General features: G+C 68.5%; 43 protein-coding genes (1 of these 43 running past the window's edge). 29 read left to right on the forward strand and 14 right to left on the reverse strand.

Annotated elements, in window-relative coordinates:
* The 9 genes from AX676_RS16540 to AX676_RS16580 form a co-directional block, all read left to right on the forward strand.
* Positions 1–130 carry the 3' end of an electron transfer flavoprotein-ubiquinone oxidoreductase gene (locus AX676_RS16540; protein WP_066479325.1) on the forward strand. It extends 1,526 nt beyond the left edge of the window, so the window shows 130 of its 1,656 coding nt (coding positions 1,527–1,656); the start codon falls outside the window, past its left edge; the stop codon is at positions 128–130.
* Between the two features lie 85 nt (positions 131–215).
* Complete coding sequence (locus AX676_RS16545; RefSeq protein WP_066479328.1) at positions 216–1,745, forward strand: tetratricopeptide repeat protein; 1,530 nt, start codon at positions 216–218, stop codon at positions 1,743–1,745.
* Between the two features lie 4 nt (positions 1,746–1,749).
* Positions 1,750–2,589 (forward strand): 4-(cytidine 5'-diphospho)-2-C-methyl-D-erythritol kinase, encoded by an 840-nt coding sequence (locus AX676_RS16550; RefSeq protein ID WP_082731200.1) that lies wholly within the window; start codon positions 1,750–1,752, stop codon positions 2,587–2,589.
* A 127-nt stretch (positions 2,590–2,716) separates the two neighbouring features.
* Positions 2,717–3,496, forward strand: a complete 780-nt coding sequence (locus AX676_RS16555; RefSeq protein ID WP_082731201.1) for an enoyl-CoA hydratase/isomerase family protein — start codon at positions 2,717–2,719, stop codon at positions 3,494–3,496.
* Positions 3,493–4,221 carry an N-formylglutamate amidohydrolase gene (locus tag AX676_RS16560; RefSeq protein ID WP_066479330.1) on the forward strand — a complete coding sequence of 243 codons (729 nt, stop codon included), beginning with the start codon at positions 3,493–3,495 and terminating at the stop codon, positions 4,219–4,221. Before AX676_RS16555 ends, AX676_RS16560 begins: the two co-directional genes overlap by 4 nt.
* Positions 4,222–4,230: 9 nt before the next feature.
* Positions 4,231–5,952 carry a dihydroxy-acid dehydratase gene (ilvD, locus tag AX676_RS16565; protein WP_066479332.1) on the forward strand — a complete coding sequence of 574 codons (1,722 nt, stop codon included), beginning with the start codon at positions 4,231–4,233 and terminating at the stop codon, positions 5,950–5,952.
* Positions 5,933–6,319 (forward strand): hypothetical protein, encoded by a 387-nt coding sequence (locus AX676_RS16570; protein WP_066479334.1) that lies wholly within the window; start codon positions 5,933–5,935, stop codon positions 6,317–6,319. The genes ilvD and AX676_RS16570 overlap by 20 nt, the downstream gene beginning before the upstream one ends.
* Before the next feature lie 44 nt (positions 6,320–6,363).
* Positions 6,364–7,635, forward strand: a complete 1,272-nt coding sequence (locus tag AX676_RS16575; RefSeq protein ID WP_066544484.1) for an NAD(P)H-hydrate epimerase — start codon at positions 6,364–6,366, stop codon at positions 7,633–7,635.
* Positions 7,632–8,783: a class I SAM-dependent RNA methyltransferase gene (locus tag AX676_RS16580; RefSeq protein ID WP_066544486.1), complete on the forward strand. Its 1,152-nt coding sequence runs from the start codon at positions 7,632–7,634 to the stop codon at positions 8,781–8,783. The genes AX676_RS16575 and AX676_RS16580 overlap by 4 nt, the downstream gene beginning before the upstream one ends.
* On the opposite strand, the gene truA is transcribed toward AX676_RS16580, so the two are convergent.
* Together truA and fmt are read right to left on the reverse strand one after the other, a co-directional pair.
* Positions 8,770–9,528 carry a tRNA pseudouridine(38-40) synthase TruA gene (truA, locus tag AX676_RS16585; RefSeq protein WP_066478542.1) on the reverse strand — a complete coding sequence of 253 codons (759 nt, stop codon included), beginning with the start codon at positions 9,526–9,528 and terminating at the stop codon, positions 8,770–8,772. The two genes, AX676_RS16580 and truA, sit on opposite strands and share 14 nt — an antisense overlap.
* Positions 9,525–10,427 (reverse strand): methionyl-tRNA formyltransferase, encoded by a 903-nt coding sequence (gene fmt / locus AX676_RS16590; RefSeq protein WP_066478550.1) that lies wholly within the window; start codon positions 10,425–10,427, stop codon positions 9,525–9,527. Before fmt ends, truA begins: the two co-directional genes overlap by 4 nt.
* 58 nt (positions 10,428–10,485) lie before the next feature.
* Between fmt and recR the strand changes: the two genes are divergently transcribed.
* From recR to rmuC, 3 genes are all read left to right on the forward strand, one after another.
* Positions 10,486–11,082 carry a recombination mediator RecR gene (recR, locus tag AX676_RS16595; RefSeq protein WP_066478551.1) on the forward strand — a complete coding sequence of 199 codons (597 nt, stop codon included), beginning with the start codon at positions 10,486–10,488 and terminating at the stop codon, positions 11,080–11,082.
* A 45-nt stretch (positions 11,083–11,127) separates the two neighbouring features.
* Entirely contained in the window at positions 11,128–11,652 is a 525-nt protein-coding gene (gene def, locus AX676_RS16600; protein WP_066478552.1) for a peptide deformylase, read from the forward strand.
* 66 nt (positions 11,653–11,718) lie between these two features.
* Positions 11,719–13,107: a DNA recombination protein RmuC gene (gene rmuC, locus AX676_RS16605; RefSeq protein WP_066478553.1), complete on the forward strand. Its 1,389-nt coding sequence runs from the start codon at positions 11,719–11,721 to the stop codon at positions 13,105–13,107.
* A 6-nt stretch (positions 13,108–13,113) separates the two neighbouring features.
* Here the strand turns inward: rmuC and pyrF are convergent, their stop codons facing one another.
* From pyrF to AX676_RS16650, 9 genes are all read right to left on the reverse strand, one after another.
* A complete protein-coding gene (gene pyrF, locus AX676_RS16610) occupies positions 13,114–13,788 on the reverse strand; it encodes an orotidine-5'-phosphate decarboxylase (protein ID WP_066478554.1) in 675 nt (224 codons plus the stop codon).
* A complete protein-coding gene (locus AX676_RS16615; RefSeq protein ID WP_066478556.1) occupies positions 13,788–14,147 on the reverse strand; it encodes a lipopolysaccharide assembly protein LapA domain-containing protein in 360 nt (119 codons plus the stop codon). The genes pyrF and AX676_RS16615 overlap by 1 nt, the downstream gene beginning before the upstream one ends.
* Before the next feature lie 75 nt (positions 14,148–14,222).
* A complete protein-coding gene (locus AX676_RS16620; RefSeq protein WP_231726080.1) occupies positions 14,223–16,520 on the reverse strand; it encodes a patatin-like protein in 2,298 nt (765 codons plus the stop codon).
* 24 nt (positions 16,521–16,544) lie between these two features.
* Positions 16,545–17,243 (reverse strand): endonuclease/exonuclease/phosphatase family protein, encoded by a 699-nt coding sequence (locus AX676_RS16625; RefSeq protein ID WP_066478559.1) that lies wholly within the window; start codon positions 17,241–17,243, stop codon positions 16,545–16,547.
* A gap of 39 nt (positions 17,244–17,282) precedes the next feature.
* A complete protein-coding gene (locus AX676_RS16630) occupies positions 17,283–18,638 on the reverse strand; it encodes a sensor histidine kinase (protein ID WP_066478561.1) in 1,356 nt (451 codons plus the stop codon).
* The gene (locus tag AX676_RS16635; protein WP_066478736.1) at positions 18,635–19,351 is read right to left on the reverse strand and encodes a response regulator; all 717 of its coding nucleotides are present in this window, start codon (positions 19,349–19,351) and stop codon (positions 18,635–18,637) included. Before AX676_RS16635 ends, AX676_RS16630 begins: the two co-directional genes overlap by 4 nt.
* Before the next feature lie 110 nt (positions 19,352–19,461).
* A complete protein-coding gene (locus tag AX676_RS16640; RefSeq protein ID WP_066478562.1) occupies positions 19,462–20,097 on the reverse strand; it encodes an EF-hand domain-containing protein in 636 nt (211 codons plus the stop codon).
* Between the two features lie 123 nt (positions 20,098–20,220).
* Positions 20,221–20,991, reverse strand: coding sequence for a thioesterase family protein (locus AX676_RS16645; protein ID WP_066478565.1), 771 nt, complete (start codon positions 20,989–20,991; stop codon positions 20,221–20,223).
* Entirely contained in the window at positions 20,988–22,520 is a 1,533-nt protein-coding gene (locus AX676_RS16650; protein WP_066478567.1) for a class I adenylate-forming enzyme family protein, read from the reverse strand. Before AX676_RS16650 ends, AX676_RS16645 begins: the two co-directional genes overlap by 4 nt.
* A gap of 103 nt (positions 22,521–22,623) precedes the next feature.
* On the opposite strand from AX676_RS16650, the gene AX676_RS16655 reads away from it, so the two are divergent.
* Positions 22,624–23,421 (forward strand): SDR family NAD(P)-dependent oxidoreductase, encoded by a 798-nt coding sequence (locus tag AX676_RS16655; protein ID WP_066478570.1) that lies wholly within the window; start codon positions 22,624–22,626, stop codon positions 23,419–23,421.
* Between the two features lie 37 nt (positions 23,422–23,458).
* Here AX676_RS16655 and AX676_RS16660 read toward each other — a convergent pair whose 3' ends face one another.
* Positions 23,459–24,154: a glutathione binding-like protein gene (locus tag AX676_RS16660; RefSeq protein WP_066478572.1), complete on the reverse strand. Its 696-nt coding sequence runs from the start codon at positions 24,152–24,154 to the stop codon at positions 23,459–23,461.
* A 217-nt stretch (positions 24,155–24,371) separates the two neighbouring features.
* Between AX676_RS16660 and AX676_RS16665 the strand changes: the two genes are divergently transcribed.
* The 4 genes from AX676_RS16665 (at position 24,372) to AX676_RS16680 (ending at position 31,013) form a co-directional block, all read left to right on the forward strand.
* Positions 24,372–25,586, forward strand: a complete 1,215-nt coding sequence (locus AX676_RS16665; protein ID WP_066478739.1) for an acyl-CoA dehydrogenase family protein — start codon at positions 24,372–24,374, stop codon at positions 25,584–25,586.
* Between the two features lie 51 nt (positions 25,587–25,637).
* Positions 25,638–26,711, forward strand: coding sequence for an acyl-CoA dehydrogenase family protein (locus AX676_RS16670; protein WP_066478741.1), 1,074 nt, complete (start codon positions 25,638–25,640; stop codon positions 26,709–26,711).
* A gap of 206 nt (positions 26,712–26,917) precedes the next feature.
* Positions 26,918–29,641, forward strand: coding sequence for a TonB-dependent receptor (locus tag AX676_RS16675; RefSeq protein WP_066478743.1), 2,724 nt, complete (start codon positions 26,918–26,920; stop codon positions 29,639–29,641).
* 64 nt (positions 29,642–29,705) lie between these two features.
* Positions 29,706–31,013, forward strand: a complete 1,308-nt coding sequence (locus AX676_RS16680; protein ID WP_231726079.1) for a spinster family MFS transporter — start codon at positions 29,706–29,708, stop codon at positions 31,011–31,013.
* A 7-nt stretch (positions 31,014–31,020) separates the two neighbouring features.
* Here the strand turns inward: AX676_RS16680 and AX676_RS18425 are convergent, their stop codons facing one another.
* Both AX676_RS18425 and AX676_RS16690 read right to left on the reverse strand, forming a co-directional pair.
* Positions 31,021–31,767, reverse strand: coding sequence for a hypothetical protein (locus AX676_RS18425; protein WP_231733190.1), 747 nt, complete (start codon positions 31,765–31,767; stop codon positions 31,021–31,023).
* Entirely contained in the window at positions 31,668–32,933 is a 1,266-nt protein-coding gene (locus AX676_RS16690; RefSeq protein WP_066478579.1) for a TetR/AcrR family transcriptional regulator, read from the reverse strand. The genes AX676_RS18425 and AX676_RS16690 overlap by 100 nt, the downstream gene beginning before the upstream one ends.
* 163 nt (positions 32,934–33,096) lie before the next feature.
* On the opposite strand from AX676_RS16690, the gene AX676_RS16695 reads away from it, so the two are divergent.
* The 12 genes from AX676_RS16695 (at position 33,097) to AX676_RS16755 (ending at position 44,357) form a co-directional block, all read left to right on the forward strand.
* Positions 33,097–34,380, forward strand: coding sequence for an acyl-CoA dehydrogenase family protein (locus AX676_RS16695; RefSeq protein WP_066478580.1), 1,284 nt, complete (start codon positions 33,097–33,099; stop codon positions 34,378–34,380).
* A 250-nt stretch (positions 34,381–34,630) separates the two neighbouring features.
* Positions 34,631–35,716 (forward strand): Zn-dependent alcohol dehydrogenase, encoded by a 1,086-nt coding sequence (locus AX676_RS16705; protein ID WP_066478583.1) that lies wholly within the window; start codon positions 34,631–34,633, stop codon positions 35,714–35,716.
* Complete coding sequence (locus AX676_RS16710; RefSeq protein WP_066478590.1) at positions 35,713–36,759, forward strand: phosphotransferase family protein; 1,047 nt, start codon at positions 35,713–35,715, stop codon at positions 36,757–36,759. Before AX676_RS16705 ends, AX676_RS16710 begins: the two co-directional genes overlap by 4 nt.
* Before the next feature lie 163 nt (positions 36,760–36,922).
* Positions 36,923–37,690, forward strand: a complete 768-nt coding sequence (locus AX676_RS16715) for an SDR family NAD(P)-dependent oxidoreductase (protein ID WP_066478593.1) — start codon at positions 36,923–36,925, stop codon at positions 37,688–37,690.
* 12 nt (positions 37,691–37,702) lie between these two features.
* Positions 37,703–38,503, forward strand: a complete 801-nt coding sequence (locus tag AX676_RS16720; protein WP_066478596.1) for an SDR family NAD(P)-dependent oxidoreductase — start codon at positions 37,703–37,705, stop codon at positions 38,501–38,503.
* Entirely contained in the window at positions 38,500–39,057 is a 558-nt protein-coding gene (locus tag AX676_RS16725) for a DUF924 family protein (RefSeq protein ID WP_066478602.1), read from the forward strand. The genes AX676_RS16720 and AX676_RS16725 overlap by 4 nt, the downstream gene beginning before the upstream one ends.
* 55 nt (positions 39,058–39,112) lie before the next feature.
* A complete protein-coding gene (hisI, locus tag AX676_RS16730) occupies positions 39,113–39,469 on the forward strand; it encodes a phosphoribosyl-AMP cyclohydrolase (RefSeq protein WP_066478605.1) in 357 nt (118 codons plus the stop codon).
* Positions 39,469–39,972 carry a hypothetical protein gene (locus tag AX676_RS16735; protein WP_231726077.1) on the forward strand — a complete coding sequence of 168 codons (504 nt, stop codon included), beginning with the start codon at positions 39,469–39,471 and terminating at the stop codon, positions 39,970–39,972. The genes hisI and AX676_RS16735 overlap by 1 nt, the downstream gene beginning before the upstream one ends.
* Before the next feature lie 31 nt (positions 39,973–40,003).
* Positions 40,004–40,435, forward strand: a complete 432-nt coding sequence (locus AX676_RS16740) for a MerR family transcriptional regulator (RefSeq protein ID WP_066478609.1) — start codon at positions 40,004–40,006, stop codon at positions 40,433–40,435.
* 11 nt (positions 40,436–40,446) lie between these two features.
* The gene (locus AX676_RS16745; protein WP_066478611.1) at positions 40,447–42,249 is read left to right on the forward strand and encodes an acyl-CoA dehydrogenase C-terminal domain-containing protein; all 1,803 of its coding nucleotides are present in this window, start codon (positions 40,447–40,449) and stop codon (positions 42,247–42,249) included.
* A gap of 57 nt (positions 42,250–42,306) precedes the next feature.
* Positions 42,307–42,786 (forward strand): PH domain-containing protein, encoded by a 480-nt coding sequence (locus tag AX676_RS16750; protein WP_066773469.1) that lies wholly within the window; start codon positions 42,307–42,309, stop codon positions 42,784–42,786.
* Entirely contained in the window at positions 42,783–44,357 is a 1,575-nt protein-coding gene (locus tag AX676_RS16755) for a PH domain-containing protein (RefSeq protein ID WP_066478614.1), read from the forward strand. The genes AX676_RS16750 and AX676_RS16755 overlap by 4 nt, the downstream gene beginning before the upstream one ends.
* Positions 44,358–44,359: the final 2 nt, after the last annotated feature.

Below are 44,359 nucleotides of genomic sequence, written 5' to 3' on the forward strand. Positions count from 1 at the left end.
CGAGCCGAAATTCGTGATCAACGCGCAGAATTGCGTCCACTGCAAGACGTGCGACATCAAGGACCCGACCCAGAACATCAACTGGGTCGTGCCGGAGGGCGGGGGAGGGCCGAACTATCCCAATATGTAATCGCGTTCGCCCGGCCGGACTTGGGCTGATCCTCGCGCTCGCGGGGTTCGGCGCGCTGCCCGCGCATGCCGACAATATCCGGACATTGTCCGCCTATGCCCGCGCGCGGCTGGCGGCGACCGACGGGCACGTGGGTGCGGCGGCGGCGGGCTATGCCGAGGCGCTGGCGGCCCGGCCGGAGGACGAGTTGATCGCGATCCGTGCCTATCGCGAAGCGCTGGCGGCCGGCGACATCCCGCTCGCGCTCAGTGCCGCCGCGGTGCTCGATCGATCGCAGGTCGCGCCGGCCGATGCGGCGGTGCTGGCGTTCGCCGACGCGCTCGCCACCGGCAACCGCGTGCGTGCCGCCGAGGCTGCCGCTCAGCTCGATGGCTCTCCGCTCGAATTCATGACGCCGGTGCTGCTGGCCTGGCTGACCTTCGACAGCGATCCGGCGGCCGCGCTGGCGATGCTGGAAACCGGCAGCGACAATGCGCTGACCCGCCGCTATGCGAGCGAGAGCCGGGCGCTGATGCAGATCGGATCGGGTGACGTCGCCGGGGGTGTCGCCGCGCTGCGCGTCCTGCTGGCCGGCGACCAGTCGAGCCTGGACCCGCGCCTGAACGCCGCCATGCTGCTCGCCGGCCAGCGCCAGGGCAATCTGGGCCGTGCGCTGCTCGTGGGTGACGACCCGGTGCTCAGCCGCGCGGCGCAGGCGCTGCGCGGGGTGCGCGCCGACAGCCGCTTCGGGGCTTCGCGCCTGTTCGTCCGGCTGGGCAGCGACCTGACCAGCGACGGGACCCAGGCGCTGGCGATCGCTCTCGCGCGCTCGGCCCTGCGTCTCGACCCGACCGACGACCGCGCGCGCCTGATCCTCGTCGACGGCCTGGCGCGCGAGGGTGCGGAGGCGGGTGCGCTGGCGACGATCGCCGAAATCGGGCCGAAAAGCCTGTTCGCGCATCCTGCCCGGGTCGCGGAGATCTTTGTGCTGCAGCGCGCCGGACGAGGCGCCGAAAGCCTCGCGCTGGCCCAGCGACTGGCGACGGCACCGGATGCGTCGGCCAATGATGCGCGGACCTACGCCGACCTGCTGTTCGACGCGGAACGCTTTGCCGAGGCCGCGGATGCCTATGCGCTGGTGATGACACGCGGCGGGGCGGGGCCGGCATGGGTGACGCAGCTGCAGCGCGGCGGCGCGCTCGAACGTGCGGGGCGCTGGGCGGAGGCGCTGCCGTTCCTGAAGAAAGCGGTCGAGCTGGCACCCAACGAGGCGACCGCGCTCAATTATCTCGGCTATGCACAGGCGGAGCGGGGCGAAAACCTGACCGAGGCGCTCGCGCTGCTCGAACGCGCCAGCGCCTTGCAGCCCAATGATGCAGCGATCACCGACTCGCTCGGCTGGGCCTATTTCCAGAATGGCTTTGCGACACGCGCGCTGCCGCTGATCGAACGCGCGGCGCGTGGCGAACCGGCCGACCCGACGATCCAGGAGCATCTGGGCGATGCCTATTGGCGGGTGGGGCGGCGCTATGAGGCGCGCTATGCCTGGCGCGCGGCGGCGCTCTACGCGACCGGCGAACATGCCGACCGGATCGCGATGAAGCTCGCCTCTGGTCCCAAGATCGCAGCGCGCTGAGCGATTGACCGTGGAGATCGTGGAGGCGGCGCCGGCGAAGCTGAACCTGGCGCTGCACGTGCGCGCCCGGCGCGACGACGGCTATCATGAGCTCGACACGCTGTTCGTGTTCGTGCGCGACGGCGATGATCTTCGCATCGTCCCGGCCGACGCCGACCGGTTCACGATCACCGGGCCGTTCGCCAGCGCGCTCGACCCGGCCGCCGACAATCTGGTGACTCGGGCGCGCGACCTGTTTCGCCGGGAAATTGCCCCGGCGCCGCCGGTTGCGATCGAACTGGTCAAGCGCCTGCCCGTTGCTTCCGGCATCGGCGGCGGATCGGCCGATGCCGCCGCGACGCTGCGCGCGCTTGCCCGACTGACGGGAATCGCACCTGACGATGCCCGGCTGGTCGCGGTTGCCGGGCGGCTCGGTTCCGACGTCCCGGCCTGCCTCCTTGGCCGTGCGGCGCGCGGGTCGGGGCGGGGCGAGCAGTTGATCGAGATTGCGGGCTTGCCCGGGCGGCCGGTGCTGCTGGTCAACCCGGGTGTCGCGGTGTCGACGGCACGGGTGTTTGCCGGGTGGGACGGTGTGGATCGCGGCGGCATCGGCGAAGGCGCGCTGATCGACATTGCGCAGGCCGGCCGCAACGACCTGCAGCCGGCGGCTTGTGCGATCGCGCCGGTCATCGCTGATGTACTCGGTCACCTGTCGGCGTTGCCCGGCGCCGCGATGGCGCGGATGTCGGGATCGGGCGCGACCTGTTTCGCGCTGTTCGACGATCGCGCGGCATGCGCGGCGGCGGCCACCATGACGCGCGACCGGCACCCGGACTGGTGGTGTCTCGAAACGGTGCTGACGTGACAGCCGGTCGTCCCGTTCCGGCACCCGGCCGGGCAATCGATCCCGGAAAATGGCGGCTTTGCTCGGCTGGCACGGAAGTTGTTGGGCGTGACGCACGGATCGATCGCCGGGAGCGAAACGTCCGGGGATGGTCCTGGCGCAGGCCGGCGCCATCCCGACCGGATTGCTGCCGGTGATCCGGTGTACGCGTCACGACGCGGTCCTGTCGATCGGGCTGGACCGTCCGGCCCGGCGCAACGCGCTCGCCACCCCGCACTGGCGCGAACTCGCCGACACATTGGCAGCCATTTCGCCCAACGATACCCGCGTCGTCGTGCTGCGCTCGCTGGTGCCCGGCATCTTCTCGGCCGGCGCGGATCTCGGCGATTTGGCGCGCCTGCGCGACGATGTGGGCGCGCGCCCGGCGTTTCTCGACGCGATGCGGGTGGCGATCGACGCACTTGCCGCGTTGCCCGTCCCGACCGTGGCGGTGATCGACGGGGGATGCCATGGCGCGGCGGTCGCGCTCGTACTCGCCTGCGACCTTCGGATCGCCGGGCCGGGCGCGCGTTTCGCGGTGCCGCCCGCGCGGCTCGGACTGCTCTACCCCGTCGAGGATGTGACGCGGCTCGCCGCGCAGGTCGGGGCCGGCCATGCCGCCCGCCTGTTGTTCGCCGGGGACGCGATCGATGCGGTGGAGGCACAGCGGATCGGCCTGGTCGAGCAGGTTGCGGACGATGCTTCGGCGTCTGCCGCGCACTTTGCAACGACCGTTGCCGCCAATGATCCGGACGCGGTGCGCGGGCTGAAGGCGATGCTGGCCCGCCCCGCCGATCCCGGCCACCGCGCGGCGTTTCTGGCGCGTTTCGGCAGCGACGCGTTTGCCGCCGGACTTGCGGCCTTTGCGGCGCGCGAGGGACGCGGATGACCGAATTTATCGACGGCGCCGATCGCCGGCTGCTGCTGTTGTGCGATCATGCATCGAATAGGGTGCCCGACGACATCGATCTGGCGATCGATCCGGCGCTGCTCGACCTGCACATCGCGGTCGATCTCGGCGCGGCGGCGCTGACGCGCGCACTGGCGGCGCAATCGGGCGCACCGGCATTTCTGGGGACGGTGTCGCGGCTTGTGATCGATCTTCACCGCCAGCCCGACCATCCGGCGCTGATCCCGCTGGTGAGCGACGGGCACGACATTCCCGGTAATCGAGATGTCGACCGCTCGGCCCGCATCGCCCGCTTCCACGCCCCCTATCACCGCGCGATCGCGCGTCACATCGCCGCGCATCGTCCGGCGCTGATCGTGTCGATTCACAGCTTCACGCGCCGGCTGGCGCATGGCGACACCGCAAGGCGGGTCTGGGACGCGGGGATCCTCTACAACCGCGACGCGCGCGCCGCCGCCCCGGCGATTGCGTCGCTGCGTGCGCAGGGGATCGAGACCGGCGACAACCAGCCCTATTCGGGGCGGCTGCTCAATGCGACGCTGAACCGGCACGGCGAGGCGCACGGCATTCCCTATGTTGCGATCGAGGTGTGCAACGACCAGCTTGCCGACCCCGCCGGCGTCACGCGTTGGCGCGAGATCGTCGGCAAAATGATCGATGACGTGCGCAACAGACTTGCGCGGGAGGCGCCTCCCGCGACATAGGCGTGCGCCATGAGCCATCAATTCGACAAGTCCCGCCTGCCCAGCCGTCATGTTTCGGTCGGGCCCGAGCGCGCACCGCATCGCAGCTATTACTATGCGATGGGCATTGCCGAGGCGGACATCGCCAAGCCCTTTGTCGGTATCGCCAGCGCCGGCAACGACAGCGCGCCGTGCAACACGACCCTGGATTTCCAGGCGGATGCCGCGCGCGCCGGGGTGGTTCAGGGCGGGGGAATGCCGCGCCGCTTCAACACGATCACCGTTACTGACGGCATCGCGATGGGTCATCAGGGGATGAAATCGTCGCTGGTCAGCCGCGAGGTCATCGCCGATTCGATCGAGCTCAGCATGCGCGGCCACTGCTACGACGCGCTGGTCGGCTTTGCCGGGTGCGACAAGTCGCTGCCTGGCATGATGATGGCGATGCTTCGCCTGAACGTCCCGTCGATCTTCGTCTATGGCGGCTCAATCCTGCCCGGACGCTATGAGGATCGCGACGTGACCGTCGTCGATGTGTTCGAGGCAGTGGGTCGATACGCCGCCGGCACGTGCCCGCTGCACGACCTGACCGCGCTGGAAAAGGTCGCGTGTCCCGGCCACGGCGCGTGCGGTGGCCAGTTCACCGCCAACACCATGGCGTGCGTCGGCGAGGCGATCGGCTTGTCGCTACCCAATTCCAACATGGTTCCCGCCCCCTATCGCAGCCGCGAGGAGATCGCTGTCGCCGCCGGCGAACAGGTCATGGCGCTGATCGCGCGCAACCTGCGCCCACGCGACATCTGCACCCGCGAAGCCTTCATCAACGCCGCGCGCGTGGTGGCGGCGACCGGCGGCTCGACCAATGCGGCGCTGCACCTGCCCGCCATGGCGAGCGAGGCCGGCATCGACTTCGATCTGTTCGACGTCGCAGATGCATTCAAATCAACACCTTACATCGCTGACCTGAAACCCGGTGGCAAATATGTCGCCAAGGACATGTACGAGGCCGGCGGCGTCTACATGCTGATGAAGACGATGCTCGACGGCGGTTTCCTGGACGGCAACTGCATGACCGTGACCGGGCGGACGCTGGGCGAGAATATCGACGAGGTGACGTGGAACCCCGACCAGAAGGTCATCTATGACGTGAAGACGCCGATCACCGCCACGGGCGGCGTCGTCGGCCTGCGCGGCTCGCTCGCGCCCGACGGGGCGATCGTCAAGGTGGCGGGGATGCAGCGGCTGCAATTCACCGGGACCGCGCGTGTTTTCGATTGCGAGGAGGATGCCTTCGCCGCCGTCGAGGCGCGCGACATCGCAGAGGGCAGCGTGATCGTCATCCGCTACGAAGGGCCGAAGGGCGGGCCGGGGATGCGCGAGATGCTGTCGACCACCGCCGCGCTCTACGGCCTGGGGCTGGGCGAGAAGGTCGCGCTCATCACCGATGGCCGTTTTTCGGGTGCGACCCGTGGCTTCTGCATCGGCCATGTCGGCCCGGAGGCGGCGGAGGGCGGGCCGATCGCGCTGATCGAGGACGGCGACGTCATCCGTATCGATGCAGAGGCGGGCACGATCGACCTCGACGTTGCGGAGGAGGTGCTCGCCGCGCGTCGGGAGGCCTGGCGGCCCCGCGTCAACGACTATCAGGCGGGCGCGTTGTGGCGCTATTCGCAGACGGTTGGTCCGGCCTATAAGGGCGCGGTCACGCACCCGGGGGCCAGCGCCGAACGTCATGTCTACGCGGATATCTAGCCGACCGGTTGCCGCGCTGCTGCTGGCGCTGGCGGGCTGCGACCCGGCGCCGCCCGAAGCATCGAATGTCGTCGCGGCGGCGGAATCGGCGCCCGCCGACCGGATCGCGTGCGCCGATCCGGGCAGCGACCGTTTCACGTCGAGCTGCACCCTTGAGCGCCGGGACGGGCCGGAAGGCGCGATCCTGGTCGTGACGCGTGGCGATGGCGGTTTCCACCGGCTGCGCGTGACTGATGACGGCCGCGGCGTGGTCGCCGCCGACGGCGCCGAACCCGCGCGGGTCCGGATCATCGGCGACAACCGGATCGAAGTCGCGATCGGCGGTGCGCGCTATCAGTTGCCGGCGACGATCGCCGCCGGGCGATGAGCCGGGCCTGCCCTGCCGGGGCACCCATCCTGACGGCGGGAGCGATGCGCGCCGCCGAGGCCGCGACCTTTGCCATGGGCGTTGCCCAGGCCGACCTGATGGAACAAGCGGGGCTTGCGGTGGCACGGACGGCCCGACGCTTCGCGGCCGGCGCGCCGGTGCTGGTGCTCGCCGGGCCGGGCAACAACGGCGGCGACGCCTATGTCGCCGCGCGCCACCTGAGCGAATGGGGCCATGACGTCATGGTGGCAGTGGCCGATTTGCCCAGATCTTCCGCTGCGCTGGAGATGCGTGCGCGCTGGACGGGACCGGTCGTGGCGCTTGCCGATGCGCAGCCGCGCGCCATGCTGATCGACGGCGTGTTCGGCACCGGGATGACCCGCCCGCTCCCCCCCGCGATCCGCGATCCTTTGCGCAAGCTGGTTCCGGCTGCGCGCTTCAGCCTCGCGATCGACCTGCCGTCGGGGCTCGACGCCGACAGCGGCGACGACCTGGGCGCGGCGCGGGTGTCGGCAACCCTTGCGCTCGGCGCGCTGAAGCCCGCGCACCTCCTGTCCTTCGGCGTCGCGGCATGCGGGCATGTCCTGCGCGATGGACTGGGCATCGCAGTCGACAGCGACTGGCACAGCATCGCCCGCCCGGTGATCGCATCGCCACGCCATGACGCGCACAAATATCGTCGTGGGCTGGTCGGCATCGTCGCGGGCGCGATGCCGGGCGCGGCCGCGCTGGCTGCGGGCGCGGCGGCGCGCGGCGGGGCGGGCTATGTCGTGGTGGCCGGCGGCATCGCTCGCGACGCTGCGGTGGTCGGCCGCGCCGCGGTCGATCGCGGGGCGCTGGCGGCGTGGCTGGCCGACGACCGGCTGCGCGTCCTCCTCATCGGACCCGGCCTGGGGCGGGGCGAGGCCGCGCGCGCGCTGGTCGAGACCGCGATCGCCGGGGACCGCCCGCTGGTGCTCGATGGCGATGCGCTGGGGCTGTGCAGTCTTGACCAGTTGAAGCGCCGCGTCGCGCCGACGGTCCTGACGCCCCATGGCGGCGAGTTCGCGGCGCTGTTCGGGGCGTGGCGCGGCAGCAAGATCGACGCGACCCTCGCCGCCGCCCGGGCCAGCGGTGCGGTCGTCGTGCACAAGGGGCCCGATACCGTCATCGCCGATCCGAAGGGCCGGGTGATCGTCGCGGCCGCCGCGACGCCATGGCTGGCGACGGCAGGGACGGGGGACGTGCTCGCCGGCCTGATCGCCAGCCGCCTTGCCGTCACGCCGGATCTGTCTCTTATACACATCTCCGAGCCCACGAGAGGGGGGAGGGCGTGACCGCCGATGGCCGCCATGTCAGCCACGCCGCGCCGGGCGATCACGTTGCGCCGGACGGCACGCTGGTGCGCGGTCCGCATCACCAGACGCCGCCATGCCGGCACTTTCCCGAATGCGGCGGCTGCCAGCTCCAGCATCTCGACGATGCTGCCTACGCGGCCTTCGTCGCCGCGCGCGTGACCACCGCGCTCGCCGCCCAGGACCTGGAGGCACCGGTCCGTGCGCCGATCCTGTCGCCGCCGCACAGCCGCCGCCGCGCGACGCTCCACGCCGAGCGGCGCGGTCGCCAGGTGCATCTGGGCTTTGCCGAGGCGCGCAGCCACCGGCTGATCGACATCGCCGAATGCCCGATCCTCGACCCGCGTTTGTTCGCACTGGTCCAGCCATTGCGCGGGCTGCTCGCGGCGATGCTGCCCCGCAGCGGCCGGGTCGATGTCCATCTCGCGCTCGCGGATCAGGGGCCCGACGTGCTTGTCACCGGGCATGATTTCGAAGGGCTGCGCGCGGCGGAGGCGATTACCGCCTTCGCGCTGCGCCATGGCCTTGCGCGCTTCGCGGTCGACGACGGCATGGGGCCGGAATCGCGCTTCGAGCCCGAACCGGTGACGATCACGCTGGCGGGCGTGCCTGTGGCGCTCCCGCCCGCCGCATTTCTCCAGGCGACCGCAGACGGCGAAGCGGCGCTGGCGGCGGCGGCGCGCGAAGTGGCCTCGGGGGCGACGACCGTTGCTGACCTGTTCGCGGGGCTCGGCACGTTCACCTTCGCAATGCCGGCGACAGCGCGCGTCTATGCCGCCGAGGGCGCGCGCGACGCGGTGCTCGCGCTCAAGGCTGCTGGCAATGCGATGCAGCGCCGGGTGTTCGTCGAACATCGCGACCTGTACCGCCGCCCGCTCGACACGGCTGAGCTCGAACGGTTCGACTGCGTCCTGCTCGATCCGCCGCGGGCCGGCGCGCGCGAGCAGGCGACGGCGCTGGCGGCATCGCGCGTGCGCAGGATCGGGTATATCTCATGTAATCCCAGCACCTTCGTACGCGATGCGAAGATGTTGTGTGAGGGTGGTCACCGCCTCGACTGGGTCCAGCCGGTCGGCCAGTTCCGCTGGTCGACTCATGTCGAGCTCGCCGCGCAGTTCAGCCGCGATTGACCTCGCCCGGATAATCGGCGCGCAGGAAGTAAAGCCCGTCGGGCGGGGCATTGAGGCCGAGCGCGGCGCGATCGCGTGCGGCAAGCGCGGCGCCGACATCGCCGGGCTGCCACTTGCCCTGGCCGACGAGCGCGAGGCAGCCGACCATCGATCGCACCTGGTGATGCAGGAACGACCGCGCCGAGGCATGGACGTGGATCTCGTCACCGATGCGCGCGACGTCCAGCCGGTCGAGCGTGCGCAGCGGGCTGTCCGCCTGGCAATGTGCCGATCGGAAGGTGGTGAAGTCGTGCCGCCCCACCAGCACCGCCGCCGCCTCACCCATCGCATCCGCATCGAGCGGCGCGGCGATCCGCCACGCCAGCCCCAGATCGACGGTCAGCGGCGCGCGCCGGTTGACGATGCGATAGCGGTAATGCCGGGCAGTGCACGAAAAGCGCGCATGCCAGTCTTCGGCGACCTCGACGCAATCGAGGATCGCGACCGGATCGGGCCGCAGTCGTGCGTTGAGCGCCTCGCCCAGGCGAAAGGCGGTGATCGACCGCGCGACATCGCAATGCGCGCGCATCGCCAGCCCGTGCACGCCCGCATCGGTGCGCCCGGCGGCGTGGACGGTCGCCTCCTCGCCGGTGACGTCGTAAATCGCGCGCTCGATCGCGGCTTGCACGCTGGGGCCGTGCGCCTGCGCCTGCCAGCCCATGAACGGGCGGCCGTCGAACTCCACGGTCAGCGCAAATCGCGTCACAACCGCGTGCCTGCCGCGATCGGAAAGCCGCGCAGCAGCTCGCCCGGCGTCATGACGCCGCGCCCGGCGCGCTGGACCTGCACCGGGCGGATCGCCCCCGATCCGCAGGCGATGGTAAGCGCCGCGTCGAGCACCTCGCCCGGCGCGCCGCTGCCCGCCACGACATCGGCGGCAAGCACGCGCACGCGTTCGTCGCCGAGCGTGAAAAAGGCACCGGGCGCGGGGTTGAAGGCGCGGACCTGACGCTCGACCTGATCCGCCGTCGCGGCAAAGTCGATGCGCGCTTCCGCCTTGTCGATCTTGGGCGCATGGGTTACACCGGTTTCCGCCTGTGCAACCGGGGGATGGGCGGCGGGATCGGCCAGCACCGCGACCATCAGCGCCGCGCCCATATCGGCCAGTTCGCGGGTGAGCGCGCCCGCGGTCTTGCGCGCGACCGGGGTCCGTCCCTCCAGCCGCACCGGGCCGGTATCCAGCCCGGCCTCCATCTGCATGATGCCGACCCCGGTCTCGGCATCGCCGGCCAGGATGGCGCGCTGGATCGGCGCCGCCCCGCGCCAGCGCGGCAGCAGCGACGCGTGGACGTTGAGGCAGCCCAGCCGCGGCGCATCGAGCACGGCGCGCGGCAGGATGAGGCCATAGGCGGCGACCACCGCGACATCGGCCTCCAGCGCCGCGAACGCCGCCTGCTCGGCCGGATCGCGCAGCCGTTCGGGGGTGCGCACCGCAATGCCAAGTGCCTCGGCGCGGGCATGGACGGGGGAGGGGGTCAGCGCCTTGCCGCGACCCGCGCGGCGCGGCGGCTGGCTATAGGCGGCCGCGACCTCGTGCCCCGCCGCGACAACCGCGTCGAGCACCGGCACCGCGAAGTCCGGGGTTCCCATGAAGATGATCCGCATCGCCTCCGTCTCAACCGCTTGGCAAAGGCATGCGCAACCCCCTATCTGATCGGCGACCATGGCCTCGCGCGAAATCGACACGCTGACCCAAGCCCTTGCCCGCTTGCCCGGACTGGGCCCGCGTTCGGCCCGGCGCGCGGTGCTCCACCTGCTCAAGCGGCGTGAAACCGCGCTCGAACCGCTGTTGCGTGCGCTGGAGGCGGTCGCCGAACGGCTGACGCCATGTTCGACCTGTGGGAATGTCGACACGAGCGATCCGTGCGCGGTCTGCGCCGATCCGCGCCGCGATGCGCGCGCGCTGTGCGTGGTGGAGGAGGTCGCCGATCTGTGGGCGCTCGATCGCGCGCGGTTGTTCCCCGGGCGTTTCCATGTGCTGGGCGGGCGGCTGTCGGCGCTCGACGGGGTAGGGCCGGAGGATCTGAGCATCGACGCGCTGATCCGGCGCGTCGCCGACGGCGGCGTGGACGAGGTCGTGCTGGCGATGAACGCGACGCTGGAGGGGCAGACGACCGCACACTATCTGGCCGAGCGGCTGGAGGGGCACCCGGTGCGCGTCACCCAGCTTGCGCATGGCCTGCCGGTCGGCGGCGAGCTCGACTATCTGGACGAGGGCACGCTGGCGCAGGCGCTGCGGGCGCGGAGGCCGGTGGGGTGATGGCCATTGCTTGACGCTGCACCGGACGAATCCTAAATCCCCGACATGGCCATCCTTCCCATCATCGAAGTGCCCGATCCGCGCCTGCGGCTGATCTCGACCCCGGTCGAGACGATCGACGACGCGGTCAAGCAGCTGATCGCCGACATGTTCGAGACGATGTATGCGGCTCCCGGCATCGGCCTGGCCGCGATCCAGGTCGGCGTGCCCAAGCGGCTGCTGGTCATGGACCTGCAAGAGGAGGAGGACGCCGACGGCAAGCCGATCCGTCAGCCGCGCGTGTTCATCAATCCCGAAATTGTCGATCCGTCCGAGGAGCAGTCGGTCTATACCGAAGGCTGCCTGTCGGTCCCCGACCAATATGCCGATGTCGAGCGCCCGGCGACCTGCCGCGTGCGCTGGCTCGACGAAGACGGCGTCCAGCATGACGAACAGTTCACCGGCCTGCTCGCGACTTGCATCCAGCACGAGATGGATCACCTGAACGGCATCGTCTTCCTCGACCATCTGTCGCGCCTGAAGCGCGAGATGATCCTCAAGAAGCTGAACAAGGCGCGCAAGGCCGCCTGATCGACGCTTGCCGTCGGGCACGCCAGCGGATAGGTTCGCGCTTCGTTCTTTTCTTGCGGAGCGCAGATGGACCCGATCACCGCCCTTTTCCTTATCATTGCGCTGCTCGGCGGGCTGGCGATCGGCTGGTGGCTGGGCCATCGCGGCGTCGCGGCGATGCGCGCCGAGCGCGATCATTTCCAGGCCGAGTTCAAGGCCGCGATCACCGACCTGGCGCGCGCAAGCGAGCAGGCGCGGGAAGTGCCCACCCTGCGCGAGGCCATGGCGTCGCTGCGCGACGAGCGCGATCAGGCGCGGCTGGAGCTGGTCGACCTGCGGGCCAAGGCCGAGGCGTTCGAGGCGCGGCTGCAGGAGTTCAAGGACGCGCGCGAGCTGATGGCGGCGCAGTTCAACGAACTGGCCAACCGATCGCTGTCGGAAGCGCAGAAGGCGTTTCTGGAGCGTGCCGACGCGCGCTTTTCCCAGGCCGGCGAGAGCAACGAGGCCAAGCTTAAGGCGCTGCTCCAGCCGGTCGAGGCGACGCTCAAGCGCTATGAGGAGAAGATCGCCAGCGTCGAGGGCGAGCGCAAGGAAGCCTATGGCAACTTGGCCGGGCTGATGGAGGCGATGCGGGTCGGCCAGGAATCGGTCAAGTCGGAGGCCGCCAAGCTGGTCAACGCGCTGCGTTCCGCGCCCAAGGCGCGCGGGCGCTGGGGCGAGCAGCAGCTGCGCAACGTGCTCGAAAGCTGCGGACTTGCCGAGCATACCGATTTCCAGATGGAGGTCAGCGTCGAGGCGGACGGCGGTCGGCTGCGCCCCGATGCGATCGTGCGCATCCCCGGCGGGCGATCGCTGGTCATCGACGCGAAGGTATCGCTCAACGCCTATCAGGACGCGTTCGGCGCGGTCGACGAGGGCGAACGTGCCGCGCACCTCGCCGCGCATGTCGCGTCGATGAAGGGGCACGTCACCGCGCTGGGCGCCAAGGCCTATCAGGCGCAGTTCGAGGACGCGCCCGATTACGTCATCATGTTCGTGCCGGGCGAACATTTCCTGTCCGCCGCGCTCGAACATGCGCCGGACCTCTGGGACTATGCGTTCGATCGCCGCGTGCTGATCGCGACCCCGACCAACCTGATCGCGATCGCGCGCACGGTGGCGGCGGTGTGGCGGCAGGAGAAGCTGGCCGGCGAAGCACGCGAGATCGCGGCGCTCGGGCGCGAACTGCACGCGCGTGTCGCCAAGATGGGCGAGCATGTCGCCCGGCTCGGCCGCAATCTTGAACTGGCGAACGGGGCGTACAATGCGTTCGTCGGCAGCCTGGAATCGAACGTGATGACGCAGGCGCGGCGGTTCGAAACGCTCAATGTCGATACCGGCGGCAAGTCGATCGACGTGCTGCCAATGGTCGAGCAGTCGCCGCGCCCGCTGACCAAGCTGAGCATCGCGCCGTCGCTGCCCGACGCGGCGGAATAATAGGGGTCACAGCGTCGCTTCGATCGCGCGGGCGGCCTGGTCGGGGTCTTCGGCCTGCGTGATCGGGCGGCCGACCACCAGGATCGACGCGCCGGCGTCGAGCGCGGCGCGCGGCGTCACCACGCGTTTCTGGTCGCCGGCATGGCCATCGGCGGGCCGCACGCCGGGGACGACGAAGAAGCCCTGCGGCCAGGCGCGTTTGGCGGCGGCGACTTCGGCACCCGAACACACGACGCCGTCGATGCCGGCGGCGCGCGCCAGTTCGGTCAGCCGCACCACCTGTTCATGCGGATCGGGCGCCAGGCCGATCGAGCGCAGGTCGCCGCCGTCGAGGCTGGTGAGCATCGTCACCGCGACGACGCGCGTACCCGTGGGCGCCGCCGCCTTCGCATCCTCCATCATCGCGCGGCCGCCCGCGGCATGAATGGTCAGGATGGCAGGCTCGAGCGGCCGCAGCGCCTGGATTGCCTTGGCCACGGTGTTGGGGATGTCGTGAAGCTTGAGATCGAGAAAGATCGGCAGACCGATTTCCGCCATCTCGCGCACGCCCGACCGGCCGTTGGCGGCGAAGAACTCCAGCCCGAGCTTGATGCCGCCGACATGATTGCGGACGCGGGTGGCGATCGACCGCGCGCGATCGATATCGGGCGTGTCGAGCGCAACGAAGAGCGGCGAGCGCATCAGCGCGCATCCGCCGGCGGCGCGCCCAGCGGCAGCATGTCCGGATCTTCGCGTGGTTCCACCGGGCCGGGCGGCGCGGTTTCCGGGGGAAAGGCAGGAAGCTGGGCGGCGTTGCGCAGTTCCATCACGTTGCGCTCGGACGCGGCGAGGCGCTGGCGCATCCGCCAGCGGGACGTGCGATAGAGCAGATAGACCGGAACGAAACCGAGCAGGAAGGTGAGCAGCAGCAGTACCGGCAGGTTGATCTGGGCGACGAGGCCGCCCCACAGGCGGACATCGACCGACACCCAGTTGTTGAACGCGAACGCGACGGCCAGCCCGACGAGCAACGCCCAGAACAGGGTCCGCAAAAACTGCATGTTGATCCTTTGATCCGCCTATCCCGGGGCGATCTTATGCGCCCCGCGCGCGCATTGCCAGCTTGAAGGCCGGTTTCAGCCGATTTCGGCGCGCAGCTCCGCAAACAGCGGCTGGATTGTTTGCAGCCGCGATTGCTCCTCGTCGAGGATCGCCAGAAAAGCCGCGCGCTTCAAGGCGGTTACGCGCCCCGGCGGAAGGTGCGCGTTCGCGCCGAGCGTGGACAGTACGATGTCGATCATGCGCTCGGCGCCGTGCAGGCGGCCCCAGAGATAGTCGTTCTCGCGATAGGCGCGGCTGAAGAACGCCCCGAAATAGTTGAACTGGATGCCCTTCAGCGTCGCCGCGGCCCCGCCGCTGCGAATGCTTGGAGCATCGTCGGGCGAGATGCGGTCGACCCGGATCGGATCGAACTCGTCCAGCCCCTCGCCCTGCAGGAGCGGCAGCGTGGCGATGTCGAAGAACGGGAAGCCGAGATAGGCAAGCAGCAACGGCCGCCGCAACTCGCGCGACAGGCCGCACAGCCCCTGCGACAGCAGTTCCTCGGTCCGGGCGTCGAGCGCGCGCAGGTCCATCGCCGCGCCCAGCCGGTCGAGGATAGGCCCCGCCTCCTCGCGCATCGCGCGGACATCATGGCGCAGGTCGGCAAAGCGGCTGTGGCGCTCGCAATCGAGATAGACGGCGAGCGCGGCATAGACCGCGTCGCGGATCGGCCGCAGGTCGCTGTCGACGTGCAGTGCGTCGAGCTCGGTCAGGCGGCGCGCCATCAGGCGCAACCGGCGGATGCGAAAGCCGAGGTCGAAGGTGCGCAGGAAATCGATCGTCGTCGAGTCGGCGGTGCCCGGGCGGCTGCCGCCGAAGCGGTCATAGCCGCGGGCGTGGACGCATCGCGCGATCGACTGGCGGATGGTGCGCCGCCGCTCGGGTCCCGGTTCGTCGCCGACCCGCAGCAGCAGGTCCGCGATCCGGTCGACCACGCCCTCGACCTTGACGAGCCCATAGGCGGCGTGACCGAACCCCGCACGCGCCACCGCCTGTGCCTGGGCGCGGTTACGCCACGCCATCAGCCGCTTGGACGTGGGAAAGTCGAGGAACAGGGTATAGCCGAACAGGCTCTCGACCTCGTGCTCGACCTCGGCACGGATCGTCTCGACGATCCGGCGCAGCCGCTCGATCCGGTCGGATCGCGTCGCGATCGATTCCAGATTGTCGCGGATCGGCTGGTGTCGCGGCAGTTCCGAGATCGACGCGATCAGCGTCTGGAAAAAGCCGGGTGGGCCCTTGGCACGGCCGTAGAGGCCGAAGCGCGCGCCCGGCGTCGGGTCGATATAGACGAAGCGCCGATCGATCTGGCGGCGCGCCGGGCGTTCGCGCAGCGCGTCGATGGCGGGGGCGAACGGCGCATTGGTCAGCACCGATCCGTCGATCAGTACCGCGCTTTCGGCCATTTTCGCAGCCGCCTGACGTGGCAGCGCGCGGGCGAGGAACGCGTCGCGCCCCGTCCATTCGACGCCGCGCTCGGCCAGCACCTCGTCAAGCTCGGCGACCGTAAAGGGCGGAAATGCCCCGGGAAAGCTCGAGGTCGCGCGCGCCGCAAAGGCGAGCTCGGCGGGTGCGCCGATCGCATCCCCCGCCTGGCCACGATCGCTGAAGGCGACCACCAGCCGATGTTCGGTCTCCATCACCTCGGGCGGCGAATTGAGCCGCAGCATCTCGGGATGTCCGCCGAAATCGGTCACCGTCACGAACAGGTCGAGCGGTTGATCGGGCGGCAGCAGGCGCGGGCCCGCAGGTGCCGCCGCCATGGCGTCGAAGGCATCGAGCAGCATGTGCAGCATGCGCTTGCCGCCAAAGGGTGGCTCGAACCAGCGCGACCGCACGAAATGGTCGAGCTTGTCGCGAACTTCTTCGCGCGCGCTCGCCTCGACCGTCTCGTCGACCATCTTGATCCGGTTGAGCGCCATCCACGCGATCGGGCGCGCCCATGCCTTGGTCAGCGCCGATTGCGGGGCCTGGTCGGGGTCGATCAGCGCCTCGACATCCGCGAGCTCGAGCCAGAGATTGGTCAGCGGGTCGAGCGACTGGCCGGTGGTGATCGCCTGGGCCAGGAACACGCCGTTGATGCCGCCCGCGCTCGCGCCCGCGATGATGTCGTTCAGCACGCGCAGCTTGATCCCGGCGGTTGCCTCGATCTCGTGAAGCAGCGCGCGATAGGTTGCCTGGCTGCCCGGGGTCGCGGGCTCGCCTTCGCGATAGGCGCGGCTGGCGCGGACCAGGTGCCAGATCTCCTTGGAAATGCCGTGCATGTAGATCGCCAGGCTGATGCCGCCATAGCAGACCAGCGCGAGCCTCAGCTCCTTGTCGCGCACTTCCATGCCGCTCTCCCCGGCGTTGCCGTTCTAGTTTTTCAGCGAAAGGCTAGCCCAGATCGGCAGGTGATCGGAAGCGGTGCGCGCCGCCCGGCTGGCATGGACGCCGCAACTTTCGACAATCCAGTCGCTTGACACGATGATCCGATCGAGCCGTCCGACCGGCCGGCGCGCGTGAAAACTGGGGCCGGTCGGCACGATCCGGTGATCCCGGCCGAAATCGGCGAGACAACCGCCCGCCGGCCGCCATTCGTTGAGGTCGCCCATCAGGATCGTCGGGAGCGGCTCGGCCGCGCCGTCGAGGTGCGACAGCACCGCATGCGCCTGTCGCCGCCGCCAAAGCCCCGACAGGTCGAGGTGCATGCCCACGATCCGCAGCGGGCGGCCGGCGAGCTGAACGTCCGCGGTTACCGCGCCGCGCGGCTCGAGTGCGGGCAGGTGCAATGCCTCGCCGGCAAGCACTGACGCCGATTTGCGGATCAGCAGCGCATTGCCATGCCACCCCATGCTGTCGGGTCGCCGCGCGAGCGGCACCGGCTGAAGGTCGCTGTGCTCGTCGAGCAGGTGGCGCGGGAGGACCGCGGTGCGCGCACCGAACCGCCGGTCGCATTCCTGCAGCGCGACGATATCGGCATCGATCTCGTTGAGCACGGCCAGGATCCGTTCGGGCATCCGCCGCCGGTCCGTGCCGATCGCCTTGCGGATGTTATAGCTCGCGACCTTGATCATGTCCGGCTGCTTCTAGGCGGTCGCACGCCCCGCGACCAGTCAGCGCGGCAGCACGACCGTCGCGATGAGGCCGCCGCCGTCGCGATTGGCCAGCCGGATCACGCCGCCCGCATCGCCGACGATCGCGCGGGCCAGCGCGAGGCCGAGGCCGATCCCGCCGGTGTCGCGATTGCGGGAGTTCTCCAGGCGCATGAACGGGTCGAATACCGCGTCGAGCTGTCCGGCCGGGATGCCCGGGCCGCGATCGCAGACCTCGATCCGGGCCTCGGTCGCGGTCGCGGTCAGCCGAACCTCGGCCGAGCCGCCATATTTGACCGCGTTTTCGATCAGGTTGCGCAGCGCGCGCCGCATCAGCGACGGGCGCAGCCGCATCGGCGTGCGCGGCGCGTCCTCGGTCACCACGTCCGCGCCAAGGTCATGGAAGTCGGCGACGACCGCGTCGACGAGCGCGGCGAGGTCGACATCGGTGATCGCTTCGCTCGGCCGGCCCAGGCGAGCGAGCGACAGGATATCCTCGAGCGTGCGGCTCATTTCCGCGATGATGTCCGCCATTCGCGCGCGATCCTGCTCGTCCTCCACCGATTCGACGCGGACGCGCAGCGCGGCGAGCGGCGTGCGCAGGTCATGGCCGATCGCGCCCAGCATCCGGTCCTTTTCGTCCAGCATCGCGGTGACGCGATCGCCCATCGCGTTGTAGGCGGAAATCACATCGCGCAACTCCCCCGGTCCGCGCTCGTCGATCCGGACGGCCGGCGCGCCGGGGCGAAAGGCGCGCGCGGACGCCGCAAGACTGCGCAGCGGCTCGGAAATGCGCCGGCCCGCCCACAGGATCGGGATCAGCACGACGACGTAGAGGATGACCGTCTGGGCGACCAGTCGCCACATGAGGGCCAGGTCGCTGCGCGGCCAGGCGATCGCGAGCGACAGCCAGCCGCGTCCGGGCAGTTCCACTGCGACCAGCAATTCGGCGCCAAAGCGGCGAAGCCGTTCGATCCGGCGGGGGGCGAGGGTGGCGATGCGCGGATCGCCGCGGTCGAAGGGGCGCACCCCGGTGACGATGCGCCCGTGTGCGATGCCGGCTTCGTCCAACGCTTCCGCCAGGCCGCGTTCGACATCGCGCGCGGCGCGCAGCTGCCCCGGCACGGGGTTTGCCGCCACCAGCCGCACGCGTCCGCGCCGTTGCCACCCCAACCCGGTGAACCGCCCGTTCTCGATGCGGTCGACCGCGTCGACGATGCGGGTGATTGCGGGCAGGGTCACCTGGGTGAAGCGCACGATGCGGCGCTCGCGCAGCAACAGCCCGAAATTGATCGCCTGCGCGACGAACAGCGCAAGCGCGACGAGCAGCGCGATCTGGCCGGACAGGCTGCGCGGCCAGAGCTGCAACCGCTTCACAGCCGGGTGACTTCGGTGGCCAGCGTGTAGCCGCCGCCCCAGACCGTCTTGATGATCGACGGGTTCTTCGGGTCGGGCTCGATCTTCTTGCGCAGCCGGCTGACCTGATTGTCGATCGCGCGGTCGAACGCCTGCGCCTCGCGCCCCTGCGTCAGGTCGAGCAACTGGTCGCGGGTCAGCACCTGGCGCGGCCGCAGCACGAGCGCATGGAGCAGGTTGTACTCGCCCGACGAAATCGGCACCTCGACCCCCTCGCGGTCGACGAGCGTGCGCTCGCCGGTCTTGAGCACCCAGCCGGCAAAGCCGAAGGCGCCGGTTTCGGGCGCATGCTGGCGCACGCCGGTTGCGGCGCGGCGCAGCACCACCTTGATCCGCGCGGCGAGCTCGCGCGGGGAGAACGGCTTCACGACATAGTCGTCGGCGCCCATTTCCAGCCCGACGATCCGGTCGGTCTCTTCGGCCTTGGCGGTCAGCAGGATGACGGGCGTGTCGCTGGTCGCGCGGATGTGGCGGCACAGGCTGAGCCCGTCCTCGCCCGGCATCATGATATCGACGATGGCAAGATCGATCGCATAGGCGCTCAGCCGCGACCGCGCGCCTTCGGCGTCACCCGCCTGGGTGACGCGAAAGCCCTGCTTGCCGAGATACTGCGCCAGCGGCTCGCGGATCGAGCGCTCGTCGTCGACCAGCAGCAGATGAGGAAGATCAGCCATGTCCATCGGCTAGCACAGTCCGGACAGAAGGAAACAGGCCGCGCAGGGGCGGCAATCGCATCGCCGGGCGGTTCGGGGAGGGGAAGTCGCCGCCCGGCGATGCGTGGGCGTCACTCGCCCGCAGGGGTTTCGAGTGCGGCATCGGGGCCCGGCGCACCGCGCTGGAACCGCTCACGCCACTTGGCGCGGGTCGCGGCACGCTCGTCGGCATCGATGCGGCCGTCCCGGTTGGTGTCCAGACGCGCAAAGCGCTGATCGGCCTGGGCGAGCGCCTCAGCCTTGCTGATCGCCTGGTCACCGTTGGTGTCGACGCGCTTCAGCATCGCCGCGCGCACCTGTTCGCCACGCGCCGCCCATTGCGCCTTGGCGGCGTCGGCTTCGGCGCGGGTGATCGATCCGTCGCGGTTGGTGTCGAGCCGTTCGAACATCCCGTCGATCATCGCGCCCGGTGCGCGACCGCCGCCATGATGGCCGGCATGGCCGCGCCCATCGCGCTTGCCGCCGCGCCGCTGCAGTTCCTCGGCCGTCAGCTTGCCGTCGCCGTTCGCGTCGCGGCGGGCGAACCGCTTTTCCGCCTGCGCGCGCATCTCGTCGCGGCTGATCGCGCCGTCATTGTTCGTGTCGACGCGCTTCAGCATGCGCTCGCCGCGCGCCATGCCGCCGCCCGGCGCCATGCCCTGGGTGGCGACCGCCACCCCGCCGAGCGTCGTCGCCGACAGCGCGGCCAGGAGTATGAGCTTCTTCATCGTGCAAGTCCTCGTTCCAACGCGGCACCGTTGCCGTCTGGAGAGGTTTATCGACGGATGCTGTCGCAGACCGATGTCACCGCGTGACGAAATTGTCGCAGTTTGTCGCCGCCCGCGGCACGATCAGCCAAAGATGGCGACGCCCTGCATCCCTTCGCCCACCGGATCGCCGGCCGCGTTCCAGATGCGCATCGACTGGCTGCTATAGCCGTCGCGGGCGTGATCGCTGTTCGCCCGGAGCAGCCACCAGCCATCATCGGTCCGGGGTGCGGGTGTCGTCAGGTTCAGGATCCACGTCAGCGAGCTCAACGGCCGCGGTTCGCTCAACAGCTTGAACGCGGCAGGCGGCAGGGCGTCGCCGATCGCCATCATCTCGACCATCGGATGAAGGCCGTCGCGGTGGCGCAGGCGCGCCCAGCGCAACCATTCGGCAGGGCCAAGCCCTTCCTTCACATCGTAGAACTCGAAATTGCCGGTGAAGAAGGTGTCGGGGCCGACATAAAGTGCCGCGTCGGCGGGCGGGATCGGAACCGGCGCGCGTGACGCCGCATCCCGGGCGATGGTCGAGGCGATCTGCGCCATGAACACGAAGGTCGCGCGCAGGCCCAGCCCGGCGTCCGACCGCACATCGGCCTGGATGAAGGCGGCGTTACGGCCGCGACGCAGCAGCAGCGGCTCGACCGTCACCTCCCCGGCCAGTGGCCCGATGAAGCTGACCTGCGCCGAACGCAGCGGCGGCAGGTCGTCAGCCAGGCCAAGCGCGGCGTGCAGGGCGAGGGCGGCCGAAAGCCCGCCATAGGCCGTGCGGCCCTGGAGCCAGGTTTCGGGGATGGTGGCGACGAAGCCATCGCCGGCGGGACGCGCCTCCGCCAGCAGCGTGGCGAGCGCGGTCATGCCGCCTCGCGCGCGAAGCGGTCGCGCAACTCGCGCTTCAGCACCTTGCCGATCGCGCTGCGCGGCAGCTCCTCGATCGCGTGGAGCGCGGACAGGCGCTGGGTCTTGCCGACCTGCGCGTTGAACCAGGCGAGAATCTCGTCAGGCGCGGCATCCGCGTCCCGCCGGGGCACGAAGACGCCGACCGGGGTTTCTCCCCATTGATCGGACGGCACGCCGATCACCGTGCAGTCCGCCACTGCCGGGTGCGTCGCCAGCACGGCCTCGAGGTCCGACGGATAGATGTTGAACCCGCCCGAGATGATCAGGTCCTTCTTGCGGTCCATCAGGATCAGAAAGCCGTCCGCGTCGAAGCGGCCGATATCACCGTGGCGAATGAAGCGCGTCCCGTCGGGCGCGATCCACGTCGCGGCCTGCGTCGCGTCGTCGCGATTGTGATAGCCGGACATGCGCGCCGGCGACCGGCTGACCACTTCGCCGGTAGCGCCCGGCGGCACCTCGTGCCCCTCGTCGTCGATCAGGCGAATGTCGTGCCCCTCCATCGGCCGCCCGACGGTGTGGAGCTTGTCGGGGAAGTAGCTGGCGATCAGCATCGTCGACCCGCCGCCCTCGGTCATGCCGTAATATTCGACGAGCAGCCCCGGCCACCGGGCCAGCACGTCGCGCTTGAGCGCGGGGCTGAACGGCGCGCTCGTGCACGCCTTGAGCTGGAAGCTTGTCAGGTCGAACCGGTCGAACGTGGGGTCGGCCATGATCCGCTGATACTGGACGGGCACCAGCATGACGTGCGTCGCGCGATGTTGCGCGGCGAGTTCGAGGAAGCGTCGCGCATCGAACTTCGCCATCAGGACGAGCGTGCCGCCATAAGCGAGCGTCGGAAGCCACGTGACGTTGGTCGTGTTTGAATAGAGCGGCGTGGCGACGATGGTGACCGCGTCCGAAAAGCCCGCCGTGGCGGTGACCCGCACATAGGCCCAGCGCATCGCGTGGCTCTGCACGATCCCCTTCGGCGTGCCGGTCGTGCCGGACGAATAGATGATCGTGAACGCATCGGCCGGACCGACGGCGACGGGCGCAGGTTCGGCAACGTCGACAAGCCAGCTGTCGAGCGGCTGGTCGATCTGCACGGTCGACACGATGCTCGTCGCGTCGTCCCCCAGCGCCTCGACGCCGGCCGCATCGGCGAACAGCATGCGGGCGCCGCAATCCGCGATCATCGCGCGAAGCTGCGCCGGGGTCGCCGAGGGGGCGAGCGGGGCGGGCACGCCACCAGCGCGCAGCGTTCCGATCATCACCGCGACATAGGCCGCGCAGGGCAGGGCGAGGATCGCGACGCAATCACCCTTGGCCAGCCCGTCGCGCTGCAGGGCGGCGGCGATCCGGTCGATCATGCGGTCGAGTTCGCGATAGGTCGTACGCGCCGCCGCATCGATGACCGCGACATGATCGGGCCGCTCGCGTCCATGCGCGTGCACGAGGTCCGAGAACGTGCCGAAATCGGCGTCCAGCAGTTCAGCCGCGCGCGCCATCCTTCCTCCCGCACCGTTGACTGGTCGCAGCTAGGCGATCGGATCGGCAAATGCCATACGCGACATTCGAAAAACGCAGGGATGCGGAAAGAAGGAGCGAGGCATGGCGAATGCGATGGACGGCCGCGTCGCGATCGTGACCGGGGGCGGAACGGGGATCGGCGCGGCGGTGGTGCGTGCACTGGCGGCGCGCGGCGTGCGCTGCGCGATCAATTACGCGACCAGCCGCGACAAGGCGGAAGCATTGGTTGCAGAACTCGCCAATGGCTCGATCGCGGTTCAGGCCGACATCGCGGACGATACCGCGTGTCGCGCGCTTGCCGATGCGACGATGACGGCGTTCGGGCGCATCGATTTTCTGGTCAACAATGCCGGCAAGACCAAGTTCGCCAATCATGAGGATCTGGAAGCGCTGTCGGCGGACGATTTCGTCGATATCTATCGGGTCAACACCGTCGCCGCCTTTCAGATGACGCGGGCCTGTGCGCCCGCGCTTCGCGCCGGGCCGGCGGGCGCGATTGTCAACGTGGCATCGGTGGCGGGCGCGTTCGGCATGGGCTCCTCGGTCGCCTATGCCTGCTCGAAGGGCGCGCTGATCACGCTGACCAAGAGCATGGCGCGCGTGCTCGCCCCCGCTATCCGGGTCAATGCGGTCGCGCCCGGCTATGTCGGAACCGGCTGGTACTCGGACCGGCTGGGCGCAGAGGGATTTGCCGCGCTCAATCAGCGCGTCGCCGCCCAGGTGCCGATGGCGATGGCGACGATGGCCGAAGACGTCGCCGCGCCCATCGTCGCGCTGCTCGACCCGGCGATGCGTGCGATGACGGGCGAGATAATGCTGGTCGATGCGGGCGGGCACCTTGACGTCGCGCTCAGCCGCCGGCCCGGACGCGAGCTCTGACCGGCCCCGCACGTTAGGGTGCGGGGCCGTCGTCCGCTCAGCCGCCGGCCTTTGCGGTCTGACCGAACAGGATCTTGCGTGATTCCTCCGTCACCACGGGGGTCGTATTCAACCCCTCCGCCTTCGCATAGGCGGCCTTCGTTCCGGGGCGTGCCGCGATCGATTCGAACCAACGCTTCAGGTTCGGGAAATCGGCGAGATTCTGACCCTGCGCCTCGTGCGGCACGATCCACGGATAGGCGGCCATGTCGGCGATCGAATAGTCTCCCGCAACAAAGTCGCGGCCGGCCAGCCGCCGGTCGAGCACGCCGTAGAGCCGATTGGTTTCGTTGACGTAGCGGTTGATCGCATATTCGATCTTTTCCGGCGCGTAGCGGCTGAAATGGTGGTTCTGGCCCAGCATCGGTCCCAGGCCGCCCATCTGCCACATCAGCCATTGCGAAACCTCGATCCGCGCGCGCGGGGTCGCGCCGCAGAACTTGCCCATCTTGTCGGCCAGATAGGTGAGGATCGCGCCCGATTCGAAGATCGAGATCGGGTCGCCACCATCCGCGGGCGCATGATCGATGATCGCGGGCATGCGATTATTGGGCGCGATCTTCAGGAAACCGGGATCGAACTGCTCGCCGGCCGCGATGTTGATCGGTGTGATCCGGTAATCGAGTCCGGCTTCTTCCAGGAACATCGTGATTTTGTGGCCATTGGGGGTCGGCCAGTAAAAAAGTTCGATCATGGCAGCGGGACTCCGTGTGTGTATTTGCGCCTTGGGCGCACGTCATGTGGGGCGGGGTGCGCGCCCCGGCAACCGCCCGCGCGGCGCGTGCGCCAAGTGATCGGCGTGCCGCGTGCGCCGCAGGGTCGTGCCGATGGACGGGCTTGACGACGATTACGCCATACCGCAGTTTCGAAAGTGGATGTGCCGGCCGATGAGCGCCGGAGAGGAGAAGCCGATGGCAACGCGCGCCGAAGATGTGACCGATCCGCTCGAGAGCTTCCGGGCCACCGCCCGGGCCTGGCTGGCCGAGCATTTCCCACCCGCGCTCAAGGGCAAGGACCATGGCTTGTCCGCGCTGGAAGGACCGTCAGAGCTGAGCCCGGACGAGGCCGCGTGGAAGAAGGCGATCGGTGAGAAGGGGTGGAGTGTCCCCACCTGGCCCGTCGAATATGGCGGCGGCGGGCTGAGCCCCGCCGAGGCACGCGTCCTGGCCGAGGAGATGGGTCGCGTCGGTGCCTGGAACCCGGTCAGCGGCAGCATGGGCGTGATGATGTTCGGGCCGACCCTGCTCGAATATGGCAACGAGGCGCAGAAGCGCGAGCACATTCCGGCGATCGCTAAGGGCGAGGTACGCTGGTGCCAGGGCTATTCGGAACCCAATGCCGGTTCCGATCTCGCCAACCTTCAAACCTTTGCCGAAGACAAGGGCGACCATTATCTCGTCAACGGCCAGAAGACCTGGACCAGCGGCGGGCAATGGGCGGACAAGTGCTTTGCCCTGGTCCGCACCGACAAGGCGAAGAAGCATGAGGGGATCAGCTTCCTGTTGATCGACATGAAGTCCCCCGGCGTCGAGGTGCGGCCGATCAAGCTGATTTCGGGCTCGTCACCCTTTTGCGAGACCTTCTTCACCGACGTGAAGGTGCCCAAGGAAAATCTGGTCGGGGCACCGGGCCAGGGCTGGACGATCGGCAAGCGGCTGCTTCAGCACGAACGCTCCAGCCTGTCGGGTGGCGGATCGAGCGCCGGGCGGATGTTCGCCGGGACGCCGCTGGGCCAGATGGCGAAGAAATATCTCGGCGACGCGGATGGCCGCGTCCCCGACAGCGACCTTCGCATGCGGATCGTGCGCCACGAAATGGACATGCGCGCCTTTGCCATGACGCTGCGCCGCGCCGCGATCGACGCCAAGTCGAACCAGGGCCCGTCGGCCGCAACGTCGATCATGAAAAATGTCGGCGCGCGGGTGATGCAGGAGCGCGCCGAACTGGCGATCGAGATCATGGGGATGAACGGCCTGGGCTGGGAAGGCGAAGGCTTCACCGAGGAGGAGCTGGGCCAGACGCGCGCGTGGCTGTGGGGCAAGGCGGTGTCGATCTATGGCGGATCGAGCGAGATCCAGAACAATGTGATCGCCAAGCGCATCCTGGGGATGCTCGACCACCAGTGAATGGCGTCGCCCCGGCTCGCGCCGGGCGGCGACCGGAACAGAGGAACTGAAATGGCCGCATTGACCGAAGAGCAGACGATGCTGCGCGATCTGGCGCGCGAATGGGCGGACAACGAGGCGCCGGTCAGCGCCTTTCGCCGGGTGCGCGACACCGCGCCGCCCGAGGGCTATGACATCGCGCACTGGCGCGCGCAGGCGGAAATGGGATTTGCCGGCATCATCGTGCCCGAAGCGCATGGCGGGGCCGGCATGGGCTATCTGTCGCTCGGCATCGTGCTGGAGCAGCTGGGCCGCAACCTGGTCGCGACCCCCCTCGCGGCGACGGCCGCGGCGACCAGCGCGATCCTGCTCGGTGGCAGCGAGGCCCAACAGGCGCACTGGCTGCCCCGCATCGCAACCGGCGAAATCGTCGCCGCACTGGCGGTGGACGAGGGGCCGCATTTCAACCCGACCCGGATCAGCACGCGTGTCGCCGATGGCCGGCTGACCGGCACCAAGGCGTTCGTGGCCGAGGGGGACAGCGCGAGCCTGTTCGTCGTCGCGGCAACCGACGGCGTCTACCTGGTCCCGGCGGGCGAAGGGATTATGCGTGCGCGACGCCGCATGACCGACGCGCGCAGCCATGCCGAAATCCGTTTCGACGGTGCGGCCGCAGAACGGCTCGCGGGCGGCGGCGATGGGCTGCTGACCGCGGTTACCGACCGGGCGGCGGCGGCGGCGTGCGCCGAAATGCTGGGCATGGCCGAAAGCGCGTTCCAGACGGTCAACGACTATCTGAAGACGCGTGTCCAGTTCGGCCAGCCGCTGTCGACCTTTCAGGCGCTCCAGCATCGCATGGCGAAGCTGTTCACCGAACTCGAGCTGATGCGATCGGTGGTCGAGGGCGCGCTCGAGGCGATCGACGCCAATCGTTCCGACCTGTCGCAGACGGTCAGCCTGGCCAAGGCGTTCGCCGGCGATGTCATGAACCTGGTCAGCCGCGAGGCGATCCAGCTGCACGGCGGGATCGGCATGACCGACGACTATGACGTCGGCTTCGTCCTCAAACGGTCGCGCGTGGTCGAGGCGATGTGGGGCAACGCGGCGTGGCACCGCGAACGCTTCGCCCGCCTCAACGGCTACTGAGGCACCTCCGGACAACATCGCTGGGGCGTTTTCAAAGCTCGGGTCCGGGCGATGGCCGGGCCGGCCCGGCGCTATGTCAAAATGGCAACAATCCCTGAAAACCGTGATTAGCGCGGGGTCAGCGCGCTTGACGGCGCGTCAACATCGCCGCATCTTCGAGTATCAGGTATGTGCGGTGACTGCGCAGCCAGGACGGGAGAGGAATGATGAAGAAGCAGCAGCTGCTTTCTGCTTGCGCGATTTCGACGTTCATGATGGCGGCCGCGCCGGCCCTGGCGCAGGACGCTGCGCCGGCAAGCGAGGCCCAGCAGGCGAGCGAGGATGAAGGCCCGGCCGACATCATCGTGACGGCGCAGGGGCGCGCCCAGGTGCTGTCCGACGTGCCGGTCGCCGTGTCCGCGGTGTCGGCGGAAAGCCTGCAATTGTCGGGCGCGACCGACATTCGCCAGCTCAACCAGCTCGCACCGTCGCTGCTTGTGTCCTCGACGGGCTCGGAAGCCAACGGTTCGGCGCGTATTCGCGGCATCGGCACGGTGGGTGACAATCCCGGCCTCGAAAGCTCGGTCGCGGTCTTCATCGACGGTGTCTACCGCTCGCGGTCGGGCATCGGCCTGAACGAGCTTGGCGACATCGAGCGGATCGAAGTGCTGCGCGGGCCGCAGGGCACGCTGTTCGGGCGCAACGCGTCGGCGGGTATCATCAACATCGTCAGCAAGGCGCCGTCGTTCGACTTCTCCGGCGGCGGCCAGCTTGAATACGGCAATTACGACTATTTCCGCGCCGCCGGGAACATCAACGTTCCGCTCGGCGAGACGCTCGCGACGCGGATCGACGCAGTCTACACCCGTCGCGACGGCTTTTACTACGACGCGCGCAACGACACCGACATCAACGACCGTGACCGCTTCTTCGTCCGCGGCCAGTTGTTGTTTGAACCGTCGAGCGACATCCGCGTCCGCCTGATCGGCGACTATACCCGCCGCGACGAGAAGTGCTGCGCGGCGACCTATGTCGACAATTCGGTCAATCCGTTCATCGGAAACCTCAACAACCCGTCGACGCCGCTGTCGCCGCTCCAGGCGAACGGGAACAACATCGTCAACGTGCTGCGCGATCTCGGCCAGAATCTGAGTGCGCTCAACCCCGGCTATTCGCGCGACGTCTCGGTATCGCCCGGCCGCTCCTTTGATGGCACGACCGAGGACTGGGGCTTCTCGGGCCAGGTCGACTGGGATTTCGGTGCCGCGACGCTGACGTCGATCACCGGATATCGCAGCTACGACAGCGATCAGGGCGGCGACATCGACTATGGCACCGTCGACATCCTCTATCGCGCGGCCGATGGCGGGGCCAGCCGTCGCTTCGAGACGTTCAGCCAGGAACTGCGGCTGAACGGCGAGGCGTTCAACGGTCGGCTCGACTGGCTTGTCGGCGCCTATTACGCCGACGAAGACCTGACCGTCACCGACAATCTGCGCTTCGGCAACCAATATGGCCGTTTCGCGACGTGCCGGATCGTGTCGGGCGGCGGTCTGGCGGCGCTCTATTCGCCGACCTCGGCGGGATGTCTTGCCGCGCGACCAGCGGCGTTCGGCGCCGCATCGCCGCTGGTGTACGCCGCGCTGGATCGGCTCGACGGGCTCAATAATCGGGGTTCGACCCGTGACCGTTATTTTCAGAACAGCCGCAACTATGCGTTCTTCACGCACAATATCATCCACATTACCGACACGATCGATCTGACGCTGGGCCTGCGTTACACCAACGAGCGCAAGCGGTTCGATGCGACGTTCGGCAACGACAATACTGCGTGCACGGGGAACCAGGCGGCACTCGCCAGCTTCCTGACCAACCCGACGCTGGCCGCAACGGCCGGCGGCATCATCGGCTTGTCCTGCCAGGGCAATTCGACGGCGGAGCTCAACGGCGTGTCGATCAACGATCGTCGCAGCGAGGACGAGTTCACCGGCACCGCAATCGCGTCGTGGAAGGCGACGCCCGATCTGCTGCTCTACGGCAGCTATTCGCGCGGCTACAAGGCGGGCGGCTTCAATCTCGACCGTTCGGCGCTCAAGAGCCCGATCCTCCCCTTTGCGGCGGTCGGCGGCGCGCAGGCGCTGGTCAACAACCTCCAGTTCGACCAGGAAATTGTCAACGCCTACGAAGTCGGCGCGAAGTATCAGCGCGGTCCGGTGTCGGTCAGCCTCGCCGCGTTCCGCCAGGAGTTCGACAATTTCCAGCTGAACACCTTCAATGGAACCGTGTTCATCGTGCAGACGGTCAATGGCTGCAATTCCGACCTGAATGGCGGTGATCGGGATACGTCGGCGACGACGGGGGCGTGCGCGGCCGACGACACGACCTATGGCGTCGTGTCGCAGGGTGTCGAGCTCGAAGCGTCGCTGTCGCCGGTGCGCGACGTCAACGTCAACCTGGGCTTCACCTATGCGGACACGCGCTACGCCGACAATGTCGTCGGCAACAGCAACGGCGCGCCGCTCGATCCCGCGCTGCGCAAGCTGCCGGGCGACAACTTGTCCAACGCGCCGGAAATCGTCGTGACGTCGTCCTTTTCGTGGACGCCGGACATCGGTTCCTCGGGGCTGAGCGGCCTGTTCTACCTCGATGGCCGACTGACCGACGACTACAACACCGGATCCGACCTGTTTCCGCAAAAGGAACAGGACAGCTTCTTCGTGATGAACGCGCGCATCGGCGTGCGCGGACCCGATCAGCGCTGGGCAGTCGAATTCTGGGCGCAGAACCTGTTCGACGAGGATTATGCGCAGGTCGCGTTCAACTCGCCGTTCCAGGCGGGCACGACGTCGGCGCCGTTCGTCGATCCGCAGTATCCCGGCGGGCGCCAGCTCTTCTCGCAGTTCCTGGCGGAGCCGCGCACCTACGGGATCACGCTGCGCGGGCAGTTCTGATCGTGGGGCGGGGCGGCCGTAGGCGGTCGCCCCATCTCCATGCGACCGGGTCCGGGAAGCGGTGATGCGCAGTGACGCCGTGACGGACATGGGTGCCGATCCCTTGGCGGCCGCAGATGCCCGGTCGACGCATCGTCGCGGGCTGACGCTCGCGCTGCTGACCCTCACCTACTTCTTCAGCTACATGGATCGCCAGATTCTCGCGATCCTCCAGGAACTGATCAAGGCCGACCTCAAGCTTTCCGACACCCAGCTCGGGTTGCTGTCGGGCCTGGCTTTTGCCGTGTTCTATGCGACGCTCGGCATCCCCGTCGCGCGGCTTGCCGATCGTTTCAACCGCCGCAACATCATCGCGGTCTCGCTCGCGGTCTGGAGCTTGATGACCGCGCTCGGCGGGCTCGCCCAGAATTTCGCGCAGCTGCTGGCCGCACGGATTGGCGTCGGGATCGGCGAGGCGGGATCGTCGCCGCCGAGCCATTCGATCATCGCCGATCTTTATCCGCCCGAAGAGCGCGCCGGTGCGATGGGTATCTATTCACTCGGCGTTGTGCTCGGCGCCGCGATCGGCACTTTTCTGGGCGGTACCATCGCCAGCTTCTATGGCTGGCGGGTGGCGATGTTCGCGATCGGATTGCCCGGGGTGGCCCTGGCGGTGATCGTCTACCTGTTCGTCGTCGAACCGCGTCGCGGCATGGCGGACCGGCGCACCGATGCCGGGCGTGGGGCGATGCCCAGCCTGGTCGACGGTTTTCGGGCGATGGCCATCAGCGCGCCCGCCTTTCACCTCGTGATGGCAGTCACCCTCACCTCGATGATCGGCTATGGCCTGACCGCCTGGGGCCCGAGCTACATGCAACGCTCACTCGGGTTGCGGATGCTCGACATCTCGCTGATCGTGTCGCCGATCGGCGCAGTGGTCGGAACGCTCTCGGCGGTGGGCGGCGGTCGGCTGGCCGACTGGCTCGCCCGCAACCGCGGCCTCCATGCCCAACCCTGGATGGTGGCGGTGCTCAAGACCGCGGCGCTGCCCTTCACGCTGGGCTTTTTCATTTTCGATGAGCCCGTCGCGGCGCTGCTTTGCTATTTCCTCTACGTCCTGCTGGCCAACAGCTATCTCGGACCGACCTTCGCGTTGATCCAGGGGCTGGCGCCGGTGCGGCTGCGGGCGCTGTGGGCGGCGATCACGCTGCTGATCATCAACCTGATCGGGCTTGGGCTGGGCCCCACTCTGGTCGGCGTGATCAGCGACATGCTGAAACCCAGCCTGGGTACCGAATCGCTGCGCTGGTCGATGTGCCTGTTCGCTGCGGCCACGCCGTGGGCGATCTGGCACTACTGGCGCGCGGGCGTGCTGCTGCGCCGCGCGCCCTGATCGCGCGTCAGATCGCGGTCTTGCACCCGCGCGCGCGATGAACGCCGCGCAGGAAGCCGCGCCGTGCATAGCCCGCGTCGATTGCGGCCTGCAATCGCCGGTCGGCCGCCGCCGCGCCACTCACTTCGCGCACGATGCCGCGGAACGGGATGATCGAATTGACCACCGCGCGTCCGCCGGCTTCGGCAAGCTTGCCCTTCTTGCTCTCCTTTGCGGGTTCTTCGGAAAAGTCGGGACCGAGCTCGCGATTGAGGTCGGCGATCGCGCCGGCCAACGCGGTGCATGTGCCCACGCCCGTCATGGTATAGGGCGCTTCCGCTGCGGCGGCGAGCAGGGGCGGCACCTTGATTTCCTTGGCGCCGATGTCGCGTGCGGGCTGGGAGGCAATGTCCTCGGCCTTCTTCTTCGTCTTGTCCTCGTCGTCCTGCATCCGGGCGGCGTCGTTCGACTTTGCGTCCTGCCCCATCAGCGGCGCCGAGGCGACGGCCGTGACGGGCGCCGCGCCAGCGAGCGCGAGCGAAACCAGGAGGATGTGACGGAAGATCGGCTTATCGGCGTGCATGTTCGGCCCCGTTTCGGCTGGAAGCGCGCCGGGTGTGACGCAAATCGCATCATAACAGGCTTTGCAGGGCAGCGTTCTACAATCCTGCTGTCTCAATCGTCGCTGCCAAGCATCCGGTCGTCGAACAGCCCGAAAGCGAGCGTCGAGGCGTAGAAGGCGACCGCCCGCTCGCGCGGCATCGTGCTCGCCCATTTGCGCATGTCGAACGCGGCGTTCTGCAACGACATCAGCGCCTGCGATGCGACCAGCGGATCGACGGGGCGGATCGACCCCTCCGCGATGCCGTCGCTGATCATGCCGGCAAAGCGCCGCGCAATCCGGTTCGACCGGTCGACCATCGCCTGTCGGGCGTCGGGCGGAAGGCCGGTGAGCGCGGTAGTGCGCAACAGCGGTCCGCGCTCCGAAAACTGGATGTCGAGCAGCGTCGCGATGATGTTGATCAGGCGTTGCCAGTGCGACCCGCCACGCTGGTCGGCCGCGCGTTGCGCCGCGGTCATCAGGTCGAAACTGCGCCGGTAACAGGCGAGGACGAGGTCGTCCTTTGCATCGAGGTGGTGGTAGAAGCTGCCCTTGGTGACGTTGAGCTCGGACGCGATGCGCTGTACCGAGGCGCCGCGATAGCCGAGTTCGTTGATCAGCCGGGTCGCCGCGAGCAGGAACGCCTCGCGGCCCGGTTCGGGTTCGGCGGGCGCCAGGTCGAGCAGCTCGGGGGTCCAGTGCGCGCCCGGCGCGGCGATACCGTGACGGAACACGTCCATCAGCCGCGCTTCCACCCGCCCATATTGGTCGAGTTCGTACCGATCAAGCCAGGCGGACAGCCAGAAGGTGTTCTCCAGCACGACGTGCGCGCGTGCACCGCGCAGGTCGGTGCGCGCGCGCGATCCCCCGGTGCCCCACAGGTTGCGCGTCTTTCGGAACACCTCGCGCCAACCGACGAGCAGCTCCGACTTGGCGGGCTCCTCCATCGCGCGCAGGTCGGACAGGATCGCGAAGGCCTGTTCCTCGCCACGGCGAATGCGGGCGAGCCGATTCATGTTGAGGTCGAGATAGCGTTCCACCCGCGCGTCCGGCGTCGACGCTTCCAGCGCTTCGTTGAGCATCGTTTGCAACCGGCCGAGCGTGTGCTCGAAGCAGGCAGCCGCAAGGTCCTCCTTGCGCTTGAAATAATAGGTGACGCTGGTGGTGTTGAGGCCGACGCGACGCGCGACGTCGGCAAAGGTCATGCCCTTGGCGCTTTGTTCGTTGATGGCTTCGGCGGCGGCGGCAAGGATCGCGTCCCGCTTGGCCTGGAACCGCTTCGTCCCGATTTCCCCGTTGCTGCGGCCCCCGGTGGGACGGAGGCTTTCCGATACATCCATTATGACAGCTTAGCAAAAGTGATTCGAAGGAACAGTGGCTTTTTTCCGTGCGACGAAACGGCGGTTCCCGGACGTCAAATCTCGACCAAAGCTGCTTTACCGAAGATCGGGTATGGCCTAAGTCAGCCTGCAAATCGTGAACGAACGGGATAGGAGGGCTGCCATGGATTTCACGCTCAGCGAGCGGGAGACCCATTTTCGGGATCGGGTCCGCAGCTTCATCGCCACCCATGTTCGTCCGGCGCGGCACGACTATCACCGTCAGATGGCCGAAGGCGAGCGTTGGAAGGTCCTGCCCGTGCTCGAAGAGCTGAAGGCCAAGGCGCGTGCCGCAGGGTTGTGGAACCTGTTCATGCCGCCGCATTCGGGTCAGACCCATGTCGACGACACGTTCGCGTTCGAGGGCGAGCAGCTCACCAACCTCGAATATGCCCTTTGCGCCGAGGAAATGGGGCGGATCGGCTATGCGTCGGAGGTCTTCAACTGCTCCGCGCCGGACACTGGCAACATGGAGGTTTTCCACCGCTACGGCACCCGCGAACAGAAGGAACAGTGGCTGCGGCCATTGATGAACGGCGAGATCCGCTCGGCCTTCCTGATGACCGAACCGGCGGTCGCTTCGTCGGATGCGACCAACATCGAAACCTCGATGGTCCGCGACGGCGACCATTATGTCATCAACGGCCGCAAATGGTGGTCGTCGGGCACCGGCGATCCGCGCTGCAAGATTGCGATCGTGATGGGCAAGACCAATCCGGGCGCGTCGCGCCATGCCCAGCAGAGCATGATCCTCGTGCCGCTCGACACGCCCGGCGTGAAGATTGAACGGATGCTGTCGGTCTATGGCTATGACCACGCCCCGCACGGGCATGGCGAGGTGGTGCTCGAGAATGTCCGCGTGCCGGTCGACAACATGCTGCTGGGGGAGGGGCGCGGGTTCGAGATCGCGCAGGGTCGCCTGGGGCCGGGGCGCATCCATCACTGCATGCGCACGATCGGCGTGGCGGAGGAGGCGCTGGAGGCGATGGCCAGGCGGCTGCAGTCACGCGTCGCGTTCGGCAAGCGGATTGCCGAACATTCGATCTGGGAGCAGCGACTGGCCCGCGCGCGCATCGACATCGAAATGACGCGCCTGCTGTGCCTCAAGGCCGCCGACATGATGGACCGCGCCGGCAACAAGGCGGCGCACCTGGAGATCAGCATGATTAAGGTCCAGGCACCGACGATGGCGCTCCAGATCCTTGACGACGCGATCCAGGCGCATGGCGGCGGCGGTGTGTCGGACGATTTCGAGCTGGCGCACAACTGGGCGAGCATGCGCACGCTGCGCTTCGCCGACGGCCCGGACGAGGTGCACAACCGGACCATCGCCCGTCACGAGCTGGGCAAATATGGCGATTACAAAGCGGACCGCGCGTCGAGCGGCGACATCGGGGTGACCCGGTGAGCGCCACCCCCGTCGCCCCGGCGCAGGAGCCCCCGCAAACTATCACGTTGCAGGGGACCCCGCAGGCCGGGGCCGCTATCCGGCCGTTGCACCACCTTCTGCCTGAGGTCCCGGCCTGCGCCGGGACGACGGACTGGGGGGCAGCGTCCTACAAGCACGTCACCCCGGCGCAGGCCGGGGCCTCTGGCAGGATGGAGCGCTCGCGCTTGATCGCGGTCCCGGCCTCCGCCGGGACGACCGAGCGTTTCGCATGAAGGCCGCCGTCCTGCGCCAGCCCGGCACGTCGCTCACCATCGAGGATGTGCGCATCGACGCGCCGGGTCCGCGTGAGGTGCTGATCCGCACCGCGGCGTGCGGGGTCTGCCGGTCCGACCTGCATTTTGTCGACGGCGCCTTTCCCCACCCTCTGCCGACGGTGCCCGGCCATGAAGCGGCGGGCGTGGTCGAGGCGGTGGGCGAGGGCGTCACCTCGGTCCGCCCCGGCGACCACGTCATTACCTTCTTCACCGTGTTCTGCGGCTCGTGCGAATTCTGCATCAGCGGCCGGCCATCGCTGTGCATCAATCCCTCGACGCGCCGCCCGGCGGACGCTTCGCCGCGGTTGACCCTCGACGACGGCACGCCGCTCGCCCCCTTTCTCAACCTGTCCGCCTTTGCCGAGCAGATGCTCGTCCATGAAAACGCCTGTGTCGCGATCGACAAGGCGATGCCGCTCGATCGTGCGGCGCTGCTCGGCTGTGCAGTCATTACCGGCGCGGGCGCGATCTTCAACGACAGCAAGGTCAAGCCGGGCGAACGCGTCGCGGTGATCGGCGCGGGCGGCATCGGGCTCGCCGCGATCAACGCGGCGAGGATCGCCGGGGCAGGCATGATCCTGGCCATCGACCCGGTGGCGGAGAAGCGCGATCTGGCGCGCAAGCTCGGCGCGACGCACGTCATGGATCCGGGCGAGGACAATGCGGTCAAGTCGGTCCTCAAGCTGACCGACGGCGGCGTCCACTATGCGATCGAGGCGGTCGGCCGGCCGCAGACCGCCGAGCTCGCCTGGGCGATCCTGCGCCGCGGCGGCACCGCCACCATCCTGGGCATGATCGCGCCTGGCAACAGCGTGTCGATCCCGGGCCCGACCTTTCTGACCGGCAAGAAGCTGCAGGGGTCGCTGCTCGGCTCCACCCAGTTCCCGATCGACCTGCCGCGATTGGTGCGCATGTATCTCGACGGGCTGCTCGATCTCGACACGATGGTGGCGGAGACGATCGCGCTCGATCAGGTCAACGATGCGCTCGACAAGTTGCGCAAGGGGGACTCGGTGCGTTCGGTGATCCGGTTCGCATGAGCGAGGCGACGGCCCCGATGGTCGCGACCGACGACCTGAACCCCGCCGCGCTCGAGGCGTGGATGGCCGCCAATGTCGCGGGCTATGCGGGGCCGCTTGCCTATGCCAAATTCCCCGGCGGTCAGAGCAATCCGACCTACCGCATCGACGCGGCCAGCGGCGCCTATGTTCTGCGCCGAAAGCCGTTCGGCCCGCTGCTGCCGTCCGCCCATGCGGTCGAGCGCGAATATCGGCTGATCGCCGCGCTGCATCCCACCGGCTTTCCGGTCGCACGGCCTTATGGGCTGTGCGAGGACGCGGGCGTGCTCGGCGCGGCCTTTTACGTCATGGAAATGGTGGACGGGCGCACGCTGTGGGACGGCGCGCTGCCCGGCATGACGCCCGGACAGCGGCGGGCTTATTACGACGCGATGGTCGACACGCTCGCGGCGCTGCATGCGGTCGATTACGAGGCGGCGGGGCTGGGCGACTATGGCAAGCCCGGCAATTATTTCGAGCGCCAGGTCGCCCGCTGGACCAAGCAGTATCGCATGAGCCAGACCGACGATGTGCCCGAAGTCGAGCGGCTCATTGCGTTTATGGGCAGGAGCGTCCCCGAACAGACGCGCACTTCGATCGTCCACGGCGATTACCGCATCGACAATATGATCTTCGCGCAGGACGGCCCGCGCGTGCTGGCGGTGCTCGACTGGGAACTGTCGACGCTGGGCGATCCGCTGGCGGATTTCAGCTATTTCCTGATGAACTGGGTGACCGAGCCGGAAGGGCGCTCGGGCGTCAAGGGACTGGACGGTCCGGAAACCGGCATCCCGACCATCGCCGAGGTCGTGGCGCGTTACTGCGCCGCGACGGGCCGCGACGGCGTGCCCCAACTCGACTGGTATTTCAGCTACAACCTGTTCCGCCTGACCGGCATCGTCCAGGGGATCAAGAAGCGGATGATCGACGGCAATGCGTCGAGCAAACAGGCGGCGGCGACCGTCGAGCGGCTGCCCGCGCTGGCCGCAGCGGCATGGCATTTCGCAGAGCGGGCCGGGGCGTGAGCGCGCCCGATTTGATGGCGGTCCCGGCCTATGCCGGGACGACGATCCCCACCTTCCGTCACCCCAGCGAAGGCTGGGGTCTCAGGCCATATGAGCGCACCATGTGGCAACAGATCCCGGCCTGCGCCGGGATGACGCCAACCTCTGAACCGGAGCCCCTTCCATGACTCACCTGTTCGACCTGACCGGCAAGGTGGCGATCATCACCGGATCGTCGCGCGGCATCGGCAAGGCATCGGCCGAGGCGCTGGCGGCGCATGGTGCGAAGGTGGTCATTTCCAGCCGCAATCAGGATGCTTGCGACACGGTCGCCGCCGATTTGAACGCGAAACACGGCAAAGGCAGCGCCATCGCGGTCGCCGCCAGCCTGTCGCACAAGGCCGCACTCGCCAATCTGGTCGATCAGACGCGCGCCGCGTTCGGACGCATCGACGTGCTGGTCTGCAACGCCGCATCCAATCCCTATTACGGACCGCTGGCGGGCATCGAGGACGAACAGTTCCGCAAGATCCTCGACAACAACATCCTCGCCAATCACTGGCTGATCCAGCTGGTCGCACCCGAGATGATCGAGCGCCGCGACGGGTCGATCGTCATCGTCTCGTCGATCGGCGGCCTGCGCGGCGACGGCATGATCGGCGCGTACAATGTGTCGAAGGCGGCGGACTTCCAGCTCGCGCGCAACTACGCGGTCGAATACGGCCCGCACAACGTCCGCGTGAATTGCATCGCGCCGGGGCTCGTCAAAACCGACTTTGCCCGGGCGCTGTGGGAAGACCCCAAGCGGATCGCCGCGACCAACAGCCGCACGCCGCTGCGCCGGATCGGCGAACCGGAGGATATCGCCGGCGCGGTCGTCTATCTCGCCAGTCCGGCCAGCGCGTTCATGACCGGCCAGGCGATGGTGATCGACGGCGGTGTCACGATCTGAGCGGAGGAACGGATGATGCGCTTTCAGGACAAGTCGATCATCGTCACCGGCGCTGGCTCCGGCATTGGCCGCGCGACGTCGCGGGCCTTTGCGGCCGAGGGCGGGCGCGTCATCTGCGCCGACAAGAGTGTGGGCGTGCACGAGACCGTCGCGATGATCGCCGAAGCGGGCGGCACCGCCAACGCGATCGAGATGGATGCGGGCGCCGAAGCCGACGTGATCCGCACCGTCGAGCTGGCGGTCGCTTCATTCGGCGGGCTCGACATCGCTTATGCCAATGCCGGCATTTCGGGCGGCATCGCCGGATTGTTCGATGTCACGCCCGACGACTGGGCGGAGATTTTGCGCGTCAACCTGATCGGCCCGTTCCTGATGATCAAGCACGCCGCGCCGCATATGGTCGAGCGCGGCGGCGGCGCGATCGTCTGCACCGCCAGCGTCGCGGGGCTTCGATCGGGCGCGGGCGGGCCGCCCTATTCGGCGTCCAAGGCCGGCGTCATCAGCCTGGTCCAGACCAGCGCGCAGCAATTGTCGGGCAGCAATGTACGCGTGAACGCCATCTGTCCCGGCCTGATCGAAACCGGCATGACCGCGCGCGCCTATGAATATGCGCGCGAGCACGGCAAGGAGGATCGCATCGGCCGCCTCAATCCGCTGCGCCGGGGCGGCGAGCCGGACGAGATCGCGCAGGTCGCGCTGTTCCTCGCCTCCGACGCGGCGAGCTATGTCAACGGCCAGGCGATCGTGGTCGATGGCGGGCTGTCGTCCAGCCATCCCGTGACCCGCCAGGAGTTCGGCAAGACCGCCGCATGACGCCGGGGACGATCCCCGACCAGGCCGCCGGGGTCTTGGACTTCTGGTTCGCGCTGTCCAGCGACGCGCATTTCGCCAAGGACGAGGAGCTGGACCGCCGCATCGCCGCCCGCTTCGCGCCTCTGCTCGATCGGTTGAAGGCCGGCGGCGCGGCGGGGTGGACCGACACCCCCGACACCGCCCTCGCCGCGATCATCGTCCTCGACCAGTTCGCACGCAACATCCATCGCGGCTCTGGCGAGGCGTTCGCGGGCGACACGCTGGCGGTGGCCCTCGCGCTCGGCGCGATCCGGCGCGGGTTCGATCGTGCACTCGCGCCTGAACGCGCCATGTTCCTCTATATGCCGTTGATGCACGCCGAACATGCCGGGCTGCAGCATTTCGCGATCGAATGTTTCGAGGCCGCCGGGCTCGACGACCAGGTTCGCTTCGCCCGCGCCCATGCCGAGGTAATCGATCGCTTCGGGCGCTTTCCGTCGCGCAACGCCGCGCTCGGGCGCGAAAGCAGCGCGGCGGAGCTTGCCTATCTGGCCCGGCCCGACGCGGGTTGGTGACGGCGGGGGGCACCTCTGGCTTGGCCGCCGCCGCGCAAGCCGCTAACGCGGCGGCATGGATCCTCGCGAAACCGGGCTGACACTCGACCCCCGCTATGATGCCGGCGGACTGATCACCGCTGTCGCCACCGATGCCGCAACCGGCGAAGTGCTGATGGTGGCACACATGAATGCCGAGGCGCTCGATCTTACCCTGGCGACGGGCGAGGCGCATTTCTGGTCGCGCAGCCGCGCGCGCCTGTGGAAGAAAGGCGAGACTTCGGGCCACGTGCTGCACGTGCTCGAAGCGCGCATCGACTGCGATCAGGACGCGGTCTGGCTGCGCGTCGCCCCGGCCGGGCCGGCATGCCACACCGGTGCGCGAAGCTGCTTCTACCGCCGGATCGAGGGGCGGGCACTGGTTCGCGAATGATGCGCCGGGCGCTTCCGCTGATCATCGCGCTGGCCGGGCTGGTTTCCGGCTGCGGCGGCGGGGAAGGGCAGGGGACGACCGCCGCCGATGCCGGTGCCGCCATCGAAGCCGCCGCGATCCGGCAGGGGCTGGTGCCGCCGCCGGGAGTCGCCAACCCGGTTGGAGTCTTCGTCCGCGAAACCGACCGCGTCTGCGTCGTGTCGGCGGGCGATCGTTATCGCATCGGCGTCACGATCGATTACGGCGACGGGATCGGATGCACCGCGCGCGGCACGGTCGCCCAGTCGGGTTCCGCGCTGCGCATCGAGCTGGGCGACTGCGCCTTCGACGCACGGATCGAGGGGGAGGAGATCGCATTTCCGGCGCGCATTCCCACGGGTTGCGCGGCGCTCTGCCGGGGCCGCGCCAGCCTGTCCGCGCTCCGGGTCCAGCGCCTGAGCGATGCGCCGGCGGAGGCGCAATTGCTGCGCGATCCGCGCGGCCGATTGCTCTGCGGGAGTTGACGTTCACGTAAACCTGGCGTAGGAATGCGCCATGGCGACGAACGTGCCCACGATCGCGACTTTCGCCCCGATCGAACCGCGGCCGGACCGCGAATATTTCTCGATCTCGGACCTGTGTGCCGAGTTCGACGTCACGCCGCGCGCGCTTCGCTTCTATGAGGACGAAGGGTTGATTTCGCCCGAGCGGCGGGGTCTGGCGCGCATCTACTCGCATCGCGACCGTGCGCGGCTCGCCTGGATCCTGCGCGGGAAGCGCGTCGGGTTCAGCCTGGCCGAAATCCGCGAGATGATCGACCTCTACGATATCGGCGACGGCCGCCGGGTGCAGCGCCGCGTGACCATCCAGCGCTGCCGCGATCGCGTCGCGCTGTTGCGGGCGCAGAAACGCGATATCGACGCCGCGATCGCCGAGCTACAGCAATTCGTCACCTTTCTCGAAACCGAAACACACCCTCAGGACTAGGATCGCCCGACATGCCGCAATATACGCCGCCGGTGCGCGACACGCGCTTTGTGCTCGACCATGTGATCGGCCTCGACCGCTTCGCCAATCTGCCCGGATTCACCGGCGCGACGCCCGACATCGTCGACGCGGTGCTGGAGGAAGGCGGCAAGTTCGTTGCCGAGGTGCTGTTCCCGATCAACCAGTCGGGCGACCAGGAAGGCTGCACCCGGCACGCGGACGGCAGCGTCACCACGCCGGCGGGCTTCAAGGAAGCCTATGACAAGCTGGTCGAGAGCGGGTGGTCGACGCTGTCGGCGCCGGAGGAATTTGGCGGTCAGGGGATGCCCCACCTCATCTCGACCGCGTTCGAGGAATATATGATTTCCGCCAACATGGCGTTCGCCATGTACCCCGGGCTGACCCACGGCGCGGTCGCAGCACTGCTCGCCAAGGGGTCGCAGGCGCAGAAGGAAAAATACGTTCCCAAGATGGTGTCGGGCGAATGGGGCGGCACGATGAACCTGACCGAGCCGCAATGCGGCACCGATCTGGGGCTGATCCGCACGCGCGCCGAACCCAATGCCGACGGCAGCTACTCGATCACGGGCACGAAGATCTTCATCTCGTCGGGTGAACATGACCTGACCAGCAACATCATCCACCTCGTGCTCGCCAAGACGCCGGGGGCGCCTGAATCGACCAAGGGGATCAGCCTGTTCGTCGTGCCGAAGTTCATCGTCAACGATGACGGCTCGCTGGGCGAACGCAACGCGGTCACCTGCGGGTCGATCGAGCACAAGATGGGCATCCACGGCAATTCGACCTGCGTGATGAACTATGACGGCGCGAAGGGCTGGCTGGTCGGCGAGGAGATGAAGGGCCTCGCCGCGATGTTCATCATGATGAACGTCGCCCGGCTGGGCGTCGGGCTGCAGGGCCTGGGTGTCGGCGAAACCGCGTACCAGAACGCGGTGCACTATGCGCGCGACCGTCGTCAGGGCCGCGCGCTGACCGGTGCGGCGGAGCCCGGCGAAAAGGCCGACACGCTGTTCGTCCACCCCGATGTCCGCCGCGTGCTGATGGAGGCGAAGGCGAGCCTGGAGGGGCTGCGCGCGCTGTGCCTGTGGGGCGCGCTCCAGGTCGACCTTGCGCATATGGCCCCCGACGAGGCGGAGCGGCAGCTTGCCGACGACCTGATCGGCCTGCTGACCCCGGTCATCAAGGGCTATGGCACCGACCTCGGTTACAAGATCGCGACCGATGCCCAGCAAATCTATGGGGGCCATGGCTATATCGCGGAATGGGGCATGGAGCAGTACGTCCGTGATGCCCGTATCGCCATGATCTACGAAGGCACCAATGGCGTGCAGGCGATGGACCTGGTCGGGCGCAAGCTCGCCCAGAATGGCGGTCGCGCCGTGCAGGCGCTGTTCAAGCTGGTGGGCGAGGAAATCGCCGCGGCAAAGGGCGACGAGAAGCTCGCCGACTTCGCCACCCGCCTCGAGCGTGCGCTCAACGACCTTCAGGCCGCGACCGGCTGGTTCCTCCAGAACGGGTTGCAGAACCCCAATCAGGTCGGTGCCGGCGCCTACAGCTACATGCATCTGATGGGCATCGTCGCGCTCGGCATGATGTGGCTGCGCATGCTGAAGGCGGCGCACGCCGCGCTGGCCGAAGGGCAGGGCGATGCGAAGTTCATGGAGGGCAAGATCGTGACCGCGCGCTTCTTCGCCGAGCGCATCCTGCCCGAGGCGGGGGCGCATCGCCGCAAGATCGAGGGCGGCAGCGACAGCATCATGGCGCTCGACCCGGAAATGTTCCTGGCCGCGTGACCGCATGCGGGCGGGTGCGGTTTCGCTTGAGCGACCGCGCCCGCCTGACGCATAGGGATGGCGATGCTCGCCCCGATTGCCTTGCAACCGCTCGAGCCGGGGCAACTCGGTGTAATGCGCGTCGATGCGGCGCTGAAATCCATCGTCGCAATCGCGGGCGCGATCGGCGTTGAGTTCGCGCTGGCGGACCGTCTGCCGGTATCGGGCCTCGTCGCCGTTCCGGTCCTGGTGCTCGCGATCTGGTCGATCCTGTTTTCCACCCGGCGGCGCTGGTCACGTTGGGGCTACGCCTTTACCGGCGGGGAACTGCATGTCGCGTCGGGCTGGCTGTTCCGCAGCCACACCATCGTGCCCGTCAGCCGCGTGCAGCATATCGATGTGAACCAAGGTCCGGTCGAACGCCATTACGCGGTGGCGAGCCTGTCGCTCTACACCGCGGGTTCGGAAAGCAACGTCGTGCACCTGCCCGGCATCGCCCGCGACACCGCCGATGCGATCCGCGATACCATCCGCGAAGCGATCGCGGCGCGGGGATGACCGACCTGACCGTCGACGCGGTGGCCGACGCGGCAGACCCGGCCCGCCGGCTTCACCCCGGAACCGTCCTGCTCCGTATCCTGGCCGCCAGCCCGCGCACGCTGTTGGGGCTTCCGGCGCTGATCCCGTTGATCAACCGTCGCGGCCTGCTGGTCGGGATTGCCGTGCTCGGGCTGATCGGGGTCGTCAGCCTGCTGGTCGCATGGCTGCGCTGGCGCGCGTTCACCTACCGGATCACCGCGGACGAGGTGGTCATCGCCGACGGCATCCTCAACAAAAGCCGACGCTCGATCCCGCTCGAGCGCGTGCAGGACGTCTCGCTCGAGCAGAAGCCGCTCGCCCGGCTGTTCGGGCTGGTCACGGTGCGGATCGAAACCGGCGGTGGCGATGCCGATGAAGCGACGCTCGACAGCGTCGCCACCGCGGAGGCCGAACGGCTGCGCGCCACGATCCGTGCGAGCAGCCTTCGTCGCCGTGTCGCCGCCACCGACGGTCGCGACGCGCCGCTTGCGGGACCCGATGCCGACGCCGCCGCCGACCACGAACATCCGTTGTTCGCGATGGACCTTCGCCGCGTCCTCACGCTCGGCCTGTTCCGGTTCTCGCTGGTCTGGATCGCGGTGATCTTCGGGATCCTCAACACGCTCGGCGATGCGATCGACTTCGACTACGATCTGATCGACGAGTGGTATCGGGCGGGCAAGCGCGAGGCCGCACATTATCTGAACATCGCGTCGTTCGTGATCGTCGGCGTGCTGGCGATCATGCTCGGCCTGGCCAGCGGCGTCCTCCAGACCCTGCTCGGCGAATTCGGGTTTCGCATCACCCGGATCGAGCAGCGGTTGCGCCGCGTGCGCGGCCTGTTGACTCGAACCGAGGTCGTCATCGCGATCAACCGTGTCCAGCTCGCCCTGATCCGGCGTGGCGCGATCAGCGGGCTGCTGGGCTGGCGGGCGCTTGAGCTCCAGACACTCGGCGGCAGCAACGACAAGGGCGGGCGCCAGTCGATCGCGCCGCTCGCGCGTCCCGATGAAATTGCTCCGATCCTCGCCGCCGCCGCGCTGCCGCCGTTCGAGCCGCTGCCGCTGCGCGAGGTTTCGCCGCGCCACATCGTCCGCTCGCTGATCCTGAACGTGCCGGGACCGCTGGCGGCCGTGCTGATCGCAACAATTGTCTTTCCGCCCGCGGTCGCCTTGCTGGTCCTCACCCCGCTGCCGGTCGTCGCGGCGCTGCTCGCGCGGCGTTATCACCGCTACGCGCTTCTCGACGGCTCGCTCCAGGTGACGCGCGGGGTCCTGTCGCGCGAAGCCTGGATCGTCCCCGACCGCGCGGTTCAGGTCGTGCGCATGCGCCAGGGGCCGTTGCAGCGCCTGCTCGGCATCGCCAGCATCCACATCGATACCGCCGGGGCGGGCAAGATCCGCGCGCCGCGCATCATCGACGTCGACACCGCGATCGCGCGCGACATGGGTGCAGCAATTGCCGCGCGCGCGATCTGGGCGGATCAGTTGGCAGACGCGGGGGCGGAAACCGGCGCGGCCGGCGAGGCGGTAGGGGCGGGCACCACCTGAAC

The sequence above is a fragment of the Sphingomonas sp. CCH21-G11 genome (genome assembly GCF_001555965.1).
In the GTDB taxonomy this organism is placed as follows: Bacteria; Pseudomonadota; Alphaproteobacteria; order Sphingomonadales; family Sphingomonadaceae; genus Sphingomonas.

What these genes read in the sequence shown, in the direction of transcription:
- ilvD (WP_066479332.1), top strand. Translation starts at nt 4,231, where the DNA reads ATGAGCCATCAATTCGACAAGTCCCGCCTGCCCAGCCGTCATGTTTCG.
- AX676_RS16720 (WP_066478596.1), top strand. Translation starts at nt 37,703, where the DNA reads ATGATGCGCTTTCAGGACAAGTCGATCATCGTCACCGGCGCTGGCTCC.
- AX676_RS16665 (WP_066478739.1), top strand. Translation starts at nt 24,372, where the DNA reads ATGGCAACGCGCGCCGAAGATGTGACCGATCCGCTCGAGAGCTTCCGG.
- AX676_RS16695 (WP_066478580.1), top strand. Translation starts at nt 33,097, where the DNA reads ATGGATTTCACGCTCAGCGAGCGGGAGACCCATTTTCGGGATCGGGTC.
- fmt (WP_066478550.1), bottom strand. Translation starts at nt 10,427, where the DNA reads ATGCGGATCATCTTCATGGGAACCCCGGACTTCGCGGTGCCGGTGCTC.
- AX676_RS16710 (WP_066478590.1), top strand. Translation starts at nt 35,713, where the DNA reads ATGAGCGAGGCGACGGCCCCGATGGTCGCGACCGACGACCTGAACCCC.
- def (WP_066478552.1), top strand. Translation starts at nt 11,128, where the DNA reads ATGGCCATCCTTCCCATCATCGAAGTGCCCGATCCGCGCCTGCGGCTG.
- AX676_RS16640 (WP_066478562.1), bottom strand. Translation starts at nt 20,097, where the DNA reads ATGAAGAAGCTCATACTCCTGGCCGCGCTGTCGGCGACGACGCTCGGC.
- AX676_RS16560 (WP_066479330.1), top strand. Translation starts at nt 3,493, where the DNA reads ATGACCGAATTTATCGACGGCGCCGATCGCCGGCTGCTGCTGTTGTGC.
- AX676_RS16575 (WP_066544484.1), top strand. Translation starts at nt 6,364, where the DNA reads ATGCGCGCCGCCGAGGCCGCGACCTTTGCCATGGGCGTTGCCCAGGCC.
- AX676_RS16715 (WP_066478593.1), top strand. Translation starts at nt 36,923, where the DNA reads ATGACTCACCTGTTCGACCTGACCGGCAAGGTGGCGATCATCACCGGA.
- AX676_RS16735 (WP_231726077.1), top strand. Translation starts at nt 39,469, where the DNA reads ATGCGCCGGGCGCTTCCGCTGATCATCGCGCTGGCCGGGCTGGTTTCC.
- AX676_RS16705 (WP_066478583.1), top strand. Translation starts at nt 34,631, where the DNA reads ATGAAGGCCGCCGTCCTGCGCCAGCCCGGCACGTCGCTCACCATCGAG.
- AX676_RS16635 (WP_066478736.1), bottom strand. Translation starts at nt 19,351, where the DNA reads ATGGCTGATCTTCCTCATCTGCTGCTGGTCGACGACGAGCGCTCGATC.
- AX676_RS16750 (WP_066773469.1), top strand. Translation starts at nt 42,307, where the DNA reads ATGGCGATGCTCGCCCCGATTGCCTTGCAACCGCTCGAGCCGGGGCAA.
- AX676_RS16725 (WP_066478602.1), top strand. Translation starts at nt 38,500, where the DNA reads ATGACGCCGGGGACGATCCCCGACCAGGCCGCCGGGGTCTTGGACTTC.
- AX676_RS16620 (WP_231726080.1), bottom strand. Translation starts at nt 16,520, where the DNA reads ATGGAAGTGCGCGACAAGGAGCTGAGGCTCGCGCTGGTCTGCTATGGC.
- AX676_RS16650 (WP_066478567.1), bottom strand. Translation starts at nt 22,520, where the DNA reads ATGGCGCGCGCGGCTGAACTGCTGGACGCCGATTTCGGCACGTTCTCG.
- AX676_RS16555 (WP_082731201.1), top strand. Translation starts at nt 2,717, where the DNA reads ATGGTCCTGGCGCAGGCCGGCGCCATCCCGACCGGATTGCTGCCGGTG.
- AX676_RS16740 (WP_066478609.1), top strand. Translation starts at nt 40,004, where the DNA reads ATGGCGACGAACGTGCCCACGATCGCGACTTTCGCCCCGATCGAACCG.
- AX676_RS18425 (WP_231733190.1), bottom strand. Translation starts at nt 31,767, where the DNA reads ATGGGCGAGCACGATGCCGCGCGAGCGGGCGGTCGCCTTCTACGCCTC.
- AX676_RS16570 (WP_066479334.1), top strand. Translation starts at nt 5,933, where the DNA reads ATGTCTACGCGGATATCTAGCCGACCGGTTGCCGCGCTGCTGCTGGCG.
- pyrF (WP_066478554.1), bottom strand. Translation starts at nt 13,788, where the DNA reads ATGCGCTCGCCGCTCTTCGTTGCGCTCGACACGCCCGATATCGATCGC.
- AX676_RS16655 (WP_066478570.1), top strand. Translation starts at nt 22,624, where the DNA reads ATGGCGAATGCGATGGACGGCCGCGTCGCGATCGTGACCGGGGGCGGA.
- AX676_RS16680 (WP_231726079.1), top strand. Translation starts at nt 29,706, where the DNA reads ATGCGCAGTGACGCCGTGACGGACATGGGTGCCGATCCCTTGGCGGCC.
- AX676_RS16615 (WP_066478556.1), bottom strand. Translation starts at nt 14,147, where the DNA reads ATGCAGTTTTTGCGGACCCTGTTCTGGGCGTTGCTCGTCGGGCTGGCC.
- AX676_RS16745 (WP_066478611.1), top strand. Translation starts at nt 40,447, where the DNA reads ATGCCGCAATATACGCCGCCGGTGCGCGACACGCGCTTTGTGCTCGAC.
- AX676_RS16645 (WP_066478565.1), bottom strand. Translation starts at nt 20,991, where the DNA reads ATGACCGCGCTCGCCACGCTGCTGGCGGAGGCGCGTCCCGCCGGCGAT.
- recR (WP_066478551.1), top strand. Translation starts at nt 10,486, where the DNA reads ATGGCCTCGCGCGAAATCGACACGCTGACCCAAGCCCTTGCCCGCTTG.
- AX676_RS16625 (WP_066478559.1), bottom strand. Translation starts at nt 17,243, where the DNA reads ATGATCAAGGTCGCGAGCTATAACATCCGCAAGGCGATCGGCACGGAC.
- AX676_RS16755 (WP_066478614.1), top strand. Translation starts at nt 42,783, where the DNA reads ATGACCGACCTGACCGTCGACGCGGTGGCCGACGCGGCAGACCCGGCC.
- AX676_RS16660 (WP_066478572.1), bottom strand. Translation starts at nt 24,154, where the DNA reads ATGATCGAACTTTTTTACTGGCCGACCCCCAATGGCCACAAAATCACG.
- AX676_RS16670 (WP_066478741.1), top strand. Translation starts at nt 25,638, where the DNA reads ATGGCCGCATTGACCGAAGAGCAGACGATGCTGCGCGATCTGGCGCGC.
- rmuC (WP_066478553.1), top strand. Translation starts at nt 11,719, where the DNA reads ATGGACCCGATCACCGCCCTTTTCCTTATCATTGCGCTGCTCGGCGGG.
- AX676_RS16675 (WP_066478743.1), top strand. Translation starts at nt 26,918, where the DNA reads ATGAAGAAGCAGCAGCTGCTTTCTGCTTGCGCGATTTCGACGTTCATG.
- hisI (WP_066478605.1), top strand. Translation starts at nt 39,113, where the DNA reads ATGGATCCTCGCGAAACCGGGCTGACACTCGACCCCCGCTATGATGCC.
- AX676_RS16690 (WP_066478579.1), bottom strand. Translation starts at nt 32,933, where the DNA reads ATGGATGTATCGGAAAGCCTCCGTCCCACCGGGGGCCGCAGCAACGGG.